This is a genomic window from Arthrobacter sp. PM3, from assembly GCF_003352915.1.
In the GTDB taxonomy this organism is placed as follows: Bacteria; Actinomycetota; Actinomycetes; order Actinomycetales; family Micrococcaceae; genus Arthrobacter.
Window position 1 is genome coordinate 2754615 of the sequence record NZ_CP022314.1, and the last position, 46357, is coordinate 2800971.

Here is a 46357-nt window from a genome sequence, read left to right on the forward strand (position 1 = left end):
AAGGGGACAGGATCTGGGCCTTCCTGGTCCGGCTCATGCCGCGGAAGGCGCGCCGCGCCACGGACGGCGCCGGCCGCCGCGGCTGGGCCTCCATGGTCAGCTACGCCCGGATCCAGATGTTCGTCGCGTTTGTCGACGCCGTGGGAATCGGCGTCGGTGCCGCCATCATCGGCGTGCCGCTGGCGCTGCCGCTGGGCGTGTTGGTGTTCCTCGGTTCGTTCATCCCGGTGGTCGGTGCGCTGGTCACCGGGGCCATCGCGGTGCTGCTGGCCCTGGTCGCCAACGGGCCCGTCAACGCCCTGATCATGCTGGCAATCGTGCTCGGGGTCCAGCAGCTCGAAAGCCACATCCTGCAGCCGCTCGTCATGGGCAAGGCCGTGGCCCTCCACCCGGTGGCCGTGATCCTGTCCGTCGCGGCGGGTTCCTACCTCGCCGGAATCCCCGGCGCGCTGTTCTCCGTGCCGATCCTGGCCGTAGCAAACTCGTCGATTCGCTACATTGCCGGCAGAACGTGGGAACATGATGAAGTGCTGGCAACCGCGGGACCCGGGGGCAGCCCTGCCTCAGAGCCATCCGCGGATACCACCTTCACTGACGCCCATCTGCCGGGCGGAACCCCCGGCCGCGAGGGCGCCGCACCCAACAGCGGTGCTCCGGGCAGCGATGCCGGACGGGGCACCGACGCCTGATCCGAAGAAGGAGAACAGTTCGTGAATACCCTTGAGAGCCTGCCCGTCACGCTGGACGATGTCCTGGAGGCGCAGAAGCTGCTCGACGGGATTATTACGCGGACGCCCGTGGAGTCCTCCCGGGCCCTCGGCGGCATGGTGGGCGGCGAGGTCTTCCTCAAGTGCGAAAACCTGCAACGGGCCGGTTCGTTCAAGGTCCGCGGCGCCTACGTGCGCATGGCTAAGCTCTCCGACGCCGAAAAGAAGCGCGGCGTGGTGGCGGCCTCCGCCGGAAACCACGCCCAGGGCGTCGCGGTCGCCGCGAAGAGCCTGGGCATCAAGGCCCGCATCTACATGCCGCTCGGCGTCGCCCTGCCCAAACTGGCCGCCACCCGCAGCCACGGCGCCGAGGTGGTCCTGCACGGCCACAACGTGGACGAGGCGCTCGCCGAGGCCCGGCGCTACGCCGACGAAAGCGGTGCCGTCTTTGTCCACCCGTTCGACGACGTCGACGTCGTGGCCGGCCAGGGCACGGTGGGCCTGGAAATCCTCGAACAGGTGCCCGACGTCGACACCATCCTCATGGGCGTCGGCGGCGGCGGCCTGCTGGCCGGCGTCGCCGTCGCCGTGAAGGCCCGCGCCAAGGAACTGGGCCGCGATATCCGCATCATCGGCGTCCAGGCCGAGAACGCGGCCGCCTACCCGCCCTCGCTCGCCGCGGACGCCCTCGTCCCGCTCAAGAAGGTCTCCACCATGGCGGACGGCATCGCCGTCGGCCGGCCCGGGCAGCTGCCGTTTAGCATCATCCGCGAGCTGGTGGACGACGTCGTCACCGTCAGCGAGGACGCCCTGGCCCGGGCGCTGATCTTCCTGCTCGAACGCGCCAAGATGGTGGTGGAACCCGCCGGGGCGGTCGGCGTCGCCGCGCTCATGGAAGGCAAGATCGAAAACCCCGGAACCGTCGCGGTGGTGCTCTCCGGCGGCAACATCGACCCCATGCTGATGCTCAAGGTGATCCAGCGCGGCCTCTCCGCCGCCGGCCGCTACATGACCGTGCGCATGATGCTCGACGACCGGCCCGGCTCGCTCGCAACCATCGCCCGCATCATCGCCGAAAACGACGCCAACGTCACCGGGCTGGACCACACGCGGGTGGGCGGCTCCATCAGCATGGGCGACGTCTCCATCACGGTCAACCTGGAAACCAAAGGCCACGAGCACTGCAGCCAGGTCCTGGCAGCACTGCGGGCCGAGGGCTTCCAGCCGATCGTGGTGCACTAGGGGACGTGGTGCTGGAGCCGTCCGGCGGCGGCCAGCCGGGAGCCGGGGACACCCCCGCAGTACGGGCCCGCCGGGGCCTGCTGGTGGTGGGCTCGTTCGTGGTGTTGCTGTACCTGATCGAGATCGTCAACACCGTCATGCTCCATGCCCTGAACCGCACGTTCGGGCTGCGCCCGCGCAGCCTGGACGGGATCTTGGACATCCTGACGTTTCCGCTGCTGCACGCCAGCCTGGCCCACCTGATGTCCAACACGCTCCCGCTGGTCATCTTCGGGTTCCTCGTGTTCCTGTCCGGCCGGCGCGTCTTCATCACCGCCCTGGCCGCCAGCTGGCTTGCCTCGGGAATTCTCGTCTGGCTGATCGGCGGCACCAGCGTCACCGTCGGCGCGTCCGGACTGGTATTCGGGCTGTTCTCGTTCCTGCTGGTCCGCGGCTTCTTCAACCGGAGCTGGTGGCAGATCGTGCTGTCGGTGGTCCTGTTCATGGCCTACGGCGGCATCCTGTTCGGCGTCCTGCCCACAGTGGCCAGCTTCGTCTCATGGCAGGCCCACCTGGGCGGGGCAATCGGCGGCGTCGTGGCGGCGCTGCTGCTAAGCACGCGGCGCCCGCGGTAAAGGGTAACTGCGCAAATAACGACGCCGGCCTCCCCTTGAAGGGGAGACCGGCGTCGTTGTTGATCCATGCAGGATCCTGTGCGGCGTTGTCAGCCGGTGTACGGCTTGGCGGAGATGATTTCCACCGCGATGGCCTTGCCGTTCGGGGCGGTGTAGCTGAGCTTGTCGCCCTCCTTGTGGCCCACGATGGCCGCGCCGAGGGGTGACTTCTCGCTGAAGACGTCCAGGTCCGAGCCACCGGCGATCTCGCGGGAGCCGAGGAGGAAGGTTTCCTCGTCGCCGGCAATCTTTGCCACGACGATCATGCCCGGCTCCACGATTCCGTCATCGGCCGGGGCCTCGCCGACGTGGGCGTCGCGCAGGAGTACCGTGAGCTGGCGGATGCGGGCCTCGATCTTGCCCTGCTCCTCCTTGGCAGCGTGGTAGCCGCCGTTTTCCTTGAGGTCGCCCTCCTGGCGCGCGGCTTCGATCTTCTGGACGATTTCTGCCCGGCCTGCGCCGGAAAGGTGGTCCAGCTCTGCCTTCAGGCGGTCAAAAGCTTCCTGGGTTAGCCAAGCCGCAGTTGCGCTGTTGGTGGTAGACACGGACTTCTCCTTTGGGTGGTCATACAAACAAAGACCCCGCCACGATGGCCACTTTTAGGACGCAGGGTCTTTGGCAGTAACCAGCTCAGCGGGGAAAGGTATTGATCCATTGTAGGCAATCCTGTGGATAAACCAAAGACGAATGCGGTGCGGATCACACCGTGTCGCGCCCCGGCCTACTTTCCGGCGTCGGGAATCCAGCAGCTGTCGACGACGGCGGAGACCGCTTGGGACTCCGTGCGCAGTTCGGCGCGGTGGGCGGTGGTGCGTCCGCCGTCCGTGCCGACGTCGGCCCCGTTGGGGGCGATGTCCACGACCTGCCAGCCGACAATCGCGAACTTCGAGTCCATGGCTTTGACGGCGCATTTGGCGTCCGTCGCCGGCTCCTTGGTGACCTGGAAGTCGATCTCCGTCAGCGTGGCGTCGCGGGTGCTGTAGCCGATGTCCTTGAAGCTCACGCTGGCGGTGGCCGCCGACGTCGACACCCAGGCCAGGAAGGCGATGCCCACGGCGAGGCCGGCGATGAGGATGTTGCGTTTGGCCTTGCGGGTCAGCGCGCGCTTTTGGCCGCCGTAACGATTGGCTAGGCTGGTAGGTGCCGGCGCGGCGGGCTGATCCTCGGAAGTCACTCATCCAGTTTAGTGTGGATCGGACCGGGACGGTGCCGCCCGCCAGCCCCGCACTGTCCGCCTGCATTGTCCGTTCGTACTGCACCGTCCGTTCGTACTGCACCGTCCGTCCGCAGAGACCCGCACTGTCCGCCCGAAGGGAAGGACAGCAGAAAGAGGAGCCGTCCCCCGATGACAGCAGCCCCCAGCCCGTCAGCCCCGCTCCGTCTGCTGGCGGTCCATGCTCATCCCGACGACGAATCGAGCAAGGGCGCCGCCACGATGGCCATGTACGCCGCCGCCGGGGTGGACGTCCTGGTGGCCACCTGCACCGACGGCTCCCGCGGCGACATCCAGAACCCGGCCATGGAGGGCAAACCGCACCCCAAACGCGACATGGCCGGGGCGCGCCGGCTTGAGATGGATGCCGCGGCCAAGGTCCTCGGCGTCCGGCAGCGCTGGCTCGGATTCGTGGATTCCGGCCTGCCGGAGGGCGATCCGCTGCCGGACCTGCCGGCGGGGTGCTTCGCCCTGCAGCCGCTGGAGCGGGCGGCCGCGCCCCTGGTCCGGCTGGTTCGGGACTTCAAGCCGCAGGTGATCCTGAGCTATGACGAGAACGGCGGCTACCCGCACCCGGACCACATCATGGCGCACCGCGTGGCCGTCGAGGCGTTCGCTGCTGCCGGCGATCCCGCCCGGTACCCGGGCACCGGGGAGCCCTGGACGCCCAGCAAGCTCTACTATGACCGCGCCTTCAGCCCGGACCGCTTCCGCGCACTCCACTTCGCCCTGGAAGAGGCCGGCCTGCAGTCGCCGTATGCCGAGCGTCTGGCCGCTTGGCTCGAAGCGGACGCCGAGGGCCACACCCCGCCGCCGCCGACCCACCCCACCACCACCCAGATCGAGTGCGGCGACTTTTTCGAAGCCCGGGACGAGGCACTGCGGTCCCACCGCACCCAGGTGGACCCGGAAGGGTTCTTCTTCGCGGTCTCTCCGGCCATGCAGCGCAGGGTCTGGCCGTGGGAGGACTACTCCCTCATCGAGTCCCGCATCCCGTCGGAACTGCCCGAAAAGGACCTTTTCGCCGGGCTAAGATAGACGGGAGAGCGATCTTCTATTCCGTGTAGAAAAGACACTGCGGGTAGAAGAGCCGCCGCAGAAAGACACCGGTTTCCACAGAAGGTTTTCACCGTGCATTCCTTGCTCATAGCTCTGGCAACAGCCCCGGCGCCCAGCCCTACGCCGTCACTGCGCCCGGGCCTGTCCGAGGACCAGGTCACCCCGGGTCTGCTGGGCTTCCTGCTGACAGCCTTCATCGTGGTGCTGACAGCGTTCCTGATCGTGGACATGGTGCGGCGCATCCGCCGGGTCCGCTACCGGGCCCAGGTGGAGGCCGAGCGCGAAGCCGCCGAAGAGGCTCCGGACGGGGCCGGGGCCGGCACGTCCGGCGGCGGCGGGCTGCCTTCCGATGGCGGGGTTTCCCGGCCGGAAGTCAACGGCGATGCAGGACCCGGCAACCGCTGACGGCGGCACCCCTGACCCGCAGCCCGAGGCATCGAACGCCCTGGCCGCGGAACCCTCTGCCTATCTGCGCCAGCACGCCGGCAACCCCGTTCACTGGCAGCCCTTCGGCGACGCGGCCTTCGCCGCCGCAGCCGCCCGGGACGTGCCGGTGTTCCTCTCGATCGGCTACGCCGCCTGCCACTGGTGCCACGTCATGGCGCACGAATCCTTTGAGGACCCGGACACCGCCGAGTACCTGAACGCCCGCTTCGTCCCCGTCAAGGTGGACAGGGAGGAACGCCCCGACGTCGACGCCGTCTACATGGCGGCCACCCAGGCCATCAGCGGCGAGGGCGGCTGGCCCATGTCAGTCTTCCTCCTGCCGGACGGCCGTGCCTTCCACGCCGGCACTTACTTTCCGCCCCGGCCCCTGCCCGGCCGGCCCTCCTTCCGCCAGGTCCTGGAAGCCGTCAGCGAAGCCTGGACGCAGCGGCGCGGCGCCGTCGAAGCCAATGCCACCACCCTGGCGCGCGGCATCGCAGCGTCCCAACCGGCCGCCGCCGTCCGGCTCGACGGGACGCCGGCACCCCTGGATCCGTCACTTCTGGCCGACGCCGTCGGAGCCCTGTCCCGCTCCGAGGACCAAGCCCACGGCGGGTTCGGCGGCCCGCCGAAATTCCCGCCGTCGGCCGTGCTCGAATTCCTGATCCGGCACGCAGCCGTGCCCTCCGACACCGCCGCGGCGGCCAGGGACATGGCGGGCCGGACCCTCGCCGCAATGTCCCGTTCGGCGCTCTTCGACCAGCTTGACGGCGGCTTTGCCCGGTACAGCGTGACCCGGGACTGGTCCGTCCCGCATTTCGAGAAAATGCTCTACGACAACGCCCAGCTGCTGCGGGTCTACGCCCACTGGGTGCGGCTGGGCGGCACCCCCGAATATCCGGCCGCGGAAGCCGCCGGGGTCGCCGGGCGAACTGCGGACTGGCTCCTCGCCCGGCTCGGGCTGCCGCCGGAGGGACAGGGACCGGCCGTGGCCCTGGCATCGTCCCTGGACGCCGACACGGTGGTCGACGGCGTGCACGCCGAGGGCGCCAGCTATTTGTGGACCCCCGCCGGGCTGGAGGCTCTCCTGGGACCGGACGACGGCGCCGCCGTCGCCGCCCTCATGAACGTCCGGTCGCCGGGCAGCGTGACCGCCGACGGCTCGCCCCTGCATCCGGGCCGGGAGCTCGCTGGCGCGGAGGCCGCGCTGTGGCAGCGGGTCCGTCCGGTGCTGGCAGCCGAACGCGCCGCCCGGCCCCGGCCCGGCCGGGATGAGAAGGTCGTGGCCGGCTGGAACGGGCTGGCCGTCGCGGCACTCGCGGACGCCGGAGCCGTCCTGTCCCGGCCGGACCTCGTGGACGCCGCCGAGCGGATCGCGGGCTATCTGGAAAGGGTGCACTGGCAACCTTCCGGGGAAGGCCCCGGCCGGCTCATCCGCGTCTCCCACAGCGGCGCGGCGCGCGGCATCGGCGGCCTGCTGGAGGACTACGCGTTTTTCGCCGAGGGGCTGTTCGCGCTGTACGGGGTCACCGGGCACACCCGCTGGTACCGCCTCGCCGAGGCGGTCCTGGCCGCCGCCTGCGCGCGGTTCGCGGCCGACGGCGGGCTGAAGGACACAGCGGGGGAGTCGGCGCAGGTCACCGCCGCGCAGGGCGGACGGGACGGTCTGGACGTGTTCGACAACGCCGCCCCCAGCGGCGCCGCCGCCCTGGCCGGGGCGCTGGTGACCCACGCGGCCCTGTCCGGCTCGACGGCGGACCGCGCCCTCGCGGCCAACATCCTGTCGCTGCTGCCTCCGCTCGCGCTCCGGGCACCGCGCGTGGCCGGCTGGCTGCTCGCGACGGCCCAGGCCGCTCTCGCCGGCCCCGTCGAGGCCGCCGTCGCCGGGCCGGACACGCCGGAACGGGCCGCGCTGCACCGGGAACTGCTGCGCTCCGCCAGCCCCGGCCTTGTCATCGCGGTCCAGGACGACGACGCCGGGCCGCCCGTGCCGCTGCTGCGTGGCCGCGGCGCGGCCCCGGACGGCAGCCCGCAGGTGTTCCTGTGCCGGGACATGGTCTGCGACCTTCCGGCAGGTTCCGTCGAAGAGGTGCGCCGGCGGCTGGCTAGGATGGCTTCATGATTTCCCAAGACGGCTTTGACCTGGTGGTTTTCGATTGTGACGGCGTCCTGGTGGATTCCGAGGTGATCTCCGTCCGGGTGGACCAGCGGGTGCTGGCAGATCTCGGCTGGGAGCTGGAACTGGATGAAATCGTTGAACGGTTCGTCGGGAAGTCCGAGGCGCACTTTGTTGCCACCGTCGAGCAGCAGCTGGATATCCGGCTGGCCGACGGTTGGGACCGCGAGTACGGGCTCTGGTACCAGGAGGCGTTTGAACGCGACCTTGAGGCGGTTGACGGCATCGAGGAGGCCCTGGACCGGCTGCAGCTGCCGCACTGCGTGGCCTCCAGCGGCAGCCACGAGAAGATGCGCCGGACCCTGAGCCGGACCGGGCTGCTGCACCGGTTCGAGGGACGCATCTTTAGCGCCACGGAGGTCGCGAACGGCAAACCGGCACCGGATTTGTTCCTCCACGCCGCCGCACGGCTCAACACGGCTCCGGAACTGTGCGCCGTCGTCGAGGACAGTGCCTATGGCGTGCAGGCTGCCCGGGCCGCCGGAATGCACGTCTTCGCCTATGCAGGCGGCGTCACCCCGGCCGCGCGGCTGGCCGGACCAGGGACAACCGTCTTTTCCGACATGCGCCAGCTGCCCGAGCTCATCGCTGCCGGGCGCCCCTGCTGACCCGTCAGCCGATCGTGGCTGGCGCCCGGCCCGGCAGGCTCAGCTCAGGACCGCGATGGCAATGGCGATGTAGTGCGCGGCGAAGGCGACCACCGTCATGGCATGGAACAGTTCGTGGAAGCCGAAGTGCTCATAGCTGAAGTTCGGCTTCTTCAGCGCGTAGAAGACGGCGCCGGTGATGTAGAAGACGCCGCCGACGCAGATCAGCACCGCCGAGGCGACATTCGCGGCGAAGAAGTCCGGGAGGTAGAACAGCGCCCCGCAGCCCAAGGCGATGTAGATCGGCACGTAGAGCCAGCGCGGGGCGTTGGTCCACAGGAGCCGGAACAACACGCCCAGAACGGCGCCGGACCAGATGACCCACAACAGCACTTCGGCCTTCTGCCGGTCCAGCAGGGCCCAGGCCAGCGGCGTGTAGCTTCCGGCGATCACCAGCATGATATTGGTGTGGTCCAGGCGCTTCAGGACCATCTTGACCCGCGGGGACCAGTTCCCGCGGTGATACACGGCGCTGACGCCGAACAGCAGTACCCCGGTGACGGCGTAGACGGCACACGCGACCTTCAGATCCGCCGGAGCCAGGATCACGAGCACCAGCCCGGCGGCCAGCGCCAGCGGGGCCGTCACCGTGTGGATCCAGCCCCGCCATTTGGGCTTGATCATCAGCAGTTCGGCAAGCCGCACCGCGGCATCGTCCACCGGGGTCCGCTCAGTTGCCGGACGCTCCGGACGGGGTTCCGGACTGTTGCTCTCCATCCCGCAATAGTAACCTACGGGAAAGTAAGTTACCCGCGAGTAATAAGCATCCGGCGGCCATCCCGGGGCCGCCCTGCGCGCGGCAGGACGCTCATGCGGGTAGCCTAGGATGTGCACTGAACACAGGATCTCAAGGAAGCCAGGTGAATCTCCGGATGGAATTGCCCGGATTCCTCTACGGCTTTTACGAGCGCAACTTGCAGCGTTCCCTCGACCCGGAACGGATCCCCCGGCACATCGGTGTCATGGTCGACGGCAATCGGCGCTGGGCCCGCCAGTTCAACGCCCCCACGAGCCAGGGGCACCAGGCCGGCGCGGACAAGATCCACGAATTCCTCGGCTGGTGCCAGGAGCTTGGCGTCAAGGTGGTCACCCTGTACATGCTCTCGACGGACAACATGAACCGGTCGGGGGAGGAACTGGACCTCCTGATGGGCATTATCGCCAACACGATGGACCGGCTGGATGAGGACGCGGACATCTCGGTGCACGCGATGGGGGCGCCGGAACTGCTGCCGGATTATCTGGCCGAGCGGCTGAACAAACTGACGGCCCGCACGCCCGTGCACGAAAAGCTGCACGTCAATGTCGCCGTCGGCTACGGCGGGCGGCGGGAAATCGTCGACGCCGTCCGGGAACTGCTGCACGACGCCGTCGCCCGCGGCGCGGACATCGCACAACTGGCCGATGACCTCACCGTGGATGACATCTCCCGGTTCCTCTACACGCGCGGCCAGCCGGACCCTGACCTTGTGATCCGGACCTCCGGAGAGCAGCGGCTATCCGGGTTCCTCATGTGGCAAAGCGCGTACAGTGAGTTCTACTTCTGCGAGGCCCTGTGGCCGGCCTTCCGCAAGGTCGACTTCCTGCGCGCCCTGCGCGATTACGCCGGCAGGCAGCGCCGCTTCGGCGCCTGATCCGTTCACGCGGAGTTCACAAGAAAGCAACAAGAATCGCCGGAAAATAACCGGACAAACCGGCCGCCGGAGACGTACCTTGAGTGCATCGGCAGGTAATTCGCCGGCCGATCGGGGAGGCCAGTACATGGAGCGGATTTTCGCACCGGGTGTATGGGGGGCCGCGTCCGGCCTCCAGGCCGAGCCGCCTCACCTATAACAATTCCGGGCATTGTCCCGGGGCTGGAGTCGATGTGGCTATTTCTGAGCAACTGCCCGTTTCCGAACAGGGACAGAAAGCTACCTCTCGCGCCAAGCGAGCCACCTCAAAGACCGGTGCAGCGCATGCAGACGCTGCGGCCGGTCTTGCTGTTTCCGGGGAAGGAACAGAGCGCCGGGGCACGGCCCGCAGTTTCGTGATCGACACCTCCGTGCTGCTCTCCGATCCGCGGGCCCTCCTGCGCTTCGCCGAGCACGAGGTCATCCTGCCGATCGTCGTCATCACCGAGCTCGAAGGAAAGCGGCACGACCCCGAACTGGGCTACTTCGCGCGCAAAGCGCTCCGGCTGCTGGATGACCTGCGGCTCGAGCACGGCGGCCTGGACCGGCCCATCCCGCTCGGCCGCGACGGCGGCACGCTCATGGTGGAGCTGAACCACATCTCCGCCGAGGTGCTCCCGGCCGGCTTCCGCGGGGCGGACAACGACAGCCGCATCCTGGCGGTGGCGAAGAACCTGGCCAATGAGGGCCGCGATGTCACCGTGGTGTCCAAGGACCTGCCGATGCGCGTCAAAGCATCGGCGATGGGGCTGCTGGCCGACGAATACCGCAACGAACTCGTCAAGGACTCCGGCTGGACCGGCGTCGCCGAGGTCGACGCGGGCGAGGACGAGGTCGCCACCCTCTATGGGCACGAACCCGTGTTCATCCCGGCCGCGGCCGAGATGCCGACCAACACCGGGCTCGTGCTGCTGTCCAACCGCGGCTCGGCCCTTGGGCGGGTCGGGGCGGACAAGCAGGTCCGGCTCGTCAAGGGGGACCGCGACGTCTTCGGGCTCCACGGGCGCTCCGCCGAGCAGCGGCTCGCGATCGACCTCCTGATGGACCCCTCGGTCGGCATCGTGTCCCTGGGCGGCCGCGCCGGCACCGGCAAATCCGCCCTGGCCCTCTGCGCCGGCCTCGAGGCCGTCCTGGAGCGCCGGGAGCACCGCAAGGTGATCGTCTTCCGGCCCCTGTACGCCGTGGGCGGCCAGGAACTGGGCTACCTTCCCGGATCCGAGGCGGAAAAGATGAACCCCTGGGCCCAGGCCGTCTTTGACACGCTCGGCGCCCTGGTCAGCCAGGAAGTCGTGGAAGAGGTGATGGACCGGGGCATGCTCGAAGTCATGCCGCTGACCCACATCCGCGGCCGCTCACTGCACGACGCCTTCGTGATCGTCGACGAGGCCCAGTCCCTGGAGAAGAACGTGCTCCTCACCGTGATGAGCCGGATCGGACAGAACTCCAAGATCGTCCTGACCCATGATGTCGCCCAGCGCGACAACCTCCGCGTGGGCCGGCACGACGGCGTGGCCGCCGTGGTCGAGACGCTCAAGGGCCATCCGCTGTTCGGCCACGTCACCCTCACCCGCTCGGAGCGCTCGCCGATCGCGGCCCTGGTGACGGATCTGCTGGAGGGGGCGGAGATCTAAACCCGTCCCGTGTTGGGCCGCGGTCCGGTTTGCCGTGATTGGGCTGCCGGGCCACGGCCCTTCGTCGTGGTCGGGTTTGCCGTGGTTTGGTCCGCCGGGCGGCGGCGCCCCGCCGTCGCTTAGACACCTCCCGTCGCTGCGCTGTGGTCGCTGGGCGACCTCCGCTTCGCTTTGGTCGGCGATGCGCTCCTTTGCGGGACACCGCGGCCCGTCTAGGTGCGCCGCTCACTCGCCGCGATGGTCTTTGGTAACGGTGAGGTGCGTACGCGCCGGGGCGCGGTCTTTCGTAAAGGAGCGCATCGCGACGCATCGGACCCCGGAGGTCGCCCGGCGACCGCAGCGGGTCCCATGCGTTGTGTCTAAGCGACGGCGAAAGGCCGTGTCACGGCAAACGCAACCACGGCAAACGCAACCACGGCAGCTCTCATCATCGGTTGCTCCGGAACTGCCCTTCTGGGCGTCCTAAAAGGCGGGTACGGAGCAGTCGATGACGGGGTGCCTACTCGGCCGGGACGTCCCAGCTGATGTGGCGGCGGACGTCCGTGAGGTTCATCGATTCGGCGAGGAACAGGTCATCGAGCATGTATTCGTCCACGCCCAGGATCCTCAGCCAGTGTCCGTAGCCGGGCTCGCCGCCGGTATCCGGCGCATCCAGCCAGCGGCTCGCAACGCAGACGCCCGTGCCGGCGTCGATCCTCAACAGGGTGCGTCCGGGCAGGCAGATCGGGGTTGCCGGGTCGGCCGGACGGTAGGACGGGTTCGGGCTGACCGTGGCCTCGAGGGCGGGGCGGCCCTCGTGGTCCACTTCCGTGACGGAGCCCAGTTCCACGGCGTTGGAATTGGGGAATTCCAGCGGGACGGGGGAGTTGCCCGCGAGTTCCACGGGGTCGAGGACGGCGGCAAACCGGCCGTTCCCAAAGGACGGTTCGCCGTACGCTGCCTCCGGGCGGCGGCGCACCAGACCGTCGTCGTCGTACACGGGGGTGACGAGGTTCGGCGGCAGGAGCCAGGTCTTCCGCGTGGAACTGACGTAGAAGCCGCCGCGGGAGTCATTGATGCCGGTGGTGCTGGCGATCACTAGTCCGTCGGCGGTTTCCAGCCGGAGGGCGCCGGGCCTGCGCAGCCACGCCCGGACGAGGTCTTCGGGAGCGCCGGCTGCGGCAGAGCCTGCGGTGCCTGTGAGGGGCCGGTCCAGGTATTCGAATCTCAGCGACTGCCACTTCCAGGGCGAGGACCGGCACAGGTCCCGGAAGGCCGCTGCCTGGTCTGCGGGGCCGCGCGGCGTGCGGGGACCGCGCCCGTTCCTGCTGTCCCATGCGGCCATATCCACAGTTTACGCGCGGGGGCCCGCGGGTCGGACGAATATCCAGTAGCATCCGAGAGTGATCGAACGACTCGGCGACCTCGGGGCTGCCAGCCCGCTGGCTTTCTGGCTGGCGCTGGCCGCGTGTGCCTATTTTTTCGTCATGGCCGTGCGGCTTACCGTGATCGACGTCCGGCACCATCTGCTGCCGGACCGGATCGTGTTCCCCTCCTATGCGATTGCCGGGGTCCTGCTGCTGGGCGCGGCCGCCAGCCGGTTGCTGCCCCTCGGGCAGTCGGCCGCCGGCACGCCCGTCGCAGGGCTGTTCGGCGTGCCGGGGCTCCGCGTCCTGGCCGGCGGCGCGGCCCTGTGGCTCTTCTATTTCCTCCTGCACACGGTGTATCCGCCGGGAATGGGGTTCGGCGACGTTAAGCTCGCGGGCGTCCTGGGCATGTATCTGGGTTTCCTGGGCTGGGGGCACGTCTTTGCCGGGACCTTCGCGGCGTTCGTCCTGGGCGGCCTGTGGAGCCTGGGCCTGCTGCTGGCCCGCCGCGGCACGCTGCAATCGGCCATTCCCTTCGGCCCGTTCATGCTGGCAGGCACGGCGGCGGCCATGCTGCTCCTGCCCGCAAGTTAGCCGTCCTGTCACGGCGGGCTGCTGGCCCGGGGCTGGAAGCGCGCACCCACGACGCCACAAATCCCCGGCGACGCGCAAAATACCCTCCGCACCCAAATTCGGGTAGCGCCAGAGAATTTGCGCGTCGCAGATCGGGGGCCGCGTCGCAGAACGGGATCCGCATGGCGGGCGGCTCAGGTGCGGGCGGCCGCCCGTTCCGCCTCGAGGCGTTCTGCTTCCTCGCCGCCGACCGCCTCGCCCCGGGCCACCATTCCCGCGGTGTCCGAGAGCGGGATCTGCTTGAGGGTCAGGGCCAGGATCAGGGCGATGCCCAGGAACGGCAGCAGGTACCAGAACACCGGCGCGAGCGAGTCGGCGTAGGCGTTGACGATCGCGTCCTTGAGCTGGGCGGGCAGCTGGCTGAGGGCCTGCGGGTCCAGTGTGCGGGTGGACTGCGACGCCTGGTCGGCGGACGCTCCGGCGCCGGTGAAGGCCCGGGTCAGGGATTCGGACAGCCGGGTGGTGAAGATGGAGCCGAACACGGCGACGCCGAGGGACGCGCCGACTTCGCGGAAGTAGTTGTTGGTACTGGTCGCCGTGCCGATCTGGTCCGCCGGCACGGAGTTCTGCACCACGAGGACAATCACCTGCATGATGGAGCCGAGGCCGGCGCCGAACACGAAGAGCTGCACGCAGATCACCCAGATGGGCGTGGCGGCGGTGAGGGTGGTCAGCCACAGCATGGCGGCGATGGTCAGGACAGCCCCCAGGACCGGGAACATCTTGTACTTGCCGGTCTTGGAAATGCGGACGCCGGAGAAAATGGCCATGCCCATGAGACCCACCATCATCGGCAGCATCAGCAGGCCGGATTCCGCGGCGGAGGTGCCGGAGGACATCTGCAGGAAGGTGGGAACGAAGGCGATTGCGGCGAACATGCCCAGTCCGAGGGTGAAGCCGATGGCCGTGGAATTGACGAAGATGCGGTTCCTGAACAGGCTCATGGGGATGATGGGGTCCTCGGCCAGGCGCTCCACCAGGACAAACGCGGCCGCGGCAAGCACGAGCCCGGCACCGAAGGTCCACGTCAGCGGTGAATCCCAGCCTTCGTCCTTCTTGCCGCCGAAGTCGGTGAAGAAGATCAGGCATGTGGTGGCGGCCGAGAGCAGGAGCACGCCCAGGATGTCGATCCGCTTCTCGGCCTTCTTGTTCGGCAGGGTCAGGGTGAACCACGCGATGGTGAACGCGGCAATGCCGATCGGGATGTTGATGTAGAAGGCCCATTCCCAGGTCAGGTGGTCCACGAAGAAGCCGCCCAGCAGCGGCCCGGCAACGGCGGAGAGGCCGAAGATGGCGCCCAGCGGGCCCATGTACTTGCCGCGCTCCTTGGCGGGGACGATGTCGGCGATGATGGCCTGGGAGAGGATCATGAGGCCGCCGCCGCCGAGGCCCTGGACGGCGCGGAAGACGACGAAGCCCCAGAAGTCGGTGGCAAAGGCGCAGCCTACGGACGCGAGGGTGAACAGGCCGATGGCGATCAGGAAGAGGTTCCGGCGGCCCAGGATGTCACCGAATTTTCCGTAGATCGGCATGACGATGGTGGTGGCCAGCAGGTAGGCGGTGGTGATCCAGGCCTGGTGTTCCACCCCGCCGAGTTTGCCGACGATGGTGGGCATGGCGGTGGAGACGATGGTCTGGTCCAGGCTGGAAAGCAGCATGCCCGCGATGAGGGCGGAGAAGATGATCCAGATGCGTTTCTGGGTCAGCAGCAGCGGCTCGGCTACTGGTTTGATGCTGGCGGCGGCGCTCATTGCGCTCCTTCGGAGGGGGAAAGCGGGTCGGGGAGGGCGGTGCGCGAATAGGGCTGGGAGAGCAGGAGCCTGGCGGCTTCGAAGTTTTCGATCAGCAGGTCGCGGTACGTGCGGGTGTTGCCTTCGGAGAAATACGCGAGGCTGGTGTGCCGGCCGATGCTGCCCATGACCACCACGGCCATCCGCACCACGGGGTGGCTGGCCGGCACGCCTTCGCGTCTGGCGAGGAGTCCGGCGAAGTGCGCTTCCCGCTCCTCCGTGGCGCCGATGATCTTCAGCATCAGCTGCGGTTCCTTCTTGATGACGCCGATCAGCTGCCGGGTCTCTTCCTCGGAACTGCTCATCCGCTCGGCCAGGCTGAGTGCGAGCTGCAGGAGGTCCTGCAGCAGGCTGGCCGAGATTTCCCCGGCCGGGGAATCCTGGCCGCCCCGGAGGAACTCGTCGAAGGCATCCTCGGGGAGCTCGTCGTCGACGTGGCCCAGGATGGCGTCTTCCTTGGTGGGGAAGTAGTTGAAGAATGTCCGCCGGGAGATTCCGGTCCGTTCGCAGACGTCTTCGACGGTGTAGCCGTTGAGGCCCCGTTCGGAGGTCAGGGAACGGGCGACGGCAGTGATCGCCGCCCGGGTGGCAGCCCGCTTGCGCTCCCGGAGCCCGCCGCCAGTAGTTGCACTTTCGTTCACGAAGTAAAGTTTTGCACTGTTGGAGAAAGAGTGCAATTTGTTTCCGTTGCCGGGATTTCATTGGGCTTGGGTTTCCCGCGGCGGGCTCACCAACGGACGACGGCGGCCGCCCGCCTTCGCTGGGAAGGTGGGCGGCCGCCGTCGTACTTGCCGGTGCCTCCGCCGGGGGAGGCGGTGCGGGGCTAGGCCTTGTGGGCCGGGGCCGTCATGGTGGTGACGTCGAGCGCCTTGTCGAGGTCGGCTTCGGAAACCTTGCCTTCGCCTTCACCGACGAAGCCCAGCTTCTCGGTGGCCTGGCGGACGGTCAGGCCCTCGGCCACGGCCGTCTTGGCGATCTTGGCGGCGTTTTCGTAGCCGATGAACTTGTTCAGCGGGGTGACGATCGACGGCGAGGCCTCGGCGAGGAAGCGGGCGCGCTCGACATTGGCGGTGATGCCGTCAATCATCTTGTCGGCCATGACGCGGCTGGTGTTGGCCAGCAGGCGCACGGACTCCAGGAGGTTGGCGGCCATGACCGGGATGCCGACATTCAGCTCGAAGGCGCCGTTCGTGCCGGACCAGGCGATGGCGGTGTCGTTGCCGATCACCTGGGCGCAGACCATGATGGAGGCTTCGCAGATGACGGGATTGACCTTGCCCGGCATGATCGAGGAGCCCGGCTGCAGGTCGGGGATGGCGATTTCGCCGAGGCCGGTGTTGGGGCCGGAGCCCATCCAGCGGAGGTCGTTGTTGATCTTCATGAAGGAGATCGCGATGTTGCGCAGCTGGCTCGACGCCTCGATGAGTCCGTCGCGGTTGGCCTGGGCCTCGAAGTGGTCCCGTGCCTCGGTCAGGGGCAGCCCGGTGTCGGCAGCCAGCAGTTCGATCACGCGCTCCGGGAACCCGGCCGGGGTGTTGATGCCGGTGCCGACGGCGGTGCCGCCGAGCGGGACCTCGGCGACGCGGGGAAGGGAAGCGTTGATGCGCTCGATGCCGTAGCGGACCTGCGCGGCGTAGCCGCCGAACTCCTGGCCCAGTGTGACGGGGGTGGCGTCCATGAGGTGCGTCCGGCCGGACTTCACAACGTCCTTGAACTCGGCGGCCTTGCGTTCCAGGGACTCTGCCAGGTAGCCGAGGGCCGGAATCAGGTCGTTGATCAGCGCGGACGTGGCGGCGACGTGGACCGAGGTCGGGAAGACGTCGTTGGAGGACTGCGAGGCGTTGACGTGGTCGTTCGGGTGGACAACCTTGTCGCTGCCGGCGGACTTGAGGGCGCGGGAGGCGAGCTCGGCGATCACCTCGTTGGTGTTCATGTTCGACGACGTGCCGGAACCGGTCTGGAAGACGTCGATCGGGAAGTCGCCGTCGAACTTGCCGGTCGCGACCTGGTCGGCGGCGTCGGCGATCGCCTGGGCGAGCTCACCATCGAGCACCCCCAGTTCGGCGTTGGCCTGGGCGGCGGCCTTCTTGACCCGTGCCAGGGCCTCGATGTGGGCGCGTTCCAGGGTCTTGCCGGAGATCGGGAAGTTTTCTACTGCCCGCTGCGTCTGTGCGCGGTACAGGGCGTTCACGGGAACGCGGACTTCGCCCATCGTGTCGTGTTCAATGCGGAACTCTTCGGTGTTCAACTCATCTGTGGAAGTCATGGGGCTAGCTTATGGCGAGTGGGGGTCCCATCGAAAACCGTGAACGGACCCCGCCGCGGCCGCCGCGGCGGGGTCACGGAAGCTAGAGGCGGCCGATGCTGGAGACGAGGTCGGCACGGCCGTCGGCAAGGCTGTAGGCCAGCCCGATCACGGCAGTGCGGCCGCTGTCGACGGCGCTGGAAATCACCCGGGAACTGTCCACGAGCCGCTGCGAGGTCTGCTTGACGTTTTCGACCACCATGTCATTGACCTCGGTCTGATTGTTACGCAGCGACGTCAGCACGGACGGGGTGATCCGCTCCACCAGGCTGCGGATAAAGCCGGCCGGCATCTGGCCGGTCTCGACGGCGGCCTTGGTCGCGGTCACGGCGCCGCAGCTGTCGTGCCCCAGGACGACGATCAGGGGGACGTCCAGTTCGCTGACGCTGTACTCCAGCGAGCCGAGGACGGCGTCGTCGATCACCTGGCCGGCGGTGCGGACCACAAAGGCGTCCCCGAGGCCGAGGTCGAAGATGATTTCTGCGGCGAGCCGGGAGTCGGCGCAGCCGAAAATCACGGCGAAGGGGTTCTGGTTTTCCACCAGCGACGAGCGCCGCGACGCATCCTGGTTCGGGTGTGAGGACGTGCCGGCGACAAAACGCTTGTTGCCTTCACGCAGACGTTGCCATGCGAGTTCGGGGGTCAGGTAAGTAGCCACGGGGCTACTTTACGGTGCGGGGCTGGCCGAGGGGGAAACTGTTGCGGCGGCGGTGCCGGGGGCGGCACCTGCGGGAGGATTGCTTTCCAGTGACTTCACCACGGCCGCGGCCAGGGTGGAGAACTCCTCCAGCGAGGCGGATCCGTTCAGGATGACGGTGGTGCCGCGGTCGGTCAGGACCATGGATTTCTCGCCCTTGCCGGCGTCGCGCAGTTCCCAGTCGCGGCCGCCGGCGTTCCGGGTTCCGGTTACCGGCGCGCTCTTGGTCTGCTGCAGGAGCCAGGTGGGGTTGGCCTGGCGGGTCTGCACGAGGCCGATGAACGACTCCTTGGGTGTCAGGTAGCCGACTTCCCACGCGGGGACGCCGCTGCCCGCGCCGGATTCCCAGCGGGCATAGTTGGCACGGAATGTGTCACCGGTATTGACCGCAACGGGTGTGAATCCCGCCACATCCGCCGCGTTCTGCGCGATGGCGCTGACGTTGATGTTCGGCCGGTACCCGTCGGACTTGGGCGCCGGGTTCATGAGCACGATCGGCAGGAACGCGGCGATGCTCACCAGGAGCGCGATGATCATGCCCATGACCGAGGCGTTCGCGCGTTTGGCCGCCGCGGCGGCGATGACGGGCTTGACGGGGGCTTGCCCGGCCGCGTCCGGGGCTGCCGCGGGGGTGCCGCCAGACGTTGAACCGGGGGCGGCGGGGGAGGTGTCCTGCATTTCGCTCACCCCTCTATAGTCGCGCATGTGAGGGCCGATCTCACATTCGCGGCGCTTGGGCCCGTCCGCGGGTGAAGTGCGTCACGCGGGTGTCATCCCATGCCCTGGCGACGCTGCCCCGACTATGATCAGAATCAGACAAACCACCGCGACGGATCGATCCTGGCCGTTCGGTTTCAACGACCGCCACTCGAAGAAGAGGTTCACGTGACACCAGCGCCTATGTCCCAGAAGTACTCGACGCTTTCCCCCTCGCTCGCCGTCGGAATCGACGAGCCTGACCGCAACCTCGCCTTGGAACTTGTCCGCGTCACCGAGGCCGCGGCCATCGCGGGCGGCCACTGGGTGGGCTTCGGCGACAAGAACAAGGCCGACGGCGCGGCTGTGGACGCCATGCGTTCCTTCCTGCAGACCGTGCACTTCAACGGCGTGGTGGTCATCGGCGAAGGCGAGAAGGACGAGGCCCCGATGCTCTTCAACGGGGAGCGCGTCGGCGACGGCACGGGCCCCGAGGTCGACGTCGCCGTCGACCCCATCGACGGCACGCGCCTGACCGCCCTGGGCATCAACAACGCCCTGGCCGTGCTCGCGGTGGCCGAACGCGGCTCCATGTTCGACCCCTCCGCCGTGTTCTACATGGAAAAGCTCGTCACCGGCCCGGAAGCGGCCGACATGGTTGACCTGCGCCTGCCGGTCAAGCAGAACCTGCACCTGATCGCCAAGGCCAAGGGCGTCAAGGTCAACCAGCTCAACGTCATGATCCTGGACCGCGACCGGCACCGCCCGCTGGTGGAGGAAATTCGCGAAGCCGGTGCCCGCACCAAGTTCATCATGGACGGCGACGTCGCGGGGGCCATCGCGGCCGCCCGCGCCGGTACCGGCGTCGACGCCCTCATGGGTATCGGCGGCACCCCGGAAGGCATTGTCGCGGCCTGCGCGATCAAGTCCCTCGGCGGCGTCATCCAGGGCCGCCTGTGGCCGACGAGCGATGAGGAAAAGCAGAAGGCGATCGACGCCGGCCACGACCTCGAGCGGGTGCTCTCGACCAACGACCTCGTCTCCAGCGACAACTGCTACTTCGCGGCCACCGGCATCACCGACGGCGACCTCCTCAAGGGTGTCCGCTACTCCAAGGACAAGGTCCTCACCCAGTCCATCGTGATGCGCTCCAAGTCCGGCACCATCCGGTTTGTCGACGGCGAGCACCAGGCCAGCAAGTGGGAAGGCTACGCCCGCAAGAGCTAGCACCCGCCCAACACTCAGCAAGACCGGGTACCGCGAATCCCGGGGCCGCAGCAGCGCCCCGGGATTCGCCGTCTTAATTGACGTGTCTTAATTGCGGTGCCGCGCGCCGCGGTACGGTACCGGGCCCGGCCGATTCGGTAGGGTGGAACCATGACGTGGCTTGTAACTGGCGGTGCAGGATATATCGGTTCTCATGTGGTGTCCGCCTTGCGCGGGGCCCGAATCCAGCCGGTGGTGATCGACTCCCTGTCCAGCGGGCACCGTGAGTTCGTCCCGGCCGACGTGCCGTTCATCCACGGCAGCATCCTCGACGCCGACCTCGTGGCCCACACGCTGCGGAACCACGCGGTGACCGGCGTGATCCACCTGGCGGGTTTCAAGTACGCCGGGGTTTCCGTCCAGGAGCCGCTGCTGACCTACGAACAGAACGTCACCGGCACCGCGCAGCTGCTCAAGGCCATGGAGCTCACCGGTGTGGACAAAATGGTCTTCTCCTCCTCGGCGGCCACCTACGGCACGCCCACCGGCGACCTCGTCACCGAGGACACACCCACCAACCCGGAATCCCCGTACGGCGAGAGCAAGCTCATCGGCGAATGGCTGATCCGGGACCAGGGCCGGGCCCGGGGACTGAGCCACACCTCGCTGCGGTACTTCAACGTGGTCGGTTCCGGCGCGCCGGAGCTCTATGACACCAGCCCCCACAACCTGTTCCCGATCGTGCTGCGGGCGCTCACGGCGGGCCAGACCCCGCGCATCAACGGCATCGACTACAACACGCCGGACGGCACCTGCGTGCGCGACTACGTGCACGTGGCCGACCTCGCGACCTCCCACGTGGCCGCCGCCCAGGCTCTCGCCGCCGGAAAACCGCTGGAGCGCGTGTACAACCTCGGGTCCGGCGACGGACTGTCCGTGCGCCAGATCATGACGGCGATGGCCAAGGTCACCGGCATCGACTTCGAACCCGAGATCGGCCCCCGCAGGGCCGGGGACCCGGACCGGATCGTCGCCGACGGCACGCTCGCCGCCCGCGACCTCAACTGGAAGATGCGGCACTCCGTGGAGCAGATGGTGGCCAGCGCCTACGACGCCCAGCAGCACGCCATCACCGCAGCCGGCTAGGGCCGCCGGCCGGGGCCGCCGGGTCGTTCGACGGCGGCGCGTCAGCGGTTTGTCAGCGCCCGGGACCGGGCACGCAGCGTCTTGGCGAGCTGGGCGCCCCTGCGGGCCAGCTGGTAGCTGCCGTACCGGACCTTCCTCACCGGAAGGTCCCAGGTCCCCGGGTAGGCAATCTCGCGGCCGCCAAAGGACTTCTTGAACGCCGTGAACCCGGCCCACTTGTGGTCGGGCTGGTCCGCGGGCGCCACGCCCCACAGGTCCACATGCTTGAGGCCCTTCGCCTGGGCATCGGCGATCAGGGTGACGAGCAGCGGAATCCCGGCGCTGAGCTTGCGGTGCGTGTCGTCCAGGGCGGCGTGGGCGTACGTGCGGGTGTCGGCCGAATCGTAGGCGAGGGCGGCGGCGATGGGGTGCCCGTCGAGCTCGGCAACGAAGAGCGTCGCGGCCCCGGCCGGCATCAGCGAGCGGGCCACCTGGCTGAGGTACTCGTCGCTTTGCGGCTTGAAGCCGTTGCGCGCCGCTGTCATGTGCAGGAAGTCCAGCAGCACAGAGATTTCCGCCGGATCCTGGCTGGAGCGGAAGGTCACGCCCTTCTTGTGGATGTTGCGGTACAGGTTCCGGTTCACCGGCTTCATGTCCGCCAGGACATCCTTGAAATCACGGTCAAGGTCCACGATCCAGCTCAGCTCCGGCTGCTGGTTGGCCGGCGCCGGCTGCAGGCCGCGGCCGCGAAGCACGGCGCCGGCCTCCGCGGCACCGAACCCCGCGGTGACCGGCTCAACCCGGACAAACACGGCCCCCCTGGTCCGGGCGAGATCCGTCAGGGCCGCCAGCGCGGCGTCGAACGCGGCCAGGGAGTCGGCGACCGGACCATAGGGGGAGTACAGCAGCTTGCCGGCCGGATTCGATTCCTCCACCGCGAGGAAGCGCCACCCCGGTCCGGACTCTTCGTGGACGGTGCGCCCCAGGGAACGCTGGAACTGTGCCCACTGCGGGCTCTGCAGGAAATAGTCCATGGATCTCAGGCTTCCAGTGCGGTGGTGACGGCGAATGCGAGGGCGGGGGCGTCGGCGCCGGAGACGGCATGGACGTTGACCGGGGCCTCGGCGGCGGGCAGGAAGGCGCTGGCGCCGCGATCCAGCCGGAGCTCGCCCTTGGGGGAGTCGAGGCGGACCGAACCGCCGACCACGATCAGGACGGCGGCACCGGACTGCGCCAACGGGACGGGCTCGGCCCCCGGGGCCAGCTCAACGCGCTGGAGCTGGAATTCGCGGAACGGCGGCCGGAAGAGTTCCTGGCCCAGCATGGTGGTCTGGGCGGGAAGCATCGGCACGGCCACGGCCTCGAACGCGACCGTCTTGAGCAGCTCCGGCACATCCACGAATTTCGGCGTCAGCCCGCCGCGGAGCACGTTGTCTGAGGACGCCATGACCTCGATTCCGAGACCGTGGAGGTAGGCGTGGACGTTGCCGGCGGGCAGGTAGACCGCCTGCCCGGGGTCCAGGGAGATGCGGTTCAGCAGCAGCGAGATCAGGACGCCCGGGTCGCCCGGGTACCGGTCGTTGAGGTCCACGGCCGTGGTCAGCGCCGCCTCGTGCTGTCCCTGCGGGGCGCCGGAGACGAGCGCCGAAACAATCAGGGCGGTCGCGTCGGAGACCTCGGCGCCGCCGGTGATGAGCCGTTCGAAGGCGGCGCGGAGGGCTGCGGATTCGTCGGGCTGTGCCAGGTCGGTGAGCAGCTGCGGGACCAGCGGCGGCAGCTCAAGCCCGGCGAGGTCGAAACACGCCGCCAGGTGTTCGAAGACGGCGCGGGATGCGGCCGCCGGCCGGAACCCGCAGAGCGCCTCGAACGGGGTCAGCGCCAGGATCATCTCGGGCTTGTGGAAGGCGTCCTTGTAGTTGCGGTCCGGGGCGGCGTGGTCCACCCCTGCGGCCTCTTCCCGCGCGAACCCCTCCCGGGCCTGGGCGGCGGTCGGGTGCACCTGCAGGGACAGCGGCGTCTCGGCGGCCAGGACCTTGAGCAGGAACGGCAGCCGCGGGCCGAACTCGGCCACGCTAGCGCTGCCCAGACAGTGTTCGGGGTCCCGGGCGATCAGCGCGTCCAGGGCCAGCCGCCCGCCGTCGTCGGCCTCGGGCGTGTGCCGCCCCGCCCCGCCGGCCGCCGCCGTCAGGGCGACGGACGGGGAGTCCGGGTGGGCGCCGATCCAAAGCTCGGCTTCCGGGCCGCCGGAGGGCCGGCGTCCCAGCAGATCGGCGATGGCCGTCGGGGAGCCCCAGGCGTAGGGCCGGAGGACGTTCTCTAGTGCGTACATGGCCTGGAACCTATCTGGTCAATGAAGTGTGGTCACGCTGTATCTTGTCACTGCCCGGCATCATGCCACTGCCCGCAGGGAGGCGCCGTGTCCCTAGAGCGGTGCACACTGGCCGTTGGTGGCAACAAGATCCCGGATGGACTGCTCGTCCCCGTTGCGCTTGAACTGGTTGAGCATCTCTTCGGTGATCGGCTGCCCGTCGGGGGTGGTGGTCACCGGGGTGAAGTCCGACGACGACGGCGAGGGCTGGGTGGCCGGTGCGGCGTCCGCGGGAAGCGGCCCGGCGGCCGTGACCGGCCCGGCGCCCGTCCCGGGCTGCACGATCGTGTCGCCGGGGACGGCGGGTGCGGCGGCCCCGGTCGACGGGGCCGCCAGCAGCTTGGCCACCCGCGCGTGGATGACATCGAAGTCCGGGGAGGTGGAGAATGCCGGGTCGAAGTCGGGCGGGCCGATGGTCAGGCGGCTGACGTCCTGGCCCTTGGCCTTCAGGGCCAGGTCCACGAAGCTGCCGAGCTGGCCGGAGGAGATGTTTGACTCGACCACCTTGGTGCCGGCCTTGGCGATGTCCTCGAACTTGGCGAGCAGGGTGGCCGGGTCGAGCTGCTTCAGCATCGCCTGCTGGACGCACTGCTGGCGCTGGATCCGGGCGTAGTCGTCCACGAATTCCCGGGACCGGCCGTACCAGAGCGCATGGAAGCCGTCGAGCTTCTGGTCACCGGCCGGAATCCAGCCGTCCGGCATGCCGTGGATGCCGTTGGCCTCATCCACCATCGGTCCGCTGATCGGGACCCAGCCGCCGGCCTTGATCCGTATGCCGCCCATGGCGTCGATGAGCTTGGAGAAACCGTCCATGTCCACGAGCACATACGCCTGAACCTTGATGCCCAGTGTCCCGGACACAGCTTCCATGGTCGCCTGCGCTCCGGGATCGGCCACCCCGGGATAGAGGTCCCGGTGCTCGTTGGTGACCTCGGTGTTGATCGCGTTGACCAGGCACTCATCGCCGCAGTTGTACCCGTCGGGGTAGATCTGGCGCATGGGAGAGTCCGCGCTGAACTGGGCGTTCTGGAGGTTGCGGGGCACCGAGATGATGGCGGTGCTGCCGGTCTTGGCGTCGACGCTGATCACCGACAGGCTGTCCGGCCGGCGGCCGGTGCGGTCCGCTCCGGCATCCCCGCCCATCATGAGGAAGTTGTACCGGCCGTCGGAGGGTTCGAGGGTGGGGCCGGAACCGGAGAAGATGCTGCCGATCGCATCCCGGCTGACGTTGAGCAGATAGGCCGCGTAGCCCAGGGATCCGCTGCTGAGGATCATCGCAAGTACCAGCGCCAGCACCACCGCGGGGCGGGCCCGGGGGCTGAGCAGCCCGGGGCGGATGAGCCGGAGCGTGTTGAGGAACAAGGCGGCCCAGCCAATGGCCAGCAGGGCGAGCCCGACCACGAGGAGAAACGACGGCCACGTGCCGGCGAGGATGTTGATCAGCGTGGAGCGCGACAGCAGGAGGAGGAGCAGGGCGAGCAAGGCCAGCGCCCAGACGGTGATGGTCACGCGCAGCGCGGCCCGTCCCAGCCGGCGGTTGCCCGCGACGATCTGGGCGCTGCCGGGTACCAGCAGCGTCATGAGGACCAGGACGAACGCCCGCTTGGTCAGCACCGGGGCAGGGGCGCCGGACGGGTGCCGGACCGGGTCGCCGGGCGCCGTCCGGGGCTGCCCGGGAGGTTCGGTGCCGCGGGTGGGGGCGTAGCCGTTGCTCATGCGGGGATCCCTAATGGCTGCCTTTCTGGCTGTCTTTTTGGCTGTCTTTTTGGCTGTCTTTCTGGCTGCTTCGCACTGTGACGTTGCCGTCCGCGAAGACTTCGCCGACCTTCTGCCGGAGGTTCGCGCCCTTCCGGGTCGCGACGTCGTTGAGTTCCTGGGCGAAGTCCAGCAGGTCCGCCCGGAGCTGGCGTGCGTACGCGTCCGTGCCCGAGGCCAGCATGCGCACGGCCAGGAGCCCGGCGTTGCGCGCCCCGCCGATCGAGACGGTGGCGACCGGAACCCCGGCGGGCATTTGCACGATGGACAGCAGGGAATCCATGCCGTCAAGGGTCTTCAGCGGCACGGGGACGCCGATCACGGGCAGCGGCGTGACCGAGGCGAGCATGCCGGGAAGATGCGCCGCGCCGCCGGCGCCGGCGATGATGACGCGCAGCCCGCGCTCGTGGGCGCTCTGGCCGTAGCGGATCATCTCCGTGGGCATCCGGTGGGCGGAGACGACGTCGGCCTCGAACGGGATCCCGAACTCGGCCAGTGCCTCGGCGGCGGCCTCCATGACCGGCCAGTCCGAGTCCGAGCCCATGACAAGGCCCACGATCGGCGCGTCGGCCGCGGTGCCGGCCTCGGTGGTGTCTGCGGTGTGCGGTGCGGTGCTCATGCGCTCTCCTCGGCAGTCGCCGTCGTTGTGCCGGCCCCGGCCCGGCCGTTCCGGATGATGTCGGCCACAGTGGTGGCCCGCTGCCGCACGGCGTCGACGTCGGCCGCAGAAGTGCCCACGAGGTTGACGTGGCCGATCTTCCGCCCGGGCCGGACGGCCTTGCCGTAGCAGTGCACCTTCACGGCGGGTTCGCTCGCGAGGGCGGCCGGGTAGGCGGAGTAGAGGTCCTGGTTGGCTCCGCCGAGGAAGTTCTTCATCACCACGACCGGTCCCAGGAGATCGGTGGCGCCCAGTGGCAGGTTCAGGATGGCCCGCAGGTGCTGCTCGAACTGGCTCGTCACCGAGCCGTCCTGGGTCCAGTGCCCGGTGTTGTGCGGGCGCATCGCGAGCTCGTTGATCAGGAACCCGGCACCCGTGCCGGGCGTCTCGAACAGCTCCACGGCCATGACGCCCGTCACGCCGAGTTCGTTGGCGATCCGGATCGCGGCGTTTTCCGCAGCAGCTGCGACTTCAAGGGAAATCTCCAGTGCGGGCGCAATCACCTCATCGCACACCCCGTCCACCTGGATGGTGTGGACCACCGGCCAGGCGCGGCATTCGCCGTCCGGGGTCCGTGCGACCATGGCCGAGAGTTCGCGGCTGAATTCCACTTTGGCTTCGGCCAACAGGGGAGACATGGCCTCGAACCAGTCGGCGGTCTCTTCCGCGTCCGCGGCTGAAGCCACGATCCGCACGCCCTTGCCGTCATAGCCGCCGCGCGGCGTCTTCAGCACCACGGGCCAGCCGGTCTCCTCGCCGAAGGCGACGAGGTCCGCGACACTGGCGACGGCGGCCCAGCGGGGGTTGGGCAGCTCCAGCCGGTCGATCGCGGCGCGCATCACAAGCTTGTCCTGGGCGTTGACCAGCGCATCCGGGCCGGGATGGACGTTGACGCCGGCGTCGATCAGGGAGCGCAGGTGTGCGGTCGGGACGTGCTCGTGGTCGAAGGTCAGAACGTCCAGGCCGCGGGAGAACTCGAGCAGGTGGTCGAGATCCTTGTAGTCGCCGACCGGGGCGTTCGCCACGGCAGAGACTGCTGAGACGTCCTCGCCTTCGGCAAGGACACGGAGCTCGAAGCCCAGGGCAGTCGCGGCAGGGGCCATCATGCGGGCAAGCTGGCCGCCGCCAACAACACCGATTACTGGAAAAGTCACAAGTCCCAGCCTACCGAAAACCTCGCTGGAACCCGGCTTTTGCGATCCGCCAGCGCGGACCGCGCGGGCGGACTCCCAAGGAAACGGCGCTAAAATGGGCGTTTGGCCCAATGGCCTACAGTTCCAAAAGGCCACGGAGGATCATGATTACTACACTTACCGAGCGCATGCGCGGGCTGGCCTCGCTGTTCTGGCGCGAAGTGGCCAAGTTCGGCGCCGTCGGCGGCATCGCGTTCGTCATCGATAACGGGCTCACGTACTACCTGATGCATGGCCCCATGACTGACAGCGAGGCGAAGGCACGCTTTTTCGGAGCGAGCGTGGCCACGGTGTTCTCGTGGGTTGCCAACCGTTTCTGGACGTTCCGGCACCGCCGGCAGGCCAATGTGCTGCGCGAATTCGTGATGTTCGTCATCATTAACGGGATCGGAATCGGTATCTCCACCGGCCTCACCGCGGCGGCGAAGTACGGGCTGGGCATCACCGACAAGAACATGCTCTTCCTGGCGGGCGTCGTCGGCATCCTGGTCGCAACCGTCGTCCGGTTCTTCGCCTACCGTTTCCTGGTGTTCAACCAGGAACTCGACGACGAGCCGGAGTTCTCCCACGACCACGAGATCATCGAACGGCACCCACATGCCCGTCCCGGCGTGAGCGTCCCGGGGGAGGCCGCCAAGTCCAGGGAGGCCGTCAAGGACCCTGAACTCCCCGGCCCCCCGGCCTGAGGCCCGGCCCGCGTTCAGTTCCCGCTGATCCGCTCGGCGGCGCGCAACTTGCCTGTCACCTCGACCTCGGGGTGGACCAGGACCACGGAACCGTCGCTCTTCCACGTTCCCAGTGCCTGCGCCAGGACGCTTTCCAGGCCCTCGGCGGCGGGCACCAGCAGCCGCTGGCCGGCGTCGTGAGCGGCGGCAAAGTCCGCCAGCAGTGCGCCGTGCACGTGGACGGCCCCCTTCGCGGTGCGGATGGCGGGTCGTCCGGCCTCCGGGTCGACGTGGGGCATGAAGACGTCGCCGTGCGAGCGGACCTCGGCGGCGTAGTCCAGGACGCCGGTGGGCAGCCCGCCCTGCCAGCGCATGGCCAGGGCCGGCAGCGCCACCGCGAGAACGGCGTCGACCCCGCCGGCCGCGGCGCCGGGGCCGGGATCGGCGGTGGCCAGCAGCTCCGCCTCCGCGTCCCCGGTGACCACTTCCATGCCAAGCTGCCAGGCCGCCAGGGCCAGGATCACCGACTTCCAGTGGGCGGGCAGGTCCAGCCGCAGCCGCATGCCCGGTTCGGCGTCGAGCTCATCCTGCAGCAGGTTGGACGTCTTCGCCACCCAGTTATCCAGCACGCGGCCGGACAGTTCAACCCGCTCGGAATCGGGGCCGTACCAGGTCAGCCGGGGCGCCGTGGACTGGCCGGACCGCAGGGCTGTCATCAGTTCGATTGCCGGGATGCTCATGCCTTCATCTTGCCACGGGCCATCCGGACACCGGTGCTGTGATGTCCGTCATGCCGGCCGGTTCCGGCTTTCGGTGCCCCGCGGCGGCGTTGCGGGAAATTTCCCGAAAATTCAAGAAAAACCCCAAAAAGTACTCAGTACCCTGATTATTCCGCGGGATCCCGCGGGCGGAACGAAAAAAATCCCGGGCGTGGCGTCCCAAGGTTTGTGTTTCGGGTTGATTATTATCTCCGCCGTGGCTTGACTCCCGGTGACTTACACACGTGTAATTAGTTATCTAAAGCCACTGCGCAAAAACCGGCACTCAACCGAGTGTCCAAGGGGGTCTTGCAGTGGCTGTATATCAGGAGGGGGACGCCATGGGGCTAGCAGAGCGTATCCATGAAGATGCCGTAGTTGCCGGCCAGGCCACGGCGAAATACCGGTCGCGGGGGGTGCCGAGTGACTGGTACGTAGATCCGGCTGATCCGGACGCGGCAGACCGCTACAACGGACACACCCAGGACTCCTTGCAGGAAGCCGGAACGGCCTTCCTCGCAGCGCACGATGAGCTCCTTGCCGGCCAGGATCACGACGACGATCCCCTTGACCCGCCCATGGAGCTCCGTTCGTCCGGGGCCGACACCCTCGCGCAGCCGGTTTGGATCGGACTGCCCTCCCGGCAGGACTTTGACGACGAGGGCGAGCTCGGCTGGCAGACGGATGCGTTGTGTGCCCAGACAGATCCCGAGGCGTTCTTCCCCGAAAAGGGCGGCTCCACCCGGGACGCCAAGAAGGTCTGCGGCGCCTGCAACGTGCGGTCCCAGTGCCTCGAATACGCTTTGTCCAACGACGAGCGCTTCGGAATCTGGGGCGGCCTGTCCGAGCGCGAACGGCGCCGGCTTAGGAAGCGAGCAGTCTAATTCTTCAAGAAGTACGCGTCACCGCCGTCGTGGTCTCCCACGACGGCGGTGACTTTCTCCCCCGGACCCTCGCGGCCCTGGCGGCCCAAACCCGGCCGGCCGACGCTGTCCTCGGTGTCGACACCGGGTCCCGCGACCACTCGGCGGCGCTCCTCGAACAAGCTTTGGGCAAGGACCGTGTCACCGTCTTCGATCAGCCCAGGACCGGAATGGGCGCGGCCGTCACGGCAGGGCTCAAGGCCCTGGCGCCCTGGCCTGCGGGAGGTGCGCCGGCCACTGAGTGGATCTGGCTGCTGCACGACGACGCCGCGCCGGCGCCCGAGGCCCTCGCGGAGCTCCTCCATGCGGTGGAGCGCGCGCCGTCGGTCACAGTGGCAGGCTGCAAGCAGCTGGACTGGCACACCGAACGGCGGCTGATCGACGTCGGCCTGTCCACGAGCCGCTGGGCCGAGCGCCTGACGCTGATCGACGCCGACGAACTCGACCAAGGCCAGTACGACGGCCGCAGTGATACCTTTGCCGTCAATTCCGCCGGCATGCTGGTCCGCCGCGACGTCTGGGAGGAGCTCCGTGGCTTTGATCCGGCCCTGCCCGGCAGCGGAGACGACGTCGACTTCTGCTGGCGCAACCGGCTTGCCGGACACCGGGTGGTGGTGGTCCCCAGCGCCAGGATGTTCCATGTCGCGCACCGTCCCCACGCCCTGGGGAATGCGTCCGCCGCGCGTAAGGCACAGGTCCATCTGCGGCTCAAGCACGCGGCCGGCTGGAAAGTCCCGCTGCACGCCGCCGGAGCCCTTCTGGGCAGCCTGTACAAACTCGTCCTGAGCATTGCCGTCAAGGACCCGGGGTACGGGTTCTCCCAGCTCCTTGCCACCCTGGCCGCGCTGGGCCGCCCCGCCGCGGTGATCCGCGGGCGGCGCAACGCCGCACGAACGCGACGCGTCCGACGCTCGGTCATGAAGGGGCTGCAGACCCCCCGCCGTGAAGTCTGGGCGCACCGCCGTTCCCTCATCGAAGCCCTGGGCGCCGACGACTTCGGTGACGGCTCCACCGGCACCGGCCTTCTGGGCGACCAGCCCACCGGCGACGCCGACGACTTCGCCGCCATCGCCACCCCGGACCGGGGATGGGTAGGTAACGGTGCCGTACTCGCCGTCCTCGTCACCACCGCGGTCTCCCTGGCCGGACTCCTCAGCCTGCTCCGCGCCCCGGCAGTGGCCGGCGGCGCCCTGATCCCCGTGTCGCTGCACCTGTCCGAAATCTGGAACCATGCCTCCGCCTGGTGGATCAGCCTCGGCGCCGGCCTCCCGGGGCACAGCGACCCCTTCGGCTACCTCCTGTGGGTCCTGGGAGTGTTCGGTGCCGGCGACGCCAACGGCGCGGTCGGCTGGTTGCTGATCCTTGCCATGCCGCTCTCCGCCCTGGGCGCATGGTTCGCCTCCGGGGCCCTGACCCGGCGCCGCCGGCTCCGGCTGGCGGCGGCGTTGGTCTGGGCCGGGGCCCCTGCACTCCAGGTGGCGCTCAACCAGGGCCGGCTCGGTGCCCTGATAGCCCACGTTATGATTCCGGTGCTGGTCCTGGCCCTGCTCCGGGCGACCGGCACGGCGACAGGCCACGGCGTCCACGCCGTCCCCGCGCCCGGCCAAGGCCGGCTCAATGCCCGGCCCGCCGCCCGCCCCGGCGTCAACGGGACGCCTTCCTGGACAGCCGCGGCCGCCGCGGGCCTCGCCTTGGCCGCGGTGACCGCCGCCGCGCCGTCGCTGCTGGTGCCCGCGGTGGTCATCGTCGGCCTGTGCGGAGTGTTCCTGGGCCGCCGCGGCCGCACCGTGTGGTGGGCGCTCCTGCCCAGCCTGGCCCTGTTCGTGCCCTTTGCCTTCTCGGTCATTGACCGGCCGCGGGCGCTCCTGGCCGACCCCGGCATGCCGCTCGCCTTTGGCGCCGCGCCGCTGTGGCAGCAAGCCCTGGGCCAGCCGCTGAACTTCGACGCCGGCGCCGGCCTCACCGGGCTCGACGCTTTCGGCGGCTCCGCCACCGCCGGGTTCGCCGCCCTGCCCTGGGCCCTCCTGGCCGCCCTGCTGCTGGGCCTGCCGGTACTCGTGCTGGCCCTCACTGCTCTCTTCATGCCCCGCACCCTGGTCCGGACCGGACGCACCCGCACCGCGCGCTCCCTTTGGGCGGCGGCGGTGCTGCTGCTCGCCGGCGGCTGGCTCGCCGGGCACGTCGCCACCGGCGCCGGCACGGACGTGCTGGTCACGCCCTTCCCCGGTCCCGCTGTCTCCGCCGCCGCGTTCGCGCTGCTGGGCGCTGCCATCATCGCGGCGGAAGGGTTGCTCGACGCGGCCGACCGGACGACGGACGCCCGGCCGGCCCGCAAGGTGCTGGTCCGCGCCACCGCGGTCACGGCGATCACCCTGCTCATGCTCGCGCCCCTGGCCGGGCTCACGATCTGGACGGCGCAGAACCTGGTGCAGCCCACCGCGCCGGCAGCCGGCACGGGGGGCGGCACCGCACAGGCATCGGGCCTTGGCACGCCGCGGCTCATCCAGCCCGCACAAAGCCGCACCCTTCCCGCCACGGCGGTTGACCGCGGCGAAGGGCCGGAGCAGTCCAGGACGCTCCTGATCACGAGCAATGAGGACGGAACCTTCGACGCGTCCCTGATGCGCGGCGCCGGCACCACCCTGGATGCCCTGTCCACGATCACGGCGGCCCGCAGCATTATGGGGGAGCCGGGCCGGGAGACGGTCCGCGACGACGACGCCGTCGCCGCGTCCCTCCGGAACGCCGTCGCCACCGTGGTGGCCGGCGAGGGCGTGGACCCGCGCCCGGACCTGGAACGGCTCGGTGTCGGCTTTGTGGTGCTCCGCGTCGCCGATTCCGCCTCCGAACTGACCGCCAGCCGCATGGACGCCGTCCCCGGCCTTGTCGCCGTCGGCCAGACCGGCGCCGGCTGGCTCTGGCGGGTCACCCCCCAGGCCGGCCCCGGCATCACGGATTCCGACGTCGCACACCGGGTCCGCGTGGTGGACGCAGGCGGGGCCGTCGTCGGCCTGCTTCCCGCAGAGGAAGTCCAGGCCGGCGGCACCGTCCCGGCCGGCCCGGAGGGCCGCCTGGTGGTCCTCGCCGACCGCGCCGATCCGGGCTGGAGCGCCTGGCTCGACGGCCGCCGCCTGACGTCCACGACGTCGGGCTGGGCGCAGGCGTTCACGCTGCCCGCCCAGGGCGGGCAGCTGAGCATCCGCTACGAGGCTCCCTGGGCCGTCGCGGCCGGCATCGCGCAGGCCGTCGTGATCGGCTTGACCGTCCTCCTGGCCCTGCCCATGCCTGCCCGCCGGTCCAACCCCGGCCTGTCCAGGGGCGAAGCTTCCCTGCGTAAGGAACACCAGCATGCCTAAGGGCGAGAACGACACCACGAACCCGGCTCCCGCCGGGCCGGCCGCCGGCACGGCCGACGCCAAGCCCGCCGACGCCAAGCCCGCCGACGCCGGGACCCGGCCGCGGGTACGGCGTGTGCCCCGCGGCGGCGTGATCGGCGGGGTCCTCTCGGCCGTTGCCCTCGTGGCCGCGGGCGGCGGCCTGGTCTCGGCGGCGTCCCTGGCGCCGCAGAGCCCCGCCAGCCGGCACCTGGAAGCCCCGGTCGCCTCCGTGCCCGCCGGCAGCAGCGTGGGGGTCTGCCCGGGACCGGCCCGGTTGCTCGAAGGCACCCCGGTCGGTACCGACCCCCAGTTCAGCCCGGAATCGGACACCGCGAAGACAGCCGTCAGCGCGGCCGTCCTTGCAGCGGGCACCGGTGATATCCCCGGCAGTCGGCTGGCTCCGCTCAAGGGCGACGCGCTCGTTGAGATCGCCAAGGGCACCGGCGGATCCCAGGCCCCCTCTGCCGCGCCCCGCACGCCCGCGCTGCTCGCCGGCGTCGTGTCCGGGCGCGCGGTGGACGGCGTCAGCGTCCTCAGGGCGGATGCACAGGGCAACCACCAGCCGGCAGCCGGCGCCGTGGTGAGCTACGCGGCCGAGGACGGAGACCTGCAGGGTTCCGCGGCCGCCGCGTGCCAGCAGCCCGGCAACGATCTTTGGCTGGTCGGCGCCAACACGGCCCTGGGCCGCACGGCCGTGCTGAACCTCACCAACGCTTCGACCACGCCGGCGACGGTCAGCCTGGACCTGTTCGGCGCCGAGGGCCAGATCCAGGCACCGGGAAGCCGCGGCCTGCTCGTGGCGCCGGGCACCACCCGGTCCATCGTCCTGGCCGGCCTCGCGCCGGGGCAGGAACGGCTGGGCGTGCGGGTCCGCAGCACCGGCGGCCCCGTGGCCGCCGTCATCCAGCAAAGCGTCCTGCGCGGCCTCACGCCCGGCGGCGTCGACTTCATCACGCCCGGCACCGCCCCCTCCGTCCGCCAGGTGATCCCGGGCCTGGACATCCAGGACGCCTCCGACCTGGCCGCCCTGACCGCGAAGCCGGGCTTCGCGGACGCCGGACCGGCCCTCCAGATCGCGGTCCCCGGGGCGGCCGACGCGGTCGTCGAGATCAAGCTGTACGGGCGCGGCGGCCAGCGGGCACTGCCCGGCGGCGGTGTGGTCACGGCGAAGGCCGGAACCGTGACCGAAGTTTCACTGGCCGGCGTGCCGGCCGGAACCTACACCGTCGCGGCGAGCTCCGATGTCTCCTTTGCGGCCACCGCCCGGGTGACCCGCGGAGTGAAGGCGGAGGACCCCGCCGACATCGCGTACTCTGCCGCCGCGGCACGGCTGGGCAGCCAGCACGTTGTCCCGGTGCCCCGCACGGGGGACCGGCAGCTTGTGTTCGGTGCGCCCGAGGGCGACGCCAGGATCTCCTACACACCCATCACCGCGGACGGCAAAATCCGGACCGCGGCTACGGCGGACATTGCCGGCGGAACCACGGTGTCCGTCAGCGTCCCCGCGGATGTGGGCGGTTCGCCGCTCGTGGGCTACGTGGTGGCCGCCTCCGGAGACCCGGCCTACGCGGCGGTGCTCCTCAGCCGGGAGGGCAGGCAGGACATTTCCACGGTGGCCGTGGCTCCGGAAGCGGCAGGACAGCAGCAGGTGCCCGTCACGCTGGGATACTAGCTGGCGCAGGTACCGGCCGGCCGCGTCAGGGTGGGGCGCTGAGCATCTAGTAGCGGCGGCGGTAGACCGGGTCGAGGGACTCCGGGGGGACGCCGAGCATCTCGGCGGTGTATTCCACGACGACGTCGTGCACGAGGTCCTGGAGTTCATCCCGGCTCCCGCAGGCCTGTTCCACCACCCGGCGGTACAAGGTAATGATCGGGCCGTCCTCGGCAGTCGCGGCAGTATAGGCGCCCATCGGCGCGGGCGTGCGGTCCGCGACCAGTTGCTCGAGCCCGGGCGGGATCTCGTCCACGGCGAAGCGGACGCCGTCCAGCGGCTTGCCCCAGATGTCATGCAGCCGCTGGGCCGAGTCCAGGACGAGGTCGTCAAAGCGGTCCGAACGGGTGCGGTAGCCGGGCAGTGTCGGCAGCATCAGCTCGCCGCGGAGACCGCGGCCGTGCCTGTTCCTGCGGCGCTGCCGGAAGCTCTTGCCCCGAACGGCGCTGTCCGCCCCGGTCACGGGTGCGCCTGCGGGGGCGGAACCGGCGCCTGGCTGTCCGGCGTCGGGGTCAGCCAACCGGACCGTAAAACCCGAAGAGTGGTGCGATGACTGCATATCTTGACTCTAAACCCGCGCAATGATTTACGCGATACGGTCCTGTCGGCGAGCCGCCGGCGTGCCCCCGCGGGCGTTTCAATGCGCGGATCCGGTCCGCAGGGGGAGTAGTCTGTGGTGTCGTGGGTGCAATTCGTCTTTGTTCGAGATCTGCCTGCCGCAATTCTGCGGTGGCTACTTTGACGTACGTGTACGCCGACTCCACGGCCGTCCTGGGCCCGCTGGCCACCTATGCCGAACCGCACTGCTACGACCTCTGCGAACAGCACGCCGACTCGCTGACCGTCCCGCGCGGCTGGGAAGTCATGCGCCTGGCGATGCCCGCGACACCGGCCGGGCCCGGCCCTGATGACCTCCTGGCCCTCGCGAACGCGGTCCGGGAGGCGGCCTCCCGGCCGGCCGCGGCGGAACCGGCGAAGGGGCAGCGCACCCTGCACCCGGCCCTGGAAGCACCGGCCCCGGCCGAGGGCACCCGGCGCGGGCACCTGCGCGTGCTGCGCGAACCTTCCTAAGCCGACAACTGGCGGTAGGGTGGAAACTGCAAAAGCCGTAAGCCACCGGCGCCATCCGCGGCGCCCATCAGGGAGCGTTCACCATGTCCAAGCTCAGCCCCGATCTGTTGTCTGTCCTGCGATGCCCTGTCACCGGGTCCGGCCTGGTCCAGGAAGGCGACGAACTGGTCAGCATCGCGGCCGATGAAGCCGGGGACAAGCTGAGGTACAGGATCGAGGACGGCATCCCCCTGCTGTTGCCGCCGGAACTGCTGCCGGCCGCCGCAGCGGCTGCAGCTGATCAGCACGACGCAGGCCAGCACGACGCAGGCCAGCATGACGCCGGCCGGCACGACGCAGCTCAGTCCGCCGGCCCGCGCCACTCGGCGGAATAGCGCGGATCCGCGGCCCCGCGGACTCTCAGACCCGGAATCACCCAGCACCCGCTGCCCGCGCAGGCCCCAACAACGCAGGCCCGAACAAACGCAGGCCCCAACAAAGGATTCACATGACTTTCGATTACAAGATTGCGGACATCTCCCTGGCCGAGGCGGGACGCCACCAGATCCGCCTCGCCGAGCACGAGATGCCCGGACTCATGTCCCTGCGCAAGGAGTTCGGCGCCAGCCAGCCGCTCAAGGGAGCCCGGATCGCCGGCTCGCTGCACATGACAGTCCAGACCGCGGTGCTGATTGAGACCCTCACGGCGCTCGGCGCCGAGGTCCGCTGGGCTTCCTGCAACATCTTCTCCACCCAGGACGAGGCCGCGGCCGCCGTGGTCGTCGGGACGGGCACGGTCGATGACCCGCAGGGTGTGCCCGTCTTCGCCTGGAAGGGCGAGACGCTGGAGGAGTACTGGTGGACGGCCGAGCAGATCCTCACCTGGCCCGGTGCCGACGCCAACCCCGAGCTCGGACCGAATATGATCCTGGACGACGGCGGCGACGCCACCATGCTGGTGCACAAGGGCGTGGAATTCGAAGCCGCCGGCGCCGTGCCCTCCGCGGCCGAGGACGAGTCCGCGGAAGGCCGCGTGTTCCTGGACGTGCTGCGCGCCTCGCTGGAAGCCGACCCGCAGAAGTGGACCCGCATCGGCGCCCTCCTGCTCGGCGTCACCGAGGAGACCACCACCGGCGTGCACCGCCTGTACCAGCTCGCCGAGCAGGGCAAACTCCTGTTCCCGGCCATCAACGTCAACGACTCCGTCACCAAGAGCAAGTTCGACAACAAGTACGGCATCCGCCACTCGCTGCCGGACGGTATCAACCGCGCCACCGACGTTCTCATGGGCGGCAAGGTCGCCGTCGTCTGCGGCTACGGCGACGTCGGCAAGGGCGCCGCGGAGGCTTTCCGCGGCCAGGGCTCGCGGGTGATCGTCACCGAAATCGACCCGATCTGCGCGCTGCAGGCGGCCATGGACGGCTACCAGGTGGCCAAGCTCGAATCAGTCCTCAGCGAAGGCCACATCTTCATCACCACCACCGGCAACAAGGACGTCATCATGGCCGAGCACATGGCGGGGATGCGTGACAAGGCGATCGTGGGCAACATCGGCCACTTCGACAACGAGATCGACATGGCCGGACTGGCGCGGATCCCCGGCATCCGGAAGGTCGAGATCAAGCCGCAGGTGCACGAATGGGTCTTCGAGGCAGGGACCGACGCCCAGCGCTCCATCATCGTCCTCTCCGAAGGCCGCCTGCTCAACCTCGGCAACGCCACCGGACACCCCTCGTTCGTGATGAGCAACTCCTTCGCCAACCAGACGATCGCCCAGATCGAACTGTTCACCAAGGCCGGCCAGCCCGAGGGTGAGCGCGAATATGACAAGCAGGTTTACGTCCTGCCGAAGATCCTGGACGAGAAGGTTGCACGACTGCACCTGGGCGCCCTCGATGTAGAGCTGACCGAGCTCTCCAAGGAACAGGCCGAGTACCTGGACGTCGAGGTGGCAGGCCCGTACAAGCCCGACCACTACCGCTACTAGGAACCGGCCAAGGGGCCCCGGACCAGCGTCCGGGGCCCCTTCCCGTGACCCTTTTGGGGGCCTTTTTGTAACCGGATCGTGGTCGAACCGGCACGGGGCTCCAAGGTAACTCGCTTATGCTGGCAGGATGACGTGTGGAATCGCCAGGGTCCTGTGATGGCCCTGAAAACCTGGAGTACCGGCCGAAAGATCGCCTTGGTGGGGGTGGTCTGCGCCCTGGCAGCCGGCGGCGGCGCCTTCGCCGCGGCGGCCCCCGGACTGGCCCAGTCCGTTTCCTCCGAGGCGTCATCGCCGGCACGGACGACGCCGGGCCTCGCGGTCCCCGTCGTGGCCCCCGCGGAACTGGCAGTCGCGCCGGCCGACGGCGCCCAGCAGGTCAACCCGGCGGCGCCGGTGACACTCAAGGTGACGAACGGGCGTATCGACCGTGTTGCCCTCACCAGCGCTGACGGCAGCACCGTCGACGGCACCCAGAGCGCGGACGGCTCCGCCTGGACCTCGTCCGGGAACCTGTTGTTCAACACCCGCTACAGCTACACGTACTCCGTCGTGGACGGTGCCGGGCGCGAGACCCACAGCACCCGGTCCTTCACCACCGTCTCCACCGCCAATGAGGCCGACGCCGCAATCTACCCGCTGGACGGGATGAAAGTGGGCGTCGCACAGCCCCTGCAGATCACCTTCAGCGAACCGGTCCTGAACCGGGACGCCGTCGAGAAGGCCATCAAGATCACCTCCACGTCCGGCCAGACGGGCAAGTTCCACTGGTTCAACAACAACACCGTCCGGTACCGGCCGGAAGCCTTCTGGGCCGCCAACAGCACCATCACCATGGACATGAAAATGTTCGGCGTCGAACTGGGCAACGGGCAGGTCGGCAACTTCAACAAGACCGTCACCGTCCACATCGGCGACAAGCGGGTGGCGGTCGCCGACGCCAAGGCGCACACCTTCTCGGTCAGCATCAACGACAAACCGGCGGGGCAGTGGCCGGCGACGATGGGTGACACCCGGTTCCCGTCGGCCCGGGGATTCCTGGTGTTCATGGAGAAACACCGGGTGGAGCACATGGACGCCTCCACGATCGGGCTCAAGCCCGGGGACCCGGCCTACTACGGCCAGCTTGACGTCAATTACGCCACGCGCCTGACACCCAGCGGGGAGTTCATCCACCAGGCCACGGACACGGCCATGCCGTTCCTGGGCCGGGCGAACCTCTCCCACGGCTGCATCGGCCTGGGCCCGGACGGCGCACAATGGGTCTTCGACAACATGACCACTGGCGACGTCGTCCAGGTCGTGAACACCGAAGGGGACTTCGCCAACTTCGATGACGGATTCGGCGACTGGAACATCCCTTGGTCGCAATACGGCAACTGACGGGGTGGCACCTCGCCGGGCCTTATCCGCTGACGGTAGGCTCGGAGCCAGAGAAATGGCGCAGCCAGGCGCAGGCCGGGCGGCGCGGAAGCCTACGGAAGCGAAGCTCCACGTGACTGAGAAGAACCCGACACCTCCCGACCGGCCGGATCCGGACCTGGATCCAACGAACGACACCGACGAGCCGGCCTTCGAGTGGATGAAGCCGGCGTCCACGGCCGCGCCGGCCGCTAAGGCCGGGAACGCGCCGTCCGGAACGTCCGCGCAGCCCGCACCGGCCGCGCAAGTCGCGGCCGGGCAGCCGGAGAGCCGCGCCGACCGGAAGGCGGCCGAAGCGGCCGTCGTCCGCCCCGACGCTGATAAGACCGGCGCTGAACAGACCAACGCTGGAAAGACCCACGCTGGAAAGACCGACGCCGACGAGCCGCTGCGGACCTCGGCGCTGCAGATCCGTCCTCCGCAGGAGGACGTTGAGCGCCGCAACGCCGAACGCGAACAGGCCGCCAAAGCCAAGCCGGTCCTCCCGCGCGTCATGCAGGTGCTGCTCGCCGTGTTCTACCCGGTGATCCTGCTGGTGCTGGCCGTCCGGGCCGTCACGAGCCCCATGTTCCTCTGGGTGGAATACAACCGTCCGGGCTTCCCCGGCGACGGCTACGGCTTCAGCCCCGATGACCGCATGACCTACGGCTCCTACGCCGTGGACTACCTAAGCAACTGGTCGGGTCCCCGCTACCTCGGCGACCTCGTGGACCAAAGCGGCGAACGGCTGTTCAAGGACGGCGAGGTCAGCCACATGGCCGACGTCAAGGCGGTGATCCTGTCCACGTTCGGGGCCGGCACCCTGCTGATCCTGCTGGGCCTCATTGCCGTGATTTACCTCAGGCGGCGCCACAACGGGGGAGTCCGCCGCGGCCTCTTTGCCGGCTCCATCATCACCCTTGCCGTCATCATCGGCCTCGGCACCCTCGCCGTCCTGGGCTGGGAGCAGTTCTTCACGGAATTCCACCGCATCTTCTTCGCCAACGGGACCTGGACGTTCTCCCTCCAGGACACCCTGATCCGGCTGTTCCCGGGCCAATTCTGGATGGACGCCGGGATGGTCATCGGTGCCTTGGTCCTGCTCGCGTCCGTGCTGACCCTGATCCTCACCTGGCCCACCCGCAAACGCCGCGGCCTGGGCCCGAAGAAGGCCGCGGACGCCGGGAAAACGGACGCCGAAGCACCGGTAGCGGGGACCGCGGCCGCCGGCGACGCTGAGGCCACGGCACCCGGCGGGGCGCAGGTCACCACGGACGGCGGCACGGACGGCCCCCCTCGCACGCGGCACACCGTCTGACCAACAGCAGCAAGAGAAGCACCGGAAGCGGCCGGCACCATTGTGCCGGCCGCTTCCATGTTCGTGATGGAGCCCCGCGACTCCGCGGCAGATACGGCTCAGCCGTAGATGCGGTCGATATGGGCCCCGAAGTCCCGCACGACGGCGGCCCGCTTCAGTTTCAGCGACGGGGTCAGGTGCCCCGATTCCACAGTGAAGTCGGCGTCCAGGATCACGAAGCTGCGGATCGATTCGGCCTTGGAGACCAGCAGGTTGGCCTCGTCGACGGCGCCCTGGATGGAGGCCCGGACGGCCGCATCGGCAGCCGCCTGCGCCGGACTCATGACCGGCACCTTGCGGGCGGTACACCAGTGCTGGAGTGCTTCCGGGTCCAGGTTGATCAGGGCCGAGACGAAGGGTCGGCCGTCCCCGACCACCACGGCCTGGCCGACCAGCGGGTGCTCGCGGATTTTCTCCTCCAGCGGGCCGGGGGCCACGTTCTTGCCGCCGGCGGTGACAAGCAGGTCCTTCTTCCGCCCGGTGATGGTCAGGAAACCGTCCTTGTCGAGCGAGCCGAGGTCCCCGGTGCGGAAGAAGCCGTCCACGAACGCTTCGGCGTTGGCGGCCTCGTTGGCGTGGTAGCCCTTGAAGACGCCGATTCCCTTGACCAGGATCTCGCCGTCGTCGGCCACCCGGATGGTGGTGCCCGGGACGGGAATGCCGACCGTCCCCACCTTGGTCCGGGCCGGCGTGTTGGCCGTGCACGGCGCGGTCGTTTCGGTCAGGCCGTAACCCTCCAGAACCGGAATGCCGGCGCCGCGGAAAAAGTGGGCGTCATTGGAACTCAGCGGGCTGGCGCCGGACACCGTGTGGCGGAGCTGGCCGCCAAAGGCCTGCCGGAGCTTCGGGTAGAACAGCCGGTCGAAGACGCCCTGCCGGAGCCGCAGGAGGCGTCCGGGGCCTTTCCCGGTTCCCCGGGCGGCGGCGTCCAGGGCTTTGGAATAGTCGATCGCGGTGGCCGCGGCGGCGGCGAACACCCGCTCCTTGCCGGCGGCCGCAGCCTTCTGCTCCGCCCCGGCATAGACCTTCTCAAAGATCCGGGGGACCACCAGCAGGAAGGTGGGCCTGAACGCGGCCAGATCCGCCAGGAGCTCCTTGGCGCTGGCGGTGTGGCCGAGGGTGGCCCCGGAGCTCAGGCAGATCACCTGCACGGCCCGGGCCAGGACATGCGCCAGCGGCAGGAACATCAGGGTCCGGGCCCGCGGCTGCTTCAGGATCTCGGGCAGGAATAGGACAATGTTCTTGGCCACGAGGGCGAAGTTGGCGTGCGTGATCTCGCAGCCCTTGGGCTTGCCGGTGGTGCCCGAGGTGTAGACCAGCGACGCTACGTCATCGAGGGACGCGGCACTCCGGTGGCGCTCGAGCTCGGCGTCGGACACCCCGGCGCCGGCGGCGGCCAGGCTTGCCAGGTTCGGTGCGGCGCCGTCGTCCTCCATCCGGACGACGGCGACCAGCCGGTCGCCAAGCATCGCGGACTCGTCCAGCACGCCCTGGACCAGGGCCGCCTTGGCGTGGTCCTCGACGAACACGCGCCCCGCCCCCGAGTCGTGCAGGATCCACTCGATCTGGCTGGCGGAGGAGGTTTCGTAGATCGGGACCGTGACGCCGCCGGCGAACCAGATGGCAAAGTCCACCACCGACCACTCATAGCGGGTGGCCGACATGACGGCCACGGTGTCGCCCGGGGCGATGCCGCCGGCGATCAGGCCTTTGGCGAGGGCAGTGACCTGCGCCAGAAACTGCTGGACGGGGACATCGGTCCAGCCGGCCGGGCCTTTGCGGGCGTAGAGGGCGTGCACGGGATCCTTGGCGTGCTGCTCCAGGAGCAGGTCCGTCACGTTGCTCGCCGGGTCCAGCTCCACGAGCAGTCCGGTGCTTGCTTCTCTCACAGCCGAGTCTCCATTCCTGGTCCGCCCGGAGTGCGGCGGACTGTCCCCTGCCATCCTGCCTTAGATCCAGGAAGGCATCCACATCCGCAGGCGCCACTCCTGGTACGGGATCACCTCCGCGGTCCAGACCGGGTAGAAGAACGCGGAGAGCAGCACGGCCGCCACGACAAACAACGCCACCAGGTAAAACCCGGACCGCCGCCGCCACAGCGGGTCGCTGCGCTGGCCGAGAACCAGCCCCAGGCAGTAGGTCAGCGCCAGCACCAGGAACGGTTCAAAGGACACGGCGTAGAAGAAGAAGGTGGTGCGTTCCGGGTACATGAACCAGGGCAGGTAGCCGGCGGCCACGCCGGCCAGGACGGCGCCGGCGCGCCAGTCGCGGCGGCCCGCCCACCAGAACAGCAGGATCCCCAGGCTGATGGCCGCGCTCCACCAGATCAGCGGATTGCCCACCGAGAGGATCGCGGAGGTGCAGTTGCTCAGATCGCAGCCCGGGGTGCCCTGGCCCGGGGATTCGTAGTAAAAGGACGTGGGCCGCCCCATGACCAGCCAGCTCCAGGCACTGGCCTCGTACGGGTGGTCGGAGCTCAGGCCCTGGTGGAACTTGTACGCTTCGAGGTGGTAGTGGGCCAGGGACCGCACGGCGTCCGGCAGCCAGCCCCACTCGGCCGAGGGGTTGGCCTCGGCCCAGTGCCGGAAGTAGGCGTCCTTGGACAGGAACCAGCCTGTCCACGTGGCGCCGTAGACGGCGGCGGCCACTGGAATGATGCTCAGGAACGCCGGGAGGCCGTCCTTGAGGATGCCGCCGCTGATCCAGGCATGCACCCCGGCGATGCGCCGGGCGCTCAGGTCCCAGAACACGGTGAGCAACCCGAAGACGGCCACAAAGAACAGGGCGGACCATTTCGTGCCCGTCGCCAGGCCCAGGCAGACGCCCGCAACGACGCGCCACCAGCGGATCCCGAGCCACGGCCCGGACGTGAGCTGCAGCGCCGAGGGCAGACCCGTGGCGGATTCCGAGGCCTGCCGGCCGAGCCGCGCCGCGAGGCGACGCCGGCCGTCGTCGCGGTCCATCAGCAGGGCGCCGAACGCGGCCAGGAGCCAGAACATGAGGAAAACATCCAGCAGCGACGTCCGGGACATGACGAGATGGTGGCCGTCCACGGCCAGCAGCACGCCGGCCACGGCGCCCAGGGTCAGCGACCGGAAGAGTTTCTGCGCGATCAGCGCGAGCAGGAGGATGGACAGCGTCCCCGTCAGCGCCGCGCCGAACCGCCAGCCGAAGGGGTTGTCCGCCCCGAACAGCCACATGCCCGCCGCGATCATCCACTTGCCCACCGGCGGGTGGACCACGTACTCCGGCGTGTTCAGCAACACGCCGGGATTGCCGGCGATGAAGGAGTCGTTGGCGCGGTCGGGCCAGCTGCGCTCGTAACCGCTGACCAGGAAAGAATAGGCATCCTTGACGTAATAGGTTTCGTCGAAGACCAGGTTCCGCGGCGTGTCCAGCCGGACGAACCGCAGCACACCGCCCAGCGCCGCTGTCAGGACGGGGATGAGCCAGTACCACAGCCGAAGCGACGGCGGGTAGTCCCGCCAGCTTGCCAAGCCGCCGATCAGGCGCTCGCGGAGGGCCTCCGCCGTGAAGGATTCGGCGGGTCGGCCGACCCAGCGGTGCCCCTCGAGGTTGCGGCCGGAACGGGAACGGCCACGGGCGCGGTGGCCGGCGCTGCCCGGCCCTGCAGTCGAGGATGCGGCGGCGCCGGTTTCGGAGGTCCGCGTGGGGGTCTGGGTCACGTTGCCCATGCTACCTTTCACGGCTGTACCCGGCGGGGCACCGCTCCGCCGGCAGTAGGCTGGAGCTGTGGATCACGAACCCAGCGCTTCTTCCCAGCTTGTCCCCGACGACGGCGATGCCGGCGCCGCTACCCCCGCCGTTCCCGCCGCCGGGCCGGGCAGGATCGTCCTGGCGGCGACCCCGATCGGGAACACCGGCGATGCTTCGGCCCGGCTCGTGGAACTGCTGACGACGGCGGACATCGTCGCCGCCGAGGACACGCGGAGGCTGCACCGCCTCGTGCAGAGCCTCGGCGTCACCGTGGCCGGCCGGATCATCAGCTATCACGAGCACAATGAGGCGGCCAAGACCGCGGACCTGCTGGAGCAGGTCCGGTCCGGCCGGACCCTCGTGATGGTGACTGACGCCGGCATGCCGTCCGTCTCGGATCCGGGATTCCGCCTCGTTGAAGGGGCCGTCGCGGCCGGCCTCACCGTCACCGCGGCCCCCGGGCCCTCCGCCGTCCTGACCGCCCTGGCCCTCTCAGGACTCCCGACCGACCGCTTCTGCTTCGAGGGCTTCCTGCCCCGCAAGGCCGGCGAACGGTCCTCCCGGCTGGCCGAGCTCGACGCCGAACGCCGCACCATGGTCTTTTTCGAGGCTCCCCACCGGCTGGAGCCGATGCTGCGGGCCCTCCACGAACGCTTCGGCGCCGACCGCCGGGCCGCCGTATGCCGCGAACTCACCAAGACCTACGAAGAGGTCATCCGCGGCACCCTGCGCGAACTGCTCGAATGGGCCGAAACCAACGAGGTGCGCGGCGAAATCGCCGTGGTGGTCGGTGGGGCGCCGGACCGCGAACCCGGCCGCCCGGAGGACCACGTTGCCGCCGTGAACTCACTGGTTGCCCAGGGCATCCGGCTGAAGGAAGCCGTCGCGGCGGTGGCCGACGATGCGAAGGTCAGCAAGCGCGAACTCTATGCCGCGGTGCTCGCCGCCCGGTGATCCCCGCGGCGGGTTCCGGCCCGCGCCCGGTGACCCTGCGCCAGGTGACCCCCGCCTGGTGACCCCCGCCTGGTGACCCTGCCCGGTGACCCCCGCCTGGTGACCCTGCGCCAGGTGACCCCCGCCTGGTGACCCCCGCCTGGTGACCCTGCGCCAGGTTCACGGATTGTGATACGCGCCCCAGTTTCCGGGATGGTGCTCCCTGCGCTGGGTTCCTGGATGGCCGAGGCGGGACCAGCCAGTACAGGTTTCCCGGCTGCCAACGAGGGACATGCTCATTCTTGGGCCCGCCGGGTGTGGAGCATGCTCACTGCCGGGCGCGGCCATTGAGCGGTATCCCATTCTGTCCAGTGCTCGGCGCTCGGAGGGAGCATGTCCACTGGGTGTATCTGAACTGGTCCCCGATTGTTGGACTGGTTGGTTACAGCCTAAGCTGCGAGGGTCTGGGCGCGGTATTGGACCGGGCTCAGGCCTTTGAGTTTTGTTGAGATTCTTTCGGTGTTGTACCAGCGGATGTACTCGTTCAGGGCCGTTGCCAGGGCGTCGGTGCTGGGGAACCGGGCATGGTGGAAGAGTTCTTCCTTGAGGTGGCCGAAGAAGTTCTCCATGACCGCGTTGTCGTAGCAGTTGCCTTTGCGGGACATCGATTGGACCGCGCCGGCGTCCTCGAGCAGAACACGCCAGGACACGTGCCGGTACTGGAAGCCCTGGTCTGAATGCACGAGCGGTTTCTGTCCGTCCTGGAGCGTTGCCAGGGCCTCGTGCAGTGACGTGTTGGTCAGTTCCAGGTTCGGGGAGGAGCTGACGGTGTGGGAGATGATCTGCCGGTCGAACAGATCCATGACCGGGGAGAGGTAGAGCTTCCGGCCGCCGACGCTGAACTCGGTCACGTCCGTCACCCACTTCCGGTTCGGAGCATCCGCGTCGAACTCGCGGTTCAGTACGTTCGGGGCGATACCGCCCTGCTCGCCCCGGTAGGAGTTGTAACGCTTCTTCCGCCGAACCTTGCAGACCAGCCCGAGTGACCGCATGAGTTTCAGCACGGTCTTCTTCGCGACCGTCCAGCCTTGCCTGACCAGTTCCGTGTGGATACGGCGGTGCCCATACCGGCCATGGTTCGCCGTGAAGACGTCCGTGACTGCGGCCTTGAGCGCCTCCTGCGGATCGGGGGCCTGCAGGCGGGCCTGGTGATAGAAGAACGTGGACCGGGCCACGCCGGCAACGGCCAGCAGCACCGGGAGCGGGAAGTCAGCCTTGAGGG

At 69.1% G+C, this 46357-nt stretch carries 41 protein-coding genes (1 of these 41 running past the window's edge); 22 read left to right on the forward strand and 19 right to left on the reverse strand.

All coding sequences use genetic code 11. The features are described from left to right. The 3 genes in view from CFN17_RS12560 to CFN17_RS12570 are tightly spaced (at most 21 nt apart) and all read left to right on the forward strand, a layout consistent with a single transcriptional unit that may run on beyond the window. Positions 1 to 689, forward strand: the 3' portion of a protein-coding gene (locus CFN17_RS12560; protein WP_208748042.1) for an AI-2E family transporter. The gene continues 619 nt to the left of window position 1, outside the view; 689 of the gene's 1308 nt are visible here — the last part of the coding sequence; its start codon lies off the left edge, out of view; it ends in the stop codon at positions 687 to 689. A gap of 21 nt (positions 690 to 710) precedes the next feature. Next, positions 711 to 1949 (forward strand): threonine ammonia-lyase, encoded by a 1239-nt coding sequence (gene ilvA / locus CFN17_RS12565; RefSeq protein WP_208748044.1) that lies wholly within the window; start codon positions 711 to 713, stop codon positions 1947 to 1949. 8 nt (positions 1950 to 1957) lie between these two features. Continuing rightward, a complete protein-coding gene (locus CFN17_RS12570; protein WP_261792189.1) occupies positions 1958 to 2563 on the forward strand; it encodes a rhomboid family intramembrane serine protease in 606 nt (201 codons plus the stop codon). A gap of 89 nt (positions 2564 to 2652) precedes the next feature. Here the strand turns inward: CFN17_RS12570 and greA are convergent, their stop codons facing one another. Together greA and CFN17_RS12580 are read right to left on the reverse strand one after the other, a co-directional pair. Next, a complete protein-coding gene (greA, locus tag CFN17_RS12575; RefSeq protein WP_208748046.1) occupies positions 2653 to 3147 on the reverse strand; it encodes a transcription elongation factor GreA in 495 nt (164 codons plus the stop codon). Positions 3148 to 3323: 176 nt separating this feature from the next. Further along, on the reverse strand, positions 3324 to 3776 hold the full coding sequence (locus CFN17_RS12580) for a DUF4307 domain-containing protein (RefSeq protein ID WP_208748048.1): 453 nt from the start codon (positions 3774 to 3776) through the stop codon (positions 3324 to 3326). A 171-nt stretch (positions 3777 to 3947) separates the two neighbouring features. Here CFN17_RS12580 and mca point away from each other — a divergent pair, with 171 nt between their 5' ends. The 4 genes from mca (at position 3948) to CFN17_RS12600 (ending at position 8084) form a co-directional block, all read left to right on the forward strand. Continuing rightward, positions 3948 to 4853, forward strand: a complete 906-nt coding sequence (mca, locus tag CFN17_RS12585; protein WP_208748050.1) for a mycothiol conjugate amidase Mca — start codon at positions 3948 to 3950, stop codon at positions 4851 to 4853. A gap of 93 nt (positions 4854 to 4946) precedes the next feature. Next, the gene (locus CFN17_RS12590; RefSeq protein ID WP_208748052.1) at positions 4947 to 5279 is read left to right on the forward strand and encodes a hypothetical protein; all 333 of its coding nucleotides are present in this window, start codon (positions 4947 to 4949) and stop codon (positions 5277 to 5279) included. Continuing rightward, positions 5257 to 7422, forward strand: coding sequence for a thioredoxin domain-containing protein (locus tag CFN17_RS12595; RefSeq protein WP_208748057.1), 2166 nt, complete (start codon positions 5257 to 5259; stop codon positions 7420 to 7422). The genes CFN17_RS12590 and CFN17_RS12595 overlap by 23 nt, the downstream gene beginning before the upstream one ends. Further along, a complete protein-coding gene (locus tag CFN17_RS12600) occupies positions 7419 to 8084 on the forward strand; it encodes an HAD family phosphatase (RefSeq protein WP_208748059.1) in 666 nt (221 codons plus the stop codon). Before CFN17_RS12595 ends, CFN17_RS12600 begins: the two co-directional genes overlap by 4 nt. A gap of 39 nt (positions 8085 to 8123) precedes the next feature. Here CFN17_RS12600 and CFN17_RS12605 read toward each other — a convergent pair whose 3' ends face one another. Then, positions 8124 to 8840 (reverse strand): hemolysin III family protein, encoded by a 717-nt coding sequence (locus CFN17_RS12605; RefSeq protein ID WP_208748061.1) that lies wholly within the window; start codon positions 8838 to 8840, stop codon positions 8124 to 8126. A 155-nt stretch (positions 8841 to 8995) separates the two neighbouring features. Between CFN17_RS12605 and CFN17_RS12610 the strand changes: the two genes are divergently transcribed. Further along, on the forward strand, positions 8996 to 9757 hold the full coding sequence (locus CFN17_RS12610; RefSeq protein ID WP_208748064.1) for an isoprenyl transferase: 762 nt from the start codon (positions 8996 to 8998) through the stop codon (positions 9755 to 9757). A 233-nt stretch (positions 9758 to 9990) separates the two neighbouring features. Then, positions 9991 to 11427: a PhoH family protein gene (locus CFN17_RS12615; RefSeq protein ID WP_208748066.1), complete on the forward strand. Its 1437-nt coding sequence runs from the start codon at positions 9991 to 9993 to the stop codon at positions 11425 to 11427. Between the two features lie 499 nt (positions 11428 to 11926). On the opposite strand, the gene CFN17_RS12620 is transcribed toward CFN17_RS12615, so the two are convergent. After that, positions 11927 to 12751, reverse strand: coding sequence for a hypothetical protein (locus CFN17_RS12620; protein ID WP_208748068.1), 825 nt, complete (start codon positions 12749 to 12751; stop codon positions 11927 to 11929). 58 nt (positions 12752 to 12809) lie between these two features. On the opposite strand from CFN17_RS12620, the gene CFN17_RS12625 reads away from it, so the two are divergent. Continuing rightward, positions 12810 to 13367 carry an A24 family peptidase gene (locus tag CFN17_RS12625; protein WP_208748070.1) on the forward strand — a complete coding sequence of 186 codons (558 nt, stop codon included), beginning with the start codon at positions 12810 to 12812 and terminating at the stop codon, positions 13365 to 13367. Between the two features lie 173 nt (positions 13368 to 13540). On the opposite strand, the gene CFN17_RS12630 is transcribed toward CFN17_RS12625, so the two are convergent. From CFN17_RS12630 to CFN17_RS12650, 5 genes are all read right to left on the reverse strand, one after another. After that, a complete protein-coding gene (locus tag CFN17_RS12630) occupies positions 13541 to 15157 on the reverse strand; it encodes an MDR family MFS transporter (RefSeq protein WP_208748072.1) in 1617 nt (538 codons plus the stop codon). Next, positions 15154 to 15837 carry a TetR/AcrR family transcriptional regulator gene (locus tag CFN17_RS12635; RefSeq protein ID WP_208748074.1) on the reverse strand — a complete coding sequence of 228 codons (684 nt, stop codon included), beginning with the start codon at positions 15835 to 15837 and terminating at the stop codon, positions 15154 to 15156. The genes CFN17_RS12630 and CFN17_RS12635 overlap by 4 nt, the downstream gene beginning before the upstream one ends. A 182-nt stretch (positions 15838 to 16019) precedes the next feature. Beyond that, positions 16020 to 17462, reverse strand: a complete 1443-nt coding sequence (locus CFN17_RS12640) for a class II fumarate hydratase (protein ID WP_208748076.1) — start codon at positions 17460 to 17462, stop codon at positions 16020 to 16022. A gap of 82 nt (positions 17463 to 17544) precedes the next feature. Continuing rightward, entirely contained in the window at positions 17545 to 18159 is a 615-nt protein-coding gene (locus CFN17_RS12645) for a carbonic anhydrase (protein ID WP_208748078.1), read from the reverse strand. Positions 18160 to 18168: 9 nt separating this feature from the next. Next, positions 18169 to 18876, reverse strand: coding sequence for a DUF4245 domain-containing protein (locus tag CFN17_RS12650; RefSeq protein ID WP_261792464.1), 708 nt, complete (start codon positions 18874 to 18876; stop codon positions 18169 to 18171). A gap of 222 nt (positions 18877 to 19098) precedes the next feature. On the opposite strand from CFN17_RS12650, the gene glpX reads away from it, so the two are divergent. Continuing rightward, entirely contained in the window at positions 19099 to 20121 is a 1023-nt protein-coding gene (gene glpX, locus CFN17_RS12655) for a class II fructose-bisphosphatase (protein ID WP_208751478.1), read from the forward strand. A gap of 150 nt (positions 20122 to 20271) precedes the next feature. Further along, entirely contained in the window at positions 20272 to 21246 is a 975-nt protein-coding gene (gene galE, locus CFN17_RS12660; RefSeq protein WP_208748081.1) for a UDP-glucose 4-epimerase GalE, read from the forward strand. A 41-nt stretch (positions 21247 to 21287) separates the two neighbouring features. Here the strand turns inward: galE and CFN17_RS12665 are convergent, their stop codons facing one another. From CFN17_RS12665 to CFN17_RS12685, 5 genes are all read right to left on the reverse strand, one after another. Further along, positions 21288 to 22259 (reverse strand): peptidoglycan bridge formation glycyltransferase FemA/FemB family protein, encoded by a 972-nt coding sequence (locus CFN17_RS12665; RefSeq protein WP_208748082.1) that lies wholly within the window; start codon positions 22257 to 22259, stop codon positions 21288 to 21290. A 5-nt stretch (positions 22260 to 22264) separates the two neighbouring features. Beyond that, positions 22265 to 23554 (reverse strand): mannose-6-phosphate isomerase, class I, encoded by a 1290-nt coding sequence (gene manA, locus CFN17_RS12670; protein WP_208748083.1) that lies wholly within the window; start codon positions 23552 to 23554, stop codon positions 22265 to 22267. 93 nt (positions 23555 to 23647) lie between these two features. Continuing rightward, on the reverse strand, positions 23648 to 25309 hold the full coding sequence (locus CFN17_RS12675) for an LCP family protein (protein WP_208748084.1): 1662 nt from the start codon (positions 25307 to 25309) through the stop codon (positions 23648 to 23650). A gap of 10 nt (positions 25310 to 25319) precedes the next feature. After that, positions 25320 to 25967, reverse strand: a complete 648-nt coding sequence (gene purE, locus CFN17_RS12680; RefSeq protein ID WP_208748085.1) for a 5-(carboxyamino)imidazole ribonucleotide mutase — start codon at positions 25965 to 25967, stop codon at positions 25320 to 25322. Then, positions 25964 to 27160, reverse strand: a complete 1197-nt coding sequence (locus CFN17_RS12685) for a 5-(carboxyamino)imidazole ribonucleotide synthase (protein ID WP_208748087.1) — start codon at positions 27158 to 27160, stop codon at positions 25964 to 25966. The genes purE and CFN17_RS12685 overlap by 4 nt, the downstream gene beginning before the upstream one ends. 143 nt (positions 27161 to 27303) lie before the next feature. Between CFN17_RS12685 and CFN17_RS12690 the strand changes: the two genes are divergently transcribed. Then, positions 27304 to 27885, forward strand: coding sequence for a GtrA family protein (locus CFN17_RS12690; RefSeq protein WP_208748089.1), 582 nt, complete (start codon positions 27304 to 27306; stop codon positions 27883 to 27885). A 14-nt stretch (positions 27886 to 27899) separates the two neighbouring features. Here the strand turns inward: CFN17_RS12690 and CFN17_RS12695 are convergent, their stop codons facing one another. Beyond that, entirely contained in the window at positions 27900 to 28604 is a 705-nt protein-coding gene (locus tag CFN17_RS12695; protein WP_208748091.1) for a TIGR03089 family protein, read from the reverse strand. A gap of 359 nt (positions 28605 to 28963) precedes the next feature. Between CFN17_RS12695 and CFN17_RS12700 the strand changes: the two genes are divergently transcribed. The 3 genes from CFN17_RS12700 to CFN17_RS12710 are packed head-to-tail and all read left to right on the forward strand — an operon-like array spanning position 28964 to position 34594. Next, positions 28964 to 29506 carry a WhiB family transcriptional regulator gene (locus CFN17_RS12700; RefSeq protein WP_208748096.1) on the forward strand — a complete coding sequence of 181 codons (543 nt, stop codon included), beginning with the start codon at positions 28964 to 28966 and terminating at the stop codon, positions 29504 to 29506. Positions 29507 to 29535: 29 nt separating this feature from the next. After that, on the forward strand, positions 29536 to 32901 hold the full coding sequence (locus CFN17_RS12705) for a glycosyltransferase family 2 protein (protein ID WP_208748097.1): 3366 nt from the start codon (positions 29536 to 29538) through the stop codon (positions 32899 to 32901). Next, positions 32894 to 34594: a DUF5719 family protein gene (locus CFN17_RS12710; RefSeq protein ID WP_208748098.1), complete on the forward strand. Its 1701-nt coding sequence runs from the start codon at positions 32894 to 32896 to the stop codon at positions 34592 to 34594. Before CFN17_RS12705 ends, CFN17_RS12710 begins: the two co-directional genes overlap by 8 nt. Before the next feature lie 46 nt (positions 34595 to 34640). Here the strand turns inward: CFN17_RS12710 and CFN17_RS12715 are convergent, their stop codons facing one another. Further along, positions 34641 to 35192: a metallopeptidase family protein gene (locus CFN17_RS12715; RefSeq protein WP_208748099.1), complete on the reverse strand. Its 552-nt coding sequence runs from the start codon at positions 35190 to 35192 to the stop codon at positions 34641 to 34643. Between the two features lie 122 nt (positions 35193 to 35314). On the opposite strand from CFN17_RS12715, the gene CFN17_RS12720 reads away from it, so the two are divergent. The 5 genes from CFN17_RS12720 to CFN17_RS12740 all read left to right on the forward strand — a co-directional run bounded on the left by CFN17_RS12720 (position 35315) and on the right by CFN17_RS12740 (position 40386). After that, positions 35315 to 35704 carry a DUF3499 domain-containing protein gene (locus CFN17_RS12720; protein ID WP_091250737.1) on the forward strand — a complete coding sequence of 130 codons (390 nt, stop codon included), beginning with the start codon at positions 35315 to 35317 and terminating at the stop codon, positions 35702 to 35704. Positions 35705 to 35787: 83 nt separating this feature from the next. After that, entirely contained in the window at positions 35788 to 36078 is a 291-nt protein-coding gene (locus CFN17_RS12725; protein ID WP_208748100.1) for a Trm112 family protein, read from the forward strand. Positions 36079 to 36191: 113 nt separating this feature from the next. Then, positions 36192 to 37670, forward strand: coding sequence for an adenosylhomocysteinase (ahcY, locus tag CFN17_RS12730; protein ID WP_208748101.1), 1479 nt, complete (start codon positions 36192 to 36194; stop codon positions 37668 to 37670). A 156-nt stretch (positions 37671 to 37826) separates the two neighbouring features. After that, entirely contained in the window at positions 37827 to 39050 is a 1224-nt protein-coding gene (locus tag CFN17_RS12735) for an Ig-like domain-containing protein (protein ID WP_208748103.1), read from the forward strand. A gap of 112 nt (positions 39051 to 39162) precedes the next feature. Then, complete coding sequence (locus tag CFN17_RS12740) at positions 39163 to 40386, forward strand: TIGR01906 family membrane protein (protein ID WP_261792190.1); 1224 nt, start codon at positions 39163 to 39165, stop codon at positions 40384 to 40386. Between the two features lie 98 nt (positions 40387 to 40484). On the opposite strand, the gene CFN17_RS12745 is transcribed toward CFN17_RS12740, so the two are convergent. Together CFN17_RS12745 and CFN17_RS12750 are read right to left on the reverse strand one after the other, a co-directional pair. After that, a complete protein-coding gene (locus CFN17_RS12745) occupies positions 40485 to 42314 on the reverse strand; it encodes a long-chain fatty acid--CoA ligase (RefSeq protein ID WP_208748106.1) in 1830 nt (609 codons plus the stop codon). Positions 42315 to 42374: 60 nt separating this feature from the next. Continuing rightward, positions 42375 to 44120: a dolichyl-phosphate-mannose--protein mannosyltransferase gene (locus tag CFN17_RS12750; protein ID WP_208748109.1), complete on the reverse strand. Its 1746-nt coding sequence runs from the start codon at positions 44118 to 44120 to the stop codon at positions 42375 to 42377. Between the two features lie 58 nt (positions 44121 to 44178). On the opposite strand from CFN17_RS12750, the gene rsmI reads away from it, so the two are divergent. Then, positions 44179 to 45096 (forward strand): 16S rRNA (cytidine(1402)-2'-O)-methyltransferase, encoded by a 918-nt coding sequence (gene rsmI / locus CFN17_RS12755; RefSeq protein WP_395925022.1) that lies wholly within the window; start codon positions 44179 to 44181, stop codon positions 45094 to 45096. A 428-nt stretch (positions 45097 to 45524) separates the two neighbouring features. Here the strand turns inward: rsmI and CFN17_RS12760 are convergent. Then, on the reverse strand, positions 45525 to 46357 hold an 833-nt coding region (locus CFN17_RS12760), incomplete at its 5' end, for an IS3 family transposase (RefSeq protein ID WP_208748110.1).

Excerpts from the sequence above, each read along its gene's own strand:
- mca (WP_208748050.1), top strand. The coding sequence starts at position 3,948 with ATGACAGCAGCCCCCAGCCCGTCAGCCCCGCTCCGTCTGCTGGCGGTC.
- CFN17_RS12595 (WP_208748057.1), top strand. The coding sequence starts at position 5,257 with ATGCAGGACCCGGCAACCGCTGACGGCGGCACCCCTGACCCGCAGCCC.
- CFN17_RS12600 (WP_208748059.1), top strand. The coding sequence starts at position 7,419 with ATGATTTCCCAAGACGGCTTTGACCTGGTGGTTTTCGATTGTGACGGC.
- CFN17_RS12605 (WP_208748061.1), bottom strand. The coding sequence starts at position 8,840 with ATGGAGAGCAACAGTCCGGAACCCCGTCCGGAGCGTCCGGCAACTGAG.
- CFN17_RS12610 (WP_208748064.1), top strand. The coding sequence starts at position 8,996 with ATGGAATTGCCCGGATTCCTCTACGGCTTTTACGAGCGCAACTTGCAG.
- CFN17_RS12620 (WP_208748068.1), bottom strand. The coding sequence starts at position 12,751 with ATGGCCGCATGGGACAGCAGGAACGGGCGCGGTCCCCGCACGCCGCGC.
- CFN17_RS12630 (WP_208748072.1), bottom strand. The coding sequence starts at position 15,157 with ATGAGCGCCGCCGCCAGCATCAAACCAGTAGCCGAGCCGCTGCTGCTG.
- CFN17_RS12640 (WP_208748076.1), bottom strand. The coding sequence starts at position 17,462 with ATGACTTCCACAGATGAGTTGAACACCGAAGAGTTCCGCATTGAACAC.
- CFN17_RS12650 (WP_261792464.1), bottom strand. The coding sequence starts at position 18,876 with ATGCAGGACACCTCCCCCGCCGCCCCCGGTTCAACGTCTGGCGGCACC.
- glpX (WP_208751478.1), top strand. The coding sequence starts at position 19,099 with ATGTCCCAGAAGTACTCGACGCTTTCCCCCTCGCTCGCCGTCGGAATC.
- galE (WP_208748081.1), top strand. The coding sequence starts at position 20,272 with ATGACGTGGCTTGTAACTGGCGGTGCAGGATATATCGGTTCTCATGTG.
- CFN17_RS12665 (WP_208748082.1), bottom strand. The coding sequence starts at position 22,259 with ATGGACTATTTCCTGCAGAGCCCGCAGTGGGCACAGTTCCAGCGTTCC.
- manA (WP_208748083.1), bottom strand. The coding sequence starts at position 23,554 with ATGTACGCACTAGAGAACGTCCTCCGGCCCTACGCCTGGGGCTCCCCG.
- CFN17_RS12675 (WP_208748084.1), bottom strand. The coding sequence starts at position 25,309 with ATGAGCAACGGCTACGCCCCCACCCGCGGCACCGAACCTCCCGGGCAG.
- purE (WP_208748085.1), bottom strand. The coding sequence starts at position 25,967 with ATGAGCACCGCACCGCACACCGCAGACACCACCGAGGCCGGCACCGCG.
- CFN17_RS12690 (WP_208748089.1), top strand. The coding sequence starts at position 27,304 with ATGATTACTACACTTACCGAGCGCATGCGCGGGCTGGCCTCGCTGTTC.
- CFN17_RS12695 (WP_208748091.1), bottom strand. The coding sequence starts at position 28,604 with ATGAGCATCCCGGCAATCGAACTGATGACAGCCCTGCGGTCCGGCCAG.
- CFN17_RS12700 (WP_208748096.1), top strand. The coding sequence starts at position 28,964 with ATGGGGCTAGCAGAGCGTATCCATGAAGATGCCGTAGTTGCCGGCCAG.
- CFN17_RS12710 (WP_208748098.1), top strand. The coding sequence starts at position 32,894 with ATGCCTAAGGGCGAGAACGACACCACGAACCCGGCTCCCGCCGGGCCG.
- CFN17_RS12715 (WP_208748099.1), bottom strand. The coding sequence starts at position 35,192 with ATGCAGTCATCGCACCACTCTTCGGGTTTTACGGTCCGGTTGGCTGAC.
- CFN17_RS12725 (WP_208748100.1), top strand. The coding sequence starts at position 35,788 with ATGTCCAAGCTCAGCCCCGATCTGTTGTCTGTCCTGCGATGCCCTGTC.
- ahcY (WP_208748101.1), top strand. The coding sequence starts at position 36,192 with ATGACTTTCGATTACAAGATTGCGGACATCTCCCTGGCCGAGGCGGGA.
- CFN17_RS12735 (WP_208748103.1), top strand. The coding sequence starts at position 37,827 with ATGGCCCTGAAAACCTGGAGTACCGGCCGAAAGATCGCCTTGGTGGGG.
- CFN17_RS12750 (WP_208748109.1), bottom strand. The coding sequence starts at position 44,120 with ATGGGCAACGTGACCCAGACCCCCACGCGGACCTCCGAAACCGGCGCC.